We start from the raw sequence: 53,454 nt of genomic DNA, 5'->3' as shown, positions 1-53,454 counted from the left end.
TGGGCGAGCACCGTGTAGTTGGCGTCGGCGCGCAGCTTGTCGACGATATTGCCCAGGCGCGGCGGGCTCATCCGCTCACCCAGGCGCGGCGCGCCCGCATCCCAGTTTTCCGGGGCGGCGCGGCTGTTGATCACTGGTTCTGCATTCTGGCGCACCAGGATCATTTCCACCTGATACAGGCCGTCGGCAAAGGCTGAAGGTGCGAGTACCACCAACAACAGGCTCAAAATGCGGAACACGCGCATGGGGGCGTCCTTAAACGGATTTCGGAATGAGGCGTTCAAACAGCGCCTCCAAAGTGTTGAAGCGTTCTTCGGCGCGTTCCATCGGCACCATGAACTTGAACAGCGTAGCCCCTTCGAACTTGTAGCGGTTGGGCTGGCCCTGGATCAGCTTGATCAGCACCAACGGGTCAACCGGCGTCTGCGCTTCGAATTCGATACGCCCGCCTTGCGGCCCGGCGTCGACTTTCTTGATGCCCAACTGCTCGGCCTGCAACTTGAGCAGGGTCAGGCGCACCAGGTTTTTGGTCGGTTCAGGCAGCAGGCCGAAACGGTCGATCATCTCTACCTGCAAGTCCTTGAGGCCTTCTTCGTCGGCCGCCGAGGCAATGCGCTTGTACAGGATCAACCGTGCATGCACATCCGGCAGGTAGTCTTCGGGAATCAACGCCGGCAAGCGCAGGTTGATCTCCGGGCCGCCGCCCAAGGGTTGGTCGAGGTTCGGTTGTTCGCCTTTGCGGATGGCTTTTACCGCGCGTTCGAGCATCTCCATATACAGCGTGAAACCCACCGCCTGGATCTGCCCGCTCTGGCCGTCGCCGAGCAATTCACCGGCACCCCGGATTTCCAGGTCATTGGTGGCCAATACAAAGCCGGCCCCGAGGTCTTGGGTATTGGCGATCGCTTCCAGGCGTTTTTCCGCATCGGAAGTGATCTGCTGGCGCGGCGGTGTGAGCAGGTAGGCATAGGCCTGGTGGTGACTGCGCCCGACGCGACCGCGCAATTGGTGCAGCTGCGCCAGGCCGAACTTGTCGGCACGCTCGATGATGATGGTGTTGGCGCTCGGCACGTCGATGCCGGTCTCGATGATGGTCGAGGCGATCAGCACGTTGAAGCGCTTGTGGTAGAAGTCGCTCATCACCTGTTCGAGTTCGCGCTCGCGCATCTGCCCGTGGCCGATGGCGATACGGGCCTCAGGTACCAGTTCGGCGAGGTCGGCGGCGCACTTCTCGATGGTTTTCACATCGTTGTGCAGGTAATACACCTGGCCGCCGCGCAGCAGTTCGCGCAGCAGGGCTTCCTTGACCGTGCTCTTGTTCTGCTCCATCACAAAGGTGCGCACCGACAAACGACGCGCCGGAGGCGTGGCGATGATCGACAGGTCGCGCATACCCGACACCGCCATGTTCAGCGTGCGCGGAATTGGCGTGGCGGTGAGGGTGAGGATATCGACTTCACTGCGCAGGGCCTTGAGCTGTTCTTTCTGGCGCACGCCAAAGCGGTGTTCTTCGTCGATGATCACCAGGCCCAGGTTCTTGATCTTCACATCGTCCGACAGCAGCTTGTGCGTACCGATGACGATGTCGATCTTGCCCTCGGCCAGGTCGGCAACGGCGGCGTTCACTTCCTTGGCGGACTTGAAGCGGCTCATCACCTCCACGGTCACGGGCCAGTCGGCAAAGCGGTCGCGGAAACTGTTGTAGTGCTGCTGGGCGAGCAGGGTGGTCGGCACCAGGATCGCCACCTGGCGACCGCCGTGTACCGCAATAAAGGCTGCACGCATGGCCACTTCGGTCTTGCCGAAGCCCACGTCGCCGCACACCAGGCGGTCCATCGGCTTGGGCGCGAGCATGTCGGCGCGCACCGCTTCGATGGTGGTTTGCTGGTCCGGGGTTTCTTCGAACGCGAAGCCAGCGCTGAAGGTGGCGTAATCGGCTTTGGGGTCAGCGAAGGCATAACCTTCGCGGGCAGCACGGCGGGCATAGATGTCGAGCAGTTCGGCGGCCACGTCGCGCACCTGTTCGGCGGCCTTGCGCTTGGCTTTCTGCCAGGTCTCGGAGCCCAATCGATGCAACGGCGCCAAGGCGTCGTCGCTGCCGGTGTAGCGGGCGATCAGGTGCAGGTTGGCCACCGGCACGTAGAGCTTGGCGCCCTCGGCGTATTCCAGGGTGAGGAATTCGGCGGCCTGGTTGTCGATCTCCAGGGTCTGCAGGCCCAGGTAGCGGCCCACGCCATGGTCGATATGCACCACCGGCGCGCCTTCGCGCAGCTCGGTGAGGTTCTTGATCACCGCGTCGTTGTTGGCATCGGCGCGTTTTTCCCGGCGACGGCGTTGCATCACGCGCTGGCCGAACAGCGGGCTTTCGGCGATCAAGGCCAGCGCCGGGTCATCCAACCGCAGCCCTTCGTCCAGCGGCGCGATGGTGATCGCCAGGCGCTCTTTGCTGGCGACAAAGTCAGGCCAGCTGTCGACGGTTTTCGGCCGCAACTTCAGGCGTTCCAACAGCTCTAGCAGCACTTCGCGACGCCCGGCGGATTCGGCGGTAAACAGCACGCGGCCCGGGAAGTCGCCGAGGAAGTTCGACAGCGCCTCCAGCGGTTGCGTGGCTTTGGCCTGGATCGCCAAATCGGGCAACGCGCTCGCCGGGAAACGCTCCCGGCCACTGCCGGCGTCCACGTCCTGCTGGCTGGCTACTACACGCGGCCAGTTTTTCAGGCGCGCGAAGCAGTCTTCAACTGGCAGGAACAGTTCAGCGGGCGGCAATAAAGGCCGGGATGGATCGACGCGACGTTCTTCGTAGCGGTTGCGCACATCGTTCCAGAAGTTTTCCGCCGCCTGTTCGATACCCGGCAGCGAGAACACCTGGGTGTCCTGGGGCAGGTAGTCGAAGAGGGTGGAGGTCTCGTCGAAGAACAACGGCAGGTAGTACTCGATACCGGCAGGTGTAATCCCGCTGCTCAAGTCCTGGAAGATCGGGCAGCGACGGAAATCCACATCGAAGCGCTCACGAAAGCGCGCCTTGAAGCGTGTTACCGCGTCTTTTTGCAGCGGAAACTCCCGCGCCGGCAGCAGCTTGATCGAGTCGACCTTGTCGATAGAACGCTGGTTCTCCGGGTCGAAGGTGCGCAGCGTCTCGATTTCGTCATCGAACAGGTCGATGCGGTACGGCAGCTTGCTGCCCATCGGGAACAGGTCGATCAAGGCGCCGCGCACCGCAAACTCACCGTGCTCGTACACCGTGTCGACGCAGCGGTAGCCGCTGGCTTCCAGGCGCGTGCGCATCTGCTCGACGTCGAGCTTCTGGCCCACGTCCAGCACCAGGCTGCTGCCGAGCAGGAACTTGGTCGGCGCCAGGCGGTGCAGGGCGGTGGTGATCGGCACCACCAGCACGCCGTGGGCCAGTTCCGGCAAGCGGTACAGGCTGGCGATGCGCTGGGAGATGATGTCCTGGTGCGGCGAGAACAGATCGTAAGGCAGGGTTTCCCAGTCGGGAAAATGCAGCACCGGCAAATCCGGGGCGAAGAAGCTCAGCTCCTGCTCCAACCGTTCGGCACTTTGGCTGTCGGCGGTGAGCAGCAGGGTAAAGCGCTTGGCTGCGCTGGCAGCCTCGGCAATGGCCAGGCTCAGGGCGGCACCGGGCAGGTTGCCCCAGTACTGTTTACCTGCCGCGGCAGGGAGTAGCGGTAGACGCAGAACGGGCACGGAAGGTTGAGCTCCAAGCGTTGCGACAAAGTCGGTAATTGTAACGGCCCCAGGTGCCGCCTGTCAGTTGCTGACTGTGCCTATTACGGTTTGTAGGAAATGTAGTGGCTAAGACAAACAATGGCGGGTTTTGACTCAATATGTAGTGCCAAAATGCGCGAATGTTTAGGAGGGTTACGGACAAGTCGGCCTGCTCACCAAACTAGTGGCCTTCTGGAACCCGCGTGTTTCCTGGGCTGTAGCGCGGTGGTATTTTTTTGCAAGGGCTTTTTGTTGCCCTTCGCGCATTGCTCAACGCTCAGTCGGGCGACATAATGTAGCCCCTTTTTTCTGCCCCTACATGTGGAAGGTTCCCGTGACTCAGAAGCCCGACCAGTGTCTTGGTGAATGGATCGACCGTGAAGCACTCGCTGAAGCGATGATTCCGCTTATCGGTCAGCTGTACCGCAATAACAATGTGGTGAGCTCGATCTATGGCCGCAGCCTGATCAACCAGTCTGTCATCGCGATTCTCAAAGCGCACCGCTTTGCGCGCCATCGCTCCGCCGACGACAGCGAACTCTCCGTCCACGAAACATTCCCACTGCTCAAAGCCATGAGCGAGCTCAAGCTCGGCGCGGCTTCGGTAGACCTGGGCAAGTTGGCCTACAAATTCCGCAAAGAAGGCGCTGGCCGCACCGCCGAGCAGTTCGTGCGTGAAGAAATGGCCGATGTGGTTGGCCAGCAAAACGCTGCCGCCCGTAAAGGCACCGACGTGGTGCTGTACGGCTTTGGCCGTATCGGCCGCCTGCTGGCGCGCATCCTGATCGAGAAAACCGGTGGCGGCGACGGCCTGCGCCTGCGTGCCATCGTGGTGCGCAAAGGCGCCGAGAACGACCTGACCAAGCGCGCCAGCCTGCTGCGTCGCGACTCGGTACACGGCTCGTTCAACGGCACCATCACCATTGACGAAGAAAACAACACCATCACCGCCAACGGTAACCTGATCCAGGTGATCTACGCGAAGAACCCGACTGAGGTGGATTACACCCAGTACGGCATCCAGAACGCCCTGCTGGTGGACAACACCGGCGTATGGCGTGATGCCGAGGGCCTGGGCCAGCACCTGGCTTGCCCGGGTGTTGACCGCGTTGTGCTGACCGCGCCTGGCAAAGGCAAGCTCAAGAACATCGTGCACGGCATCAACCACGCTGAAATCACCGCTGACGACAAGATCGTGTCCGCCGCGTCCTGCACCACCAACGCCATCGTGCCGGTGCTCAAGGCGGTGAATGACAAGTTCGGCATCGTTAACGGCCACGTTGAAACCGTTCACTCGTACACCAACGACCAGAACCTGATCGACAACTTCCACAAGGGCGATCGCCGTGGCCGTAGCGCCGCGTTGAACATGGTGATCACCGAGACCGGTGCTGCCACCGCTGCTGCCAAGGCCCTGCCTGAACTGGCCGGCAAGCTGACCGGTAACGCGATCCGCGTACCGACGCCGAACGTGTCGATGGCCATTCTCAACCTCAACCTTGAGAAAGCCGCCACCCGTGAAGAGATGAACGAGTACCTGCGCTACATGGCGCTGCACTCCGACCTGCATAAGCAGATCGACTTCGTCAATTCTCAGGAAGTGGTCTCCACCGACTTCGTTGGCTCGCGCCACGCCGGTGTGGTGGACGCCGAAGCGACCATCACCCAGGACAACCGTGTTGTGCTGTACGTGTGGTACGACAACGAGTTCGGCTACAGCTGCCAGGTGGTTCGCGTGATGGAAGACATGGCTGGGGTCAACCCGCCTGCGTTTCCGCGCTAAGCCTGTGCGCTGAATGAGAAAGCCCCGACTGGTTCGGGGCTTTTTTATGCCTGTGGTTTTTGTGGTGGCTGGGAGGGCCTTATCGCAGGCAAGCCAGTTCCCACAGTTGAACTGCATTTACCTGTGGGAGCTGGCTTGCCTGCGATGACGATGGAACCGTCAACGCCGCCATCACTTGAGTAGCGTGTTGCGCAAACTGCCCGACAGCCCTTTGGGCCCGAGCCAGATACCCAGGTAGGCCTTCGCTAATTCAGCGTCCGGACTGCTGAACACCACCTGGCCATTAATCTCCAGATTCAACCCGCGCCCCGGACGAAAATCCAGGGCATAGCGATCACCGCTGCGAATATCCCGAAAGCGCGCGTGCAGCTTGGCTATCTCTGGGTTCAACCCGGCATTGGCTTGCTGGCGCTCCAAGGTGACGGTGGCCGCCTTGATCACATCATCGCGATCAATGTCGCGAAAGTAATACAGCGCCAGGCGCACAGCCTTCTGCTGGTCCCAAGCCTGCTTTGCCGGCAGGTCAGCGGGTGCATACAGCGCCGCGGCATACACATCCGCCCAGAGATAGTTGAACACCGCCTGGTTTTTCAGGGCCAGCCCCGCAACCTTTGCGGGGAAGCTTGCCTGCTTGAGCCGCTGTGCATCGTTGGCGTACGCCGTGAGCGACACCATCAGCATCAAACAGAAAAATAGTTGTCGCATAATGGCTCATCCTGAATTCGGCGCTGGTTTGCGTCCTGTAGTATGGCAACACTGGCCTACGACGCGACCAAGGGTTAATGTTCGCGGCGCTCGGCCTTCTATAGACTGTGCCCCGGTTCACACACTTGAGCCAAATTGTCCTTCATGCACGCTGGCCGCGGCATGATTTAGCCCGGCGTCCAACCGTACGCCTGGCCTGTTCTGAGGAGTACGCATGGCTGTCTACAACTACGACGTGGTGGTACTGGGTTCCGGCCCAGCTGGAGAAGGTGCGGCGATGAACGCTGCCAAAGCAGGGCGCAAGGTGGCGATGGTCGATAGCCGTCGCCAGGTCGGCGGTAACTGCACCCACCTGGGTACCATCCCGTCCAAGGCATTGCGTCACTCGGTACGGCAGATCATGCAGTTCAATACCAATCCGATGTTTCGGGCCATTGGTGAGCCGCGCTGGTTCTCCTTCCCGGACGTACTGAAAAGCGCTGAAAAAGTCATCTCCAAGCAAGTCGCCTCGCGTACCGGCTACTACGCCCGTAACCGCGTCGACCTGTTCTTCGGCACCGGCAGTTTTGCCGATGAGCAAACCGTCGAAGTGGTCTGCGCCAATGGCGTGGTCGAGAAGCTGGTGGCCAAGCACATCATCATCGCCACCGGTTCGCGCCCGTATCGCCCAGCGGACATCGATTTCCACCACCCGCGTATCTACGATAGCGACACCATCCTGAGCCTGGGCCATACCCCGCGCAAACTGATCATCTACGGCGCCGGCGTGATCGGCTGTGAATACGCCTCGATCTTCAGTGGCCTGGGTGTACTGGTCGAGCTGGTGGACAACCGCGACCAGTTGCTCAGCTTCCTCGACTCGGAAATCTCCCAGGCGTTGAGCTACCACTTCAGCAACAACAACATCACCGTGCGCCATAACGAAGAGTACGAGCGGGTCGAAGGCCTGGACAACGGGGTGATCCTGCACCTCAAGTCTGGCAAGAAGATCAAGGCCGACGCCTTGCTGTGGTGCAACGGCCGTACCGGCAACACCGACAAGCTGGGCATGGAAAACATCGGGGTCAAGGTCAACAGCCGTGGCCAGATCGAAGTGGATGAGAACTACCGCACCTGCGTGCCGAACATCTACGGCGCCGGTGACGTGATCGGCTGGCCAAGCCTGGCCAGTGCCGCCCATGACCAGGGCCGCTCGGCCGCTGGCAGCATTGTCGACAACGGCAGCTGGCGCTACGTGAACGACGTGCCGACCGGGATCTACACGATTCCCGAGATCAGCTCGATCGGCAAGAATGAGCACGAACTGACCAAGGCCAAGGTGCCTTACGAAGTGGGCAAGGCGTTCTTCAAGAGCATGGCGCGTGCGCAGATTGCCGGTGAGCCGCAAGGCATGCTGAAAATCCTGTTCCACCGCGAAACCCTGGAAGTACTCGGCGTGCATTGCTTCGGCTACCAGGCCTCGGAGATCGTGCACATCGGCCAGGCGATCATGAACCAGCCAGGTGAGCAAAATACCCTCAAGTATTTCGTCAACACCACCTTCAACTACCCGACCATGGCCGAAGCCTATCGGGTAGCGGCCTACGACGGCCTCAACCGGCTTTTTTGAGCGGCTCCGGCCGGTGGCCTGAGCCGGCCGGGGAGACCGATTTCAGTAATTCTCGAGGGTGGCAGTGGCCAAACCGGGAAAGTCTGTAATCAGGCTATCTACGCCGAAGTCGGCGAGCCTGCGCATCAGCGCAGGTTCGTTGACTGTCCACACGGACACATGCAAGCCCTGGCGCTGGGCTTTTTCCAGCCGCTCGGGGGTGCACAGCGTCCAGTTCAATGCCAAATACTCACAGCCGTAGTTCTGCGCGACCTTCAGCGGGTCGAGCCAGGCGTATTCAGCGACCAGGCCGCGTGACAGGTCCGGGGTGAGTTCCACGGCGGCCTTGAGCACTTCCCGCGAGCTCGACGTCACCGTGACCTTGTCCATCAAGCCAAAGCGCACAGCCATTTCGCGAATCGCCAGCACAGTGGTGGCGGCACGGGTACGCGAGGCGCTTTTGACTTCCAGTTGCCAGTGATCGAAGTCGCACTGTTCGAACAGCTCCTCCAGACGTGGAATCGGGCAGGGGCTTACCCAGCCTGGGCCGCCTTTGCGTGCGTCCATCTTCACCAGGTCAGCCGCCGAGTACTCGACGACCTTGCCGCGTCGGTCGGTGGTGCGCTTGAGGGTCGGGTCGTGGATGACCATCAACTCGCCGTCCATGGACAGGTGCAAGTCCAGCTCGCAACGACGTACGCCGTGTTTGAGACATTCCTGAAAGCTGGTCAGGGTGTTTTCCGGTGCTTCGCCTTTGGCACCGCGGTGGCCGTAAATCAGGGTCACAGTTGCTCCTTTGCGCCAGGATGGCTGGCGTCGTGAATACGCATTCAGAGGTCTTCGCTTTGTTCTCGCGCCAGGCGGCGTTCCTGGGCCTGTTTCTGCAGGATATAGCGCGCCAGCAGTTGGCGTTGGGCATCGGTCATGGACTCGAACTCCGTGCCCACATCAAAGCCGTCGCCCTTGGGGTCGCAATGGGTCACCCGCGCGCGCAGCAACAGGCCGAGCGCCTGGGGCATCAGCACCAGCTTGACCGCCAGGTGAGTGTCGGCGGGCAGCGGTGTCGGGTGCTGGAAGTCGATGCCGCCTTCGGAGAGGATCACCGGTTGCGGCGCGCCCACCTCGTTCAGCAAACCGCGAGCCATGACCTGGCTGAGCAGATCCAGGCGTTTGTTCTGCACTTTGAGGAAGGCCGCCAGGCTGCGGTCTTTCTCGCTGATCTGGCGCAGCAGGTGCTGGGCTTCGAATTCGCTCAGATGCAGTTCGCTGAGCAGATTGAACAGCGGCGAATCATCCAGCAACACTCCCTTGCTCGCCGCGTCGGGGCCAGACAGGGGTTTGATTTGAAGTGCGATCATGTCATCGATACGGTAGTATTCGCGGCGCTCTTCTTCATCTAATGTCGACATGGCGAACCCCAGGTAACGGTAATGGTCTGAGTGTAAAGCTGCTGACCAGACCCCGCCACCGGGACGTCTTCTTTTCCTCCGAACAAGCCCCGACATGTTCAGACCTCTCTTCGTATTTATCGGCACGCGTTATACCCGTGCAAAGCGTCGCAATCATTTTGTGTCGTTCATTTCCTTGACCTCGATGATCGGTCTCGCCCTGGGCGTGGTCGTGATGATCGTGGTGCTGTCGGTGATGAACGGCTTCGATCATGAGATGCGCACCCGCGTGCTGGGCATGGTGCCCCACGCGACCATCGAGGGCGATGCGCCCATCAACGACTGGCAAAGCCTGGCCGCCAAGGTCCAGCAGAACCCCAAGGTGGTGGCGGTAGCGCCGTTTACCCAGATGCAGGGGTTGCTGACCAACGACGGCAAAGTGCAGAAGATCCTGCTCAACGGCATCGACCCTGCCCAGGAGCGCAACGTCTCGATCATCGACAAGTTCATGCTGCAAGGTAAGCTCGACGCGCTGTCGCCGGGCAGCTTTGGCATCGTTATCGGTGACAAGGCCGCGGCCAAGCTGGGCGTGGGGGTTGGCGACAAGCTGACCTTCGTCGCCCCGGAAGTCACCGTGACCCCGGCCGGCATGTTCCCGCGCATGAAGCGCTTTACCGTGGTGGGCACCTTCCACGTCGGCGCTGGCGAGATCGACGGTTACATCGGCCTGACCAACCTCACCGACCTGGCCCGCCTGCATCGCTGGCAGCCCGACCAGGTGCAGGGCCTGCGCCTGAAATTCAACGACCTGTTCGATGCGCCGCGCGGTGCCTGGGAAATTGCCCAGCACCTGGGGGAGACCGAGTACTACGCCCGCGACTGGACCCGCACCCACGGCAACCTGTACCAGGCCATCCGCATGGAAAAAGCCATGATCGGCCTGTTGTTGTTGCTGATCGTCGCCGTGGCGGCTTTCAACATCATCTCCACGCTGGTGATGGTGGTGAACGACAAGAAGGGCGACATCGCCATTCTGCGTACGTTGGGCGCCACGCCGGGGCAGATCATGGCGATCTTCATGGTGCAGGGCACCGTCATCGGCGTAGTCGGCACCTTGATCGGCACGGCGGTGGGCATTCTGGCCGCGCTGAACGTCAGCGCTGCCATTGCCCTGCTTGAAAAAGTGATCGGCCACAAGTTTCTCAACGCCGACGTCTACTTCATCGATTACTTGCCGTCCCAGGTGCAAACCCAGGACGTGCTGATGGTGGGCGGCGCTGCGTTGGTCCTGAGCTTCCTTGCCACCCTGTATCCAGCCTGGCGCGCGGCACGTACCCAGCCAGCACAGGCATTACGTTATGAGTGAATCGGGCATGAGTGAAAAAGCAATCCTGAGCTGCCGCAACCTGGGCAAATCCTACGAGGAAGGCCCGGAGTCGGTGGTGGTGCTGTCGAACCTGCAACTTGAACTGCATCCGGGCGAACGCGTGGCGATCGTTGGCAGTTCCGGTTCGGGCAAAAGTACCTTGCTGAACCTGTTGGGCGGCCTCGATACGCCGTCCCAAGGCAGCGTCTGGCTGGCCGGCGAAGAACTGTCGGCGTTGAATGAAAAGGCCCGTGGCCAACTGCGTAACCGCTCGTTGGGCTTTGTGTACCAGTTCCACCACCTGCTGCCGGAATTCACCGCCCTGGAAAACGTATGCATGCCGCTGTTGATCGGCAAGACCGCGATTCCTGAAGCGCGCCAACGGGCCACTGCCTTGCTGGAGCGTGTGGGCCTCGGCCATCGCCTGGAGCACAAGCCGGCCGAACTGTCCGGTGGTGAGCGCCAGCGTGTGGCGATTGCCCGCGCCCTGGTGAACAACCCGGGCCTGGTGATGCTCGACGAGCCGACCGGCAACCTCGACTCCCACACCGCCCAGGGCATCAAGGACTTGATGCTGGAACTGAGCACCCAGATGCGCACCGCGTTCCTGGTGGTGACCCATGACATGAGCATGGCCCGGCAGATGGACCGCGTACTGCATTTGCAGGAAGGTCATCTGGTCGCTATCTGACCTGTTGCAAGCCCGGTTTTTTGAGGTCGGGCTTTTTCATTTTTCCAACGGTGCCCGCGAATGTTCAGACCGTTATCGATTTTTATCGGCACGCGCTATACCCGCGCCAAGCGCCGCAACCGTTTTGTCTCGTTTATCTCGATGACCTCGATGATCGGCCTCGCCCTGGGCGTATTGGCGATGATCGTGGTGCTTTCGGTAATGAACGGCTTTCAGCGTGAAATGAGCTCGCGCATCCTCGGCATGGTGCCCCACGCCACCATCGTCGGCGTAAAGCCGATTGATGATTGGCAGCCGGTGGCCGCCGCCGCGATGAAGAATCCGCAAGTCACCGCCGCTGTGCCCTTCACCCAGATGGATGGCATGTTTTCCTATAAGGGCGCGATGCAGCCCATCGAGATCAGTGGCGTCGACCCGGCCCAGGAAGGCAAGGTGTCGATCGTGGCCCAGCACATCGTGCGCGGCAAACTCGACGACCTCAAACCCGGCGAGTTCGGGGTGGTGGTCGGTGATATCACTGCGCGGCGTTTTCGCCTGAACGTGGGCGACAAGCTGACCCTGATCGTGCCGGAGCTCAGCAGCGCCCCGGGCGGTATCACCCCGCGCATGCAGCGCCTGAATGTGGTGGGCATCTTCAAGGTCGGCGCCGAGCTGGATGGCTCCATGGCCCTGATCCACATGGCCGACGCCGCTGAAATCCAGCATTGGCAGCCCAACCAGGTACAAAGCGTGCGCCTGGCGGTAAAGGACTTGTACGCAGCGCCCAAAGTCTCGGCAGATATCGCCGCCAGCCTGGGCGCGGCTTACAAGCCGGATGACTGGACCCACACCCAGGGCAGCCTGTTCAGCGCGATGAAAATGGAAAAGACCATGATCGGCCTGCTGTTGCTGATGATCGTCGCCGTGGCCGCGTTCAACATCATCGCCACCTTGATCATGGTGGTGAACGACAAAGGCGCGGATATCGCGATCCTGCGTACCATCGGCGCCACACCTCGGCAGATCATGGCGATCTTCATGGTGCAGGGCACCGTGATTGGCGTGGTCGGCACCTTGATCGGCGGCGTGCTGGGGGTGATTGCGGCGCTGAACGTGAGTGAGCTGGTGGGCTGGCTGGAGCGGGTGAGCGGGCAGCATATCTTCAGCTCGGATGTGTACTTTGTCAGCAACCTGCCTTCGGAGCTGCAAGGTGGGGATGTGTTGCTGATCTGCTCGGCAGGGTTTGTGTTGAGCTTCTTGGCGACGATTTACCCGGCGTATCGGGCGGCGAAGATTGAGCCGGCGCACGCCCTCAGGTATTCGTAACCTGCTCGCTCCCACGCTCTGCGTGGGAACGCCTCACCGGACGCTCCGCGTCCGCTGTTGGGACGCACAGCGTCCCGGAATGCATTCCCACGCAGAGCGTGGGAACGATCAGCAAAGCGTGGGAACGATCAGCAGTCGCCCTTGGGCAACTCAATCACAAACCTGGTCCAGCCCGCCTGCGACTCACAATAAATCCTCCCGCCATGCGCCCGCACAATCGACTGGGTAATCGCCAACCCCAGGCCCGCATGTTCACTGCTACCTGCACGCCTCGACGGATCGGCTCGGTAGAACCGGTCAAACAGCCGCGGCAATAACGGCGCAGGAATACCTTCCCCGTTGTTCTCAACCGTCAGTGTCACGCCACTCTCGATCCGCACCCGCACTTCACCGCCCGGTTGGGCAAACCGCAGCGCGTTATCCAGCAGATTCGACAAGGCCCGGCGCAACATACCGCGATCGCCCATCGTCTGGGCGGTGCCTTCGCGCACCAGCGTCACCTGTGCGTCCTCCGCCAGCAGGGTAAAGAACTCCAACAGTGCGTCGACCTCATCGCCCAAATCCAGAGCTTCTCGGCTGGGCATCAGCAAGCCGTGGTCAGCTTTGGCCAGGTACAGCATGTCGTTGACCAGTTGCGCCATCCATTGCAGCTCTTCCAGATTGCTGTGCAGCGCCTCGCGGTAATCCTCCAGTGGGCGCGGTTGGGTGAGGGTGACTTGGGTCTGGGTCAGCAGGTTGGACAGCGGTGTGCGCAGTTCGTGGGCGATATCTGCGCTGAAGGCAGACAGGCGCTGGAACGCGTCATCCAGGCGCGCCAGCATGGCGTTGACGGCTTGGGCCAGTTCCGCGAGCTCCACCGGCATTTGTTCTTGGGGTAAGCGTTGCGTGAGGGAGTGGGCGGAGACGCTGGCGGCCACTTCGCCCATGCGCCGCAGCGGTCGCAAGCCACTGCGCGCAGCCCAGGCGCCGAGCAGGGCAGTGGCCAGGGCCGAGAGGCCGACGGTCAGCCAGATCAAGCGTTGCATGCGTTGCAGAAAGTGCTGGTGGTGGGTGATGTCGAGGATCAGGGTCAGTTGTGGCGAATCCAGTTGGCTGGGCGTCAAGGGCGCGATGAATACGCGATAGTCGGTGCCTGCGTATTGCAGGCTGTGCAGGCCGGGTGCTTGGGGCAAGGGAAGGTGTGGCGCGCCGTCCAGCCAACGTTGCCCAGCTCCGGTGATGCGCAAGGCGAGGTCGGGCTGGTGATCGAGTTCGGCGCGCAGTTGAGGGGTTCGCCGGGCGAGGTCTTCCGGTGAGGCGACACCCTGCAAGGTGCTGCGCAGGGCCACCAGTTTGCTTTCGAGCTGTTGCTGGTCCAGCTCCATGAAATGCGCCTCGCTGGCCCGGTTGAACAACACCCCGGCGATCAACGAGACCACAGCCGTGCAGGCGGCAAACAGCAGCGCCAGGCGGCTGGTCAGGGACAGGCGCTTGATCACGTGAACCGTTCCTCCAACACGTAACCCATGCCGCGCACGGTGTGGATCAGCTTATTGGGGAAATTGTCGTCGACTTTCAGGCGCAGGCGGCGAATGGCGACTTCGATGATGTTGGTGTCGCTGTCGAAATTCATGTCCCACACCTGGGAGGCGATCAGCGTCTTGGGCAGCACTTCGCCCTGGCGGCGTAGCAGCAGCTCCAGCAAGGCGAACTCCTTGGCGGTGAGGTCGATGCGCTGGCCGCTGCGCTCGACACGGCGGCGGATCAAGTCCAGGCTCAGGTCGGCCAGTTGCAGCGTGGTCTCCTGCGGCATGCTGCTGCCACGGCGCAACAAGGTGCGCACCCGCGCCAGCAGTTCGGAAAACGCGAAGGGTTTGACCAGGTAATCGTCGGCGCCCAGCTCCAGGCCATGTACGCGGTCTTCTACGGCATCGCGAGCGGTGAGGAACAGCACCGGGATGTCCAGGCCGGCACTGCGCACCGCCTGCAGGATTTGCCAGCCATCGCGGCCGGGCAGCATCACATCGAGGATCAACAAGTCATAGTCGCCCGTTAGCGCCAAGTGCTGGCCACTGGTGCCGTCGGCCACCAGTTCGGTGGTAAAGCCCGCTTCGGCCAGGCCCTGACGCAGGTAATGACCGGTTTTGGGTTGGTCTTCGACGATCAGCAGTTTCATGTAGGGCTCTTGGTCAAGGTGGACGCCGGCCTTTATACCCTGGGCTCCGGGGTATGGGCGCAAGCTGACAAAGTTGTAATCTAGCAGTCAGCTGGCTGGCAGCGAGGCCATCTTAAAGTGTTGCCCACGCTGGATACCTATTTTGGAGAGTGAAAGATGGCGTTGCGTACACCCCAGTTATTGGCGGGCTGCCTGTTGGCGTTGAGTTTCAATGCACTGGCGGATGCGACTCACACCTACGCGTTCGGCCAGCCGGCCCCGGCGGATAAAGCCACGCGCACCGTTGAAGTCACGCTGCGGGACATTGCCTTTGAGCCCAAATCCCTGGACGTCAAGGCCGGTGAAACCGTGCGCTTCGTGCTGGTCAACAAAGGCCAGTTGCTGCATGAGTTCAACCTGGGTGACGCGGCCATGCATGCCGCCCACCAGAAAGAGATGTTGCAGATGCAAGCCAGTGGCATGCTCACCGCCACCGGCATGGGCAAGATGGATCACAGCGCCATGGGCCACGGCGACATGGGCGGCATGAAGCACGACGATCCCAACAGTGTGTTGGTGGAGCCGGGCAAGACGGCCGAACTGACCTGGACGTTCAAGCAGGCCACAGGCCTTGAGTTCGCCTGCAACCTGCCTGGGCATTACCAGGCGGGCATGGTCGGCAAACTGACCGTTGAGTGAGGCGTTTGTTAAGGGCGGGAGCAAAGGCTGGTAGACTGGCGCGGTTTATTTAGCCAGGTTTCCGCCATGCATCCCGCAGCCGAACATTCGCCGCTGGGCAAGTCCAGTGAATACATCAGCACTTACACGCCTTCGTTGTTGTTCCCGATTCCACGCGCCGCCAAGTGGGCCGAGCTGGGCCTGAGCGCCGAGACCCTGCCGTACAAGGGCGTGGATTTCTGGAACTGCTTCGAACTGTCCTGGCTGTTGCCCTCGGGCAAGCCGGTGGTAGCCATCGGTGAATTCAGCATTCCGGCCGACTCGCCAAACATCATCGAGTCCAAGTCGTTCAAGCTGTACCTCAACTCGCTGAACCAGACCGCGTTTGCCGATACGCAAAGCCTTGAAGCCACCCTGCGCACCGACCTCAGCGCTGCGGCCGGCAAGCCCGTGAACGTGCGCATTCGCAGCCTGGCCGACATCGAGGCAGAAGGCGTGATGGCGTTGCCGGGCGTGTGCATTGACGGCCTGGATATCAACGTCAGCAGCTACGAACACCCGCGCCCGGAACTGCTGCGTTGCGATGATTCGCGCGTGGTGGAGGAGAGCGTGCACAGCCACCTGCTCAAATCCAACTGCCCGGTGACCAGCCAGCCTGACTGGGGCAGTGTGGTGGTGGAATACCGTGGTGCGGCGCTGAATCACGCCAGCCTGCTGGAATATATCGTCAGTTTTCGCCAGCACTCGGACTTTCATGAGCAGTGTGTGGAGCGGATCTTCCTGGACTTGCAGCGCTTGCTCAAGCCGGAGAAGTTGACGGTGTATGCACGCTATGTGCGTCGGGGTGGGTTGGATATCAATCCTTACCGCAGCACTGAGAACACCCAGTTCCTGAACGTGCGCCTGGCGCGTCAGTAAGCCTTCATACAAAAAACTGTGGGAGCTGGCTTGCCTGCGATTGCGATCTTTCAGTCATTCATCAAGTGACTGATACACCGCTATCGCAGGCAAGCCAGCTCCCACATTTGGTTTTGTGTTTGGCTTGGGCTCGGGTTAGATGCCGATATTGCCAAGGGTCAGCACGATATTGCGCAACGTCCCGGCAATGCCTGGATGGTCCAGTTCAAAACCTTCCACTGCCCGGTTCACATCGTCAGCGATGCTGGGCGTCTGGGTGGCCGGTTCCATTTCCAACTGGACTTCGAATTTGGCGATCAACTCTTCCAATGCTTGACGTTTCTCGGCGGGCAACTCGGGATGGTTCTCCAGTTGCTCACGCACAATATCGGCCTGCTGTTGTAACTTCTCGCGATCAGGCATGACGTTCTTTCCTTTTATCGATAGGCACTGGCATAGACCGCGGCACGCCGTGAAAGGTCTACGGGCTGACCTGTAGATTAATCCACTGCGGCCAACTGTGCATGATCTCGATCAGGGCTTCTCGCCCTTGAGCTGGCGCAGGCGGATGTCGGCCAGGCAGGTGCCGAGTTCGCCGAGGTGGTCGATCACCGAATGCACACCCAGGCCATAGAGCGCCACCGTGGCCTTGCCGCGCTTGTGTTCGCGTTGCTGCTCGGTCAGCGCCTGCCATTGCTGGGGCGACAGGCCGCAGAGCGAACCGCAGGAGGCCAGGCCGATGGTCCACAAACCGGCATTCAGGCCCGATTGCAGCAGGCGCGGCTCGCCGCTGACCAGTACGCAGCCTTCCAGGCGTTCGATGTTCAACTCCATCAGGGCTTGCCAGCAAGCGTGGGGCGCGGGCCAGCGAATGGAGGAGGGCGAGGCCGCCTTGAGCCAGCCAGGCAGGCCGGCGCAGAGTGGCGTGGTCACGGCGGGAGGCAGTTCGTCCAGCCAGGCGCAGGGCACGCCTTGTTCTTTGAGACTGCGCAGGATTTTCAACGCGCCTGGCGTGGCCTCGGCGTCGGCGCAAGGTGAGTCGGTGCGCGCCAGGGAACCAAAATCCACCAGGCAGCCACTCAGGCCAAATAACACGGCGGTCAATGAGGGGGCGGCGGCGACGGCAATCTCGGCGTGTGGCATCTGAACGTCCCTGAAATAGCTGCCACGCTATCGGGGCGGCATGACAAGGGGATGACACTGTCGATATTTGTAGGAATTTTGTGCATTTTCCCTAAGACGATTCTAGGTAGCTGCCTAAATCGGCACTTCCGTCATATACTGACAGCCTTATTCAGGGCATAGCGCCCATGACAGACCATTCAAGGAGCAAAAGCTATGCGCTGGAGCCAGTACTTCGCTCAGCTATCGGTGTGTGCCACCATCCTGTTGGCGCCTTTCGCTGCCCAAGCGGCCTCGGAAGATGACCCGTGGGAAAGCGTCAACCGCCCCATCTTCACCTTCAACGACACCGTTGACACCTATGCCCTCAAGCCAATCGCCCAGGGCTATCAGTTCGTCACCCCACAATTTGTGCAGGACGGCGTTCACAACTTCTTCCGCAACATCGGTGATGTCGGCAACCTGGCCAACAACGTGCTGCAACTCAAGCCGCACAATGCAGGCGTCGACACCGCCCGCTTGTTGGTCAACACCACATTTGGCGTTCTGGGCTTTATTGACGTCGGCACCAAAATGGGGCTGCAGCGCAGCGATGAAGACTTCGGCCAGACCCTCGGCTACTGGGGCGTGGGCAGCGGCCCGTACGTGATGATCCCGTTGCTGGGCCCAAGCACCTTGCGTGATGCGCCGTCCAAATACGTCGACAGCTACACCCAACCGTACCGCTACATGAACGACATCGGCTGGCGTAACAGCACCTTCGGCCTCAACGTCGTCGACGTGCGCGCCAGCCTGCTCGACAGCGAAAAGCTGATCAGCGGCGACAAGTACACCTTCATTCGTAACGCTTACCTGCAGAACCGCGAGTTCAAGGTCAAGGACGGCAAGGTCGTTGACGACTTTTAAGCCGTGACGTTTTGAAATGAAAAAGGCGACCTTTGTAAGGTCGCCTTTTTTGTGCGCGCTGATCGTTCCCCACGTTCCGCGTGGGAACGCATCCCGTGACGCTCCGCGTCACCCTTGCGCAGGGGCTGGATGTTGCGTTAGCGCATTTTCAGAATCTTGAGGCCCAGATGCTGGTCATCGCCTACTGCCTTGGTCCACACCACCTCGGTATCCGCTTCAAGACCCCTGAGCGCAGCGTGTTCTGAATCAATGCGCACGGTCAGCAGGTCACCCACCGTGAACTGGCGAGGTGCCTGCACTTGCATGCCGGAACTGGAGAGGTCCACGCAGGTACCGGCAATCTCCTGCCCGGCATGGATCAAAGACACATCGGCATCTATTCGCATGCGGATGAAATCGCGTTTTTCGGCGTAGTCGCGCTCGTGTTCGCTCACAGCATCCATCCTTACTTTGCGTTGTGGTTGTGAGGGTTCTTATAACTCCCGGTGATTTGCGGTGTAAAGACGCCCGGCGACCATCGGCATGAGCTTGAAACCCCTCACGGATGGGAGTACCGTCTGCGCCTTAGAAGGGCACCTCTGCTTTACCGTTGTGCATGGGCCAAATCCCAATGCTTTGTAGGACAGAGAGGCTAGAAAGCGAATCCAGTACGTGAGCCCGGCCATTGCCGAGCCGCCTACGCCAACCTAATTCTGGCGCCGTTTGCCCACATGCAAAAAACCAGTGCCACGCTGCTGATAATCGATGACGACGAAGTAGTGCGCGCGAGCCTCGCGGCCTACTTGGAAGACAGTGGCTTCAGCGTCCTGCAGGCCAGTAATGGCCAACAGGGTCTCCAGGTATTCGAGCGCGACAAGCCCGACCTTGTGATCTGCGACCTGCGCATGCCCCAGATGGGCGGCCTGGAGCTGATTCGCCAGGTGACCGACCTTGCCCCGCAAACGCCGGTGATTGTCGTGTCCGGTGCCGGTGTCATGAACGACGCCGTCGAAGCCCTGCGCCTGGGCGCTGCCGATTACCTGATCAAGCCCCTGGAAGACCTGGCCGTGCTGGAGCACTCGGTGCGCCGCGCCCTGGACCGTGCACGCCTGCTTTTGGAAAACCAGCGCTACCGCGAAAAGCTCGAGACCGCCAACCGCGAGCTCGAAGCCAGCCTGAACCTGCTGCAGGAAGACCAGAACGCCGGTCGCCAGGTGCAGATGAACATGCTGCCGGTGAGCCCCTGGACGATTGACGAATTCAAGTTTGCCCACCAGATCATCCCGTCGTTGTACCTGTCGGGTGATTTTGTCGACTATTTCCGCGTCGATGAGCGCCGCGTTGCGTTCTACCTGGCCGACGTTTCCGGCCACGGCGCGTCTTCGGCTTTTGTCACCGTGTTGTTGAAGTTCATGACCACACGGCTGTTGTTCGAGTCCAAGCGCAATGGCACCTTGCCGGAGTTCACCCCCTCCGAGGTGCTGGGCCACATCAACCGGGGCCTGATCAGCTGCAAGCTGGGCAAGCACGTGACGATGGTCGGCGGCGTGATCGACGAAGAAACCGGTCTTTTGACCTACAGCATTGGCGGTCACCTGCCGATGCCTGTTTTGTACACTCCTGACAGTGTGCGCTACCTGGAAGGGCGTGGCCTGCCCGTAGGCTTGTTTAACGAAGCCACCTACGAAGACCACATCCTGGAACTGCCGCCGACTTTCAGCCTGACGCTGATGTCCGACGGCATCCTGGACCTTTTGCCAGAGCCTACACTCAAAGAGAAAGAAGCCGCCTTGCCCCAAAAGGTCAAGTCGGCGGGCGGCAGCCTGGATGGCCTGCGGCAGGTTTTTGGATTGGCCACGCTAGGGGAGATGCCGGATGATATCGCCCTATTGGTGTTGAGCAGGAATCTTTGATGAGTACCGGAAGAATCCAATTCGCCGAGCAAGACGGGACCTTCGTCCTGAAATTTGTCGGTGAAGTGCGCCTGACCTTGTGTTCGGCCCTGGATGCGACGATCGAGCGGATCTTCACCGCGCTGAACTTCTCGGCGATCGTGATCGACCTGACCGAAACGCGCAGCATCGATAGCACCACCCTGGGCCTGTTGGCCAAGTTGTCCATTCTGTCGCGGCAGAAGGTCGGCCTGTTGCCGACCGTGGTCACCACCCATGAAGACATCACTCGTCTGTTGCAGTCCATGGGCTTTGACCAGGTGTTCAACATCGTTGATCGCCCCATCCCGTGCCCGGAATGCCTCACCGACCTGCCGTCCCAGGACCAGTCCGAAGAGATCGTACGGGTCAAGGTGCTGGAAGCGCACAAGATCCTGATGGGCCTCAACGAGTCCAACCGCGAAGCCTTCCACGACCTCGTCAACGCACTCGAGCGGCACTAACAGCTTCCCTGCTCAAACACACACAGTCCAATGTGGGAGCTGGCTTGCCTGCGATTGCGCAGGGTCAGTCGATGAAGTGTTGACTGGCCCACCGCTATCGCAGGCAAGCCAGCTCCCACATAGGGCGGCGGTGACACCGACGCACAAAAAAGGGCGGCACCCTCACAGGTACCGCCCTTTTTGCCGCTATCTGCCTTTACAGCTTGGCCGACAACAACGCCTCCAGCTTCTCCTGGTCACGAGCAAACTGGCGAATGCCCTCCGCCAGCTTCTCAGTCGCCATCGCGTCCTCGTTGGACTCCCAACGGAACTGCGCTTCAGTCATATGCACACGGGCCTCACCGGCATGGCCTGGCGCCAACTTGCGCTCCAGCTTGCCTTCATCCGCCGCCAGCTTCTCCAACAGGTCCGGGCTGATGGTCAGGCGATCACACCCGGCCAGCTCTTCGATCTGGCTGAGGTTACGGAAGCTCGCACCCATCACCACGGTCTTGTAGCCATTAGCCTTGTAGTAGTTGTAGATGCGCGTCACCGACTGCACGCCCGGGTCATCGGAACCGGTGTAGTCGTTGCCGTTGGCCTTCTTGTACCAGTCGTAGATACGGCCCACGAACGGCGAAATCAAAAACACACCCGCTTCAGCACAAGCCACGGCCTGGGCAAACGAGAACAGCAGCGTCAGGTTGGTCTGGATGCCTTCTTTTTCCAGCTTCTCGGCGGCGCGGATGCCTTCCCAGGTGGAGGCGATCTTGATCAGCACGCGGTCACGGCCAACCCCAGCCTTGTCGTACAGGTCGATCAGACGGTGCGCACGCTTGAGAATCGCGGCCTCGTCGAACGACAGACGCGCATCCACCTCAGTGGAAATACGGCCCGGCACGACTTTGAGAATCTCTTGACCCACCGCCACCGCAAAGCGGTCACTGGCCAGGCCCACATCGCCGTTGCAGTCCTGCACACACTCATCCAGCAGCTTGGCATAGCCAGGAATCGACGCAGCCTTGAGCAGCAGGGAAGGGTTGGTGGTCGCGTCTTGCGGCTTGAGCTTGGCGAGCGTGGAGAAATCGCCGGTATCGGCTACGACGGTGGTGAATTGCTTGAGTTGTTCCAGCTTGGAAGTCATGGGCGTGCTCTGTCCTGTGGGTCTGATGACATTACCCGAGCGCTGGCAGGCGCTCAAGGGCGCAAATGCGTTAGGTCGTTTGCGAGGGCAATAACCTGGAAACAGCCGTTTGAATTACCGGCCGTGGTGCTAACTAGGAGGCCAGAATCGCCGACAGGTTCCCCCCAACTGCTCGATGCCCTCCGATCAAACTGTGGGAGCCAACTTGCCTGCATGACGCCAGCCCAGCCACTGAGATTCACCTAGCCCTCATCGGTCAAACTGTGGGAGCTGGCTTGCCTGCGATGACGCCAGCCCAGCCACTGAGATTCATCTGACCCCTATCAGTCAAACTGTGGGGAGCTGGCTTGCCTGCATGACGCCAGTCCAGCCACTGATATTCACCTGACCCCCATCAGTCAAACTGTGGGAGCTGGCTTGCCTGCGATGACGCCAGCCCAGCCAATGATATTCACCTGACACACATCGCTCAAAACTGTGGGAGTGGGCTTGCTCGCGAAAGCAGCCTGTCAGCCCCCAATACCCCCACTGACACCCAACCCGTCACCGCCCCTCCAACAATTCCCCCGCCTGATCCAGCAACGCCAACGGATCACTCGCCTTATGAATATCCACCGACAACAACTGCCGAAACTTGCGCGCCCCCGGGAAACCGGTCCCCAGCCCCAGAACATGGCGCGTGATGTGATGCATCGAGCCACCTGATGCCAAGTGCTCGGCTATATACGGACGCAACTGCGCCAACGCCTCAGCGCGGGTGATCACAGGCGCGGTGCTACCAAACAACTGCTGATCCACCTCGGCCAGCAAATACGGATTGTGATAAGCCTCCCGCCCCAACATCACCCCATCAAACGTCTGCAAATGTTCCTGGCACTGCTCCAACGTCTTGATCCCACCGTTGAGATTAATCTCCAACTCCGGAAAATCCCGCTTCAACTGCGCCGCCACGTCATAACGCAACGGCGGAATGTCCCGGTTCTCCTTGGGCGACAACCCCTCCAGAATCGCAATCCGCGCATGCACGGTAAAACTGGTGCAACCGGCGTCCTTTACCGTCCCGACGAAATCACACAGCTCGGCATAACTGTCCCGGCCATTGATACCGATACGGTGCTTCACCGTCACCGGAATCGACACCGCATCGCGCATGGCCTTCACACAGTCCGCCACCAGGGCAGGGTGCGCCATGAGGATCGCGCCGATCATATTGTTCTGCACCCGGTCGCTGGGGCAACCGACGTTCAGGTTCACCTCGTCGTAACCGGCGGCCTCGGCCATTCGGGCGCAGGCGGCCAGATCAGCCGGGACACTGCCGCCCAACTGGAGCGCCAGCGGGTGCTCGGCTTCGTTGTGGCACAGGAAGCGGTCGTGGTCGCCGTGGAGGATCGCGCCGGTAGTGACCATCTCGGTGTAGAGCAGGGCGTGTTTGGAGAGCAGGCGCAGGAAGAACCGGCAGTGGCGGTCGGTCCAGTCCATCATGGGGGCGACGGAGAAGCGGCGGGAGAGGGCTTGCGGTGGAGCTATGGCTGAAGGCATTGGAGTCTTGGATGGAGAATGCGAAGGGTGGGCAGTTTATCAGGAATGGGTCGGAGGGGCTGGGTGATGATCGGGTGGCGCGAGACCCTAATATTAAACAAATCTGTCTTCCTTTTCCGTCCCCCTTTTCCTTTGGATTTTCGAGAGCTATTTCGCTTCGTCTTCCAGATTTTTGAATGCTTTTTCAAGCCACTCAACCCGGATTCATGCTCCAGCGCCTAGCGCGTATGGCTGCTACTTGGTCATTGGTGGCGAATTTGCCTTGGCCGGCTTCCTTTACTGCCAGCTCAATTTGGGCGGTCAGCGTTTTTTTGTGCTCGATGTAGTCGCGAAGAACGTCCATTGCTAGGTAGCTTGCTGTCTGACCGTTGGTTTTTGCTAGGTCGGCGAGAGAATTGGATAAGTCTTCCGGCAGGTTTAGGGATATTCCAGTCATGGCAGCCTCGATGAAAGAAGGTTTTGGGGCATCTTACGCCTTGGAGCGGTGGGTTGAATCGACAGGTCGTGGTGAGGTGTGTCTGGGAGTGAATCGTTTGCTTTTCCTATACCAACTCAAAACCGGTTATGGTGGTCTGATACGATATCTCGGTAAATTTGAACAGGTATTTATGATTACAAGAGAGGATATGAAACCTTGGGTTGTTACCGCGTTGAAATCCATGGGTGGGGTTGGCTGGCCGAGGGATGTCGCCAAATATATATGGGATCATTATGAGTCTGATATAAAGCGGTCCGGCTCGCTTCTCTATACTTGGCAGTACGACGTTCGGTGGACGGCAATGGCGATGAGAAAGGATGGGGTGTTGAAGCCAGTCGATGGCCGAAATGATAAACCTTGGGAGCTTGCTTAGGTAATTGTCTTGAATGTTCAATGGGGAGTTGTTCGCTTCCACTGTGTATTAAAAGTCTAGGCTTCCTTTCAGCAAATAATAGGTATTGGTCGCGCTTCGGAGTCAGACCACCATACCTTCATCTCTGATCCAAAACCCAGCGGGAAACTTCCCACACTTTTCTCGGCTTGCCCCTCAGACCTCCTCTGGCTAACCTCCCTAAACCGCTGGAAAATCAGCGGTCGGATGTGGAAGTCCGTACCGAGCTAAGACGCAATCGTCATAAACACCTACCGGCGTTTTTTAACGTCTGTATCATGTGTTTCGGCGGCTGTGCGCGGGGCACTTCGGTGCGCCGGGTCCTTAGCCCTGGTCTTCCACACCTGCGTACAGCTGCCACCTCTCATGTGGAAGTGAGACTGGTAGTTCCTGAATAGTTAAGGAGCTTCGCCATGTACAAGGTCACACCTAATCCGCCTTATGCTTCAAACGCTGCATCCTCTGATCCCAAGCTTCAAGCCGCAGCCCAGCGAGCAATCCATCATCACTTGCCCCCATCCGACGACGCTGCGCCTGTTGAACTCCCAAGCAACAACCTATTCCTCGTAAACCCAACCATCGACCCCGAAACCCTCCTGGCCAACGCCGCCGAAAACCTCGCATCCGCCAACGAAATGGCCGCCACCTTGGCGTTCGACCTCGACGACTCTCAGCGCGCCATCGCCTTGGGCATTCAGCAGTTAATCGAGTTGAGTTCGCTGCTCGTTGACCGAGCCCAGGAGCAGGTTGCGCCTGGAACCGCCTCAGTTAAAGCCTGACAACCAACCCTGCCGCCTTGCCCTAAGGCGGCAACCTGAACTTATGCTGTCTTCCAGCAAAGTTTCATAATTCCCTGCGCCGTTGAGGTCTACGATTCCCTGCGAGAGAGGACCCCAGCGCCTCCAGCCCATAGGGAACTGAAACCATGATCTCGAACCTCGTCAAACTTGTGATGATCACCGGCACGTTGCTGTTGAGCGCTTGTTCATCTTCATCGAGCGTGAACAGTGACCCGTGCTTTTCAGGCGGATGCCAGGCGTTTGGGGCCCACAGCCCCAGCAAAGCCGCCAAGATGAATTTTGGTGGCAGTGGGTTGGGGAGTAGTTATGGGGAGTATGGTTCGGGGTTGTTGCATGATGATTGATGGGGTGGTGGGACGAGAGTGTTTCGCTTGCTTTGCTGCCTTGCAAAGTGAGCAGCCGTTGGGGTGGAACGCTAAGTAGCCGTTGCCTGAGTAACGGATAGGTACGCGGTCTGATCCCGCATTTTCGTCGGCTGTCGGGCCGTCTTCGCGAGCAAGCCCGCTCCCACAGTTGGAGTGTGGGAGTCAGGGAGATAAGCGTCGGCTGTCAGGTCTTCACGGGAGCAGGCTCCCTCGCCACAGTTGCAGCGTCGTGCCGAAGTTGTGTAGATATTGACGCTGCGATGGCGGTGGGTCAGTTAACTCATCTGTTACTGATATACCGCTATCGCAGGCAAGCCAGCTCCCACATTGGCCATGTATCGCTCGCAGAATCAGCGCCCGGCTCGGATCCCTGTGGGAGAGGGCTTGCTCGCGAAGGCGGCGTGTCAGTCACTGGATCTATAACTGAACCAATGCTTTCGTAGGCAAGCTCCACACATTGGATCTTCGTTGTGTGGAAATTGTGTTCGCGTAGCTGATCGGTATTAGGCGCGCCGTTAATGGCCGCCTTTCATACGCCGGGCGATCAGGTAGAGGCCCAGGCCCACCAGCGCTGTCGCGGCGCCGATGTAGCCGGTGCTGGTCCAGCCGAGGCCAGCTGTAATCGCCATCCCCCCAAACCACGGCCCCAGCGCATTTGCCAGGTTGAACGCCGCATGGTTGGATGCTGCCGCGAGGCTCGGTGCTTCGTGGGCAATGTCCATCAGGCGAATCTGCAACGGTGCCGCCAACGCGACCATGGTGCCCACCAACCCCATGCTCAGCAGCACGCCCCACAGCGATGCCGCGGCGAAGGGGAAGAACAGCAGCACGGCCATCGACCATACCAATATCAAACCCACCGCCCGAAACTGCATGCGATCAAACAGCTTGCCACCGGCGATGTTGCCGATGATGCCGCCCACGCCAAAGGCGGCGAGGCCGAAGGGGATCCATTGCGGCGAGACCTTGGTCACTTCCAGCATGGTCGGCGCCAGGTAGCTGAATACGCAGAACATCCCGGCAAAGCCAATCGCGCCGATGGACAGGGCCATCCATACCTGGGGTTTGGTGAAGGCGCGCAGTTCTTTGCGTGGGTCGCTGCGTTGTTCGTCGTGGCGGTGGGGCACGAATTGCCAGACCAGGGCGATGGTGAGCAGGGCGATCACGCTGACCAGGGCGAACGCCGAGCGCCAGCCCAGGTGTTGGCCGAGGAAGGTGGCAATGGGGTTGCCCAGCAGCATGGCCAGGGTCAGGCCCATCATCACGCGGGCTACGGCGCCGGCGCGTTTGTCGGTGGGCACCATGCTGGAGGCGACCACGGCGGCGATGCCGAAGTAGGCGCCGTGGGGCAGGCCGCTGATAAAGCGGAAGGCCACCAGCGAGCCGAAGGTCGGGGTGAAGGCGGTGGCGAAGTTGCCCAGGGCGTACAGGCCCATCAGCAACAGCAGCATGTGCTTGCGCAGCAGCTTGGCGCCGAGGATAGCCAGCAGTGGGGCGCCGACCATCACGCCCAGGGCGTAGGCGCTGATGGCGTGGCCCACCTGGGGTTCGCTCAGGCCCAGGTTCTGGGCGATGTCGGGCATCAGGCCCATGATGGCGAATTCGCCGGTGCCGATCGCGAAGGCGCCCACGGCCATGGCCGCTTCCATTTTGGCGGCGCTGCGCGCGGGCAGTACCTGCCCGGGTGTTTGCTGGATAGTCATGGGTAACTCTGTGTGAAAGGTGTGCACGAAGGACAGTCGCCGATGCTACGCAAGCCGCGACGAAGGTGTCTAGAACCGCCATTTTCGGCAGAGTTCCACGCCTGTGACCGCAGGTCGCGGCTGCCAGGCTTGACAGGGGCGCATTAAAACCCGCGATTTAGGCCTGTCAATTGGCCAAACGGCGCATAAACGCTGTTTAGCGTGATATTCTGCGCGCCGTCTTGGGCTAGTCTTTCCCTGGTGCGTACACCCGTATACGTCCCAGCGGTTGGCTGTCGCCCAGGTAGCTGAAGCCAATAATGATAAGAAGTCAGCGCAGAAGGGACATAACAGTGAGGTCGATCCATCGGCCTTGTGTGCCCACCCTGCAGCCTTTATGTGACTGTGCAGACCCCGCGGTACGTTGCCTGACGTAGCGTGAACGAGGGTTACTCATGATCGGGGGCGGTAGGGCGGATGGCGTTTTATCATAGGTGCTACTGATGTTTAAAAAAGTAAACACTGCCCTGCTGGGGCTGGCTTTGTCGATGGGGATCACGTCCGTTCACGCGGAAGAGGCAAAGAAAGTCGATGTGCTGCTGATCGGCGGCGGCATCATGAGTGCAACCCTGGGTGTCTGGCTCAATGAGCTGGAACCGGATTGGTCGATGGAGATGGTCGAGCGCCTCGATGGCGTGGCCGAAGAAAGCTCCAACGGCTGGAACAACGCCGGTACCGGTCACTCGGCCCTGGCTGAGCTGAACTACACCCCGGAAGACAAGAACGGCAACGTTGAGATCCCGAAAGCGGTCGAGATCAACGAAGCGTTCCAGATCTCCCGTCAGTTCTGGTCCTGGCAGGTTCAGCAGGGCGTGTTGAAGAACCCGCGTTCGTTCATCAACTCCACTCCGCACATGAGTTTTGTGTGGGGCGATGACAACATCAAGTTCCTGAAAAAACGCTACGAAGCCCTGAAGGCCAGCCCGCTGTTCGCCGGCATGCAGTACTCCGAAGACCCGGCGCAAATCGCCAAGTGGGTTCCGTTGATGATGGAAGGGCGTGACCCGAGCCAGAAAATCGCGGCCACCTGGAGCCCGATCGGTACCGACGTAAACTTCGGCGAGATCACCCGCCAGTTCGTCGCTCACCTGCAAACCACGCCGAAGTTTGACTTGAAGCTGTCGAGCGAAGTGCAGGACATCACCCGCAACGACGACGGTTCGTGGCGTGTGAGCTACAAAAACCTCAAAGACGGCACCAAGACTGAAACCGACGCCAAGTTCGTGTTCATCGGCGCCGGCGGCGGTGCCCTGCACCTGCTGCAGAAGTCGGGCATTCCTGAAGCCAAGGAATACGCAGGCTTCCCGGTGGGTGGTTCGTTCCTGGTGACCGAGAACCCGACCATCGCCGAGCAGCACCTGGCCAAGGCCTACGGCAAGGCTTCGGTAGGTTCGCCACCGATGTCGGTTCCGCACCTGGACACCCGTGTGCTGGATGGCAAGCGCGTGATTCTGTTTGGCCCATTCGCGACCTTCTCGACCAAGTTCCTGAAGGAAGGCTCGTACCTGGACCTGCTGACCAGCACCACCACCCACAACATCTGGCCGATGACCAAAGTCGGTATTCGTGAATACCCACTGGTCGAGTACCTCGCCGGCCAACTGATGCTGTCTGATGATGACCGCTTCAAGGCGCTGCAAGAGTACTTCCCGAACGCCAAGCAGTCCGACTGGCGCCTGTGGCAAGCCGGCCAGCGCGTGCAGATCATCAAGCGTGATGAAGAGCAAGGCGGCGTGCTGAAGCTGGGTACCGAAGTGGTCAGCTCTGCCGACAACTCCATTGCCGGCCTGCTAGGTGCATCGCCAGGCGCGTCCACCGCGGCTCCGATCATGCTGACCGTGCTGCAAAAGGTGTTCAAGGACAAAGTAGCCAGCCCGGCCTGGCAGGAAAAACTGCACCAGATCGTGCCAAGCTACGGCACCAAGCTGAACGACAGCCCTGAAGCTGTTGCCAAGGAATGGGCCTACACTGCCGGTGTGCTGCAACTGACACCACCGCCAGCGATCCCGCAACTGGCTGCTCCACAGGCTACCGAGGCTGCCAAGCCTGCGGCTGAGCCAAGCAAGCCGGCGTCTGATCTGGCGCTGTAAGCAACACCCACGAAAAAGCCCGCTGAACCGGTGACGGTCAGCGGGCTTTTTTGTGCGCTAACGATCAGGCGCGCGGCGGGTGTCGCTCCACCGGAGGCAGCTCAACCGTACGCTCGGCCGCTGCCAGCGCTGCCTTCAAGCCCGCTTGGTTAAGGGGTACGCAATACGCCGGTTTAGCCCGCTCGAATCGCCAGCTTTCATCCAGCCCTCCAGCATCCACGGCATCGAAACCCATTTGGTCGAGTAACGTCATCACTTGCGCCTTTGCCGTCGCGTCATCTGCTGCCACTGGCAATGCGCGGCGTTCAGGCGCGCCGTGCGGGCGGGCATCCTGCGTCAGGTCTGGGGCGAAGATCGCATTAAATACTTTTACCACATGTGATTGCGGCAAATGGTCAGCCAGCAATCGGCTGGTGGTGGTTTCAAAACGGTCCAGTGTCGGGATATGCCCATCACGATCGGGGTAGTAATTGTTGGCGTCCATCACTGTCTTGCCCTCCAGCCATTGGGCGGGGACGCTGCGGTAGTGCTCCAGAGGGATCGCCACCAGTACCAGGTCACCAAACCTGGCGGCGTCATCTGCGCTGCCCACTTGCACACCGAGTATGCCGCTCACCACGCTGCTCATGGTGTGTGGGCCGCGGGAATTGCTCAGCATCACGTTATGTCCGGCGGCAAGCGCCAGTTGCGCCACGGCACGCCCGATAAAACCTGCTCCAATCACGCCAATCTTCATGTGCTTGCTCCAGTGGAAGTAGGAAGTGGCTATGATGATTAGCAACCATAACGTGATAAATCGTCATTTTGATGTGGGTGTTATTACTGGGAGTGGGGAATGATGGATCGCCTGTCAAGCATGAACGCCTTCGTGATAGCCGCTGAATTAGGCTCCTATGCGAGGGCCGCCGAACGCTTGGGCATGTCGCCGCAGATGGTGGCCAAGCATGTCACCGCGTTGGAACAACGCCTGGGCGCGCGATTGCTCAACCGCACAACCCGTCGACAAAGCCTGACTGAACTGGGAGGGGAGTATTACGAACGCTGCAAACATATCCTGACGGAGGCCGAGGCCGCCGACGCCCTGGCACAGGTCATGAACGACACGCCGCGTGGCAAGCTGAAAGTCACCGCCCCGGTGACCTTTGGCTCCTACAGCCTGATGCCGTTGATCACCGGGTTTTTACGTGACAATCCACAGGTAGAAGTCGATTTGCACCTGACGGATCGTTTCGTCGACTTGGTGGAGGAGGGCTACGACGCCGCGTTTCGCATTGGTCCGTTGGGCACGAGCGGCCTCACTGCGAGACCTTTGGCACCGTATCGGTTGGTGGCCTGCGCTGCACCGGCTTACCTGATGGCGCGAGGCACACCGCAGAAGCCGGCAGATCTTGAGCGTCATGAGTGCCTGGGGTACGCCTTTTCATCGCGTCCGGCGGATCGAGAGTGGGTGTTTTTTCAGGGCACGGTTTCCTACAAGGTACGAGTGGCCAGCCGTTTGCTCATCAATGAAAGCCGGGCATTGATGTCGGCGGCATTGGATGGTTTTGGCATTGTGCTCGGCCCGCAAGACTTTCTGCGAACGGCGTTGGCGAGTGGCGAGTTGGTGCGGGTGTTGCCGGAGTTTGAGGCTCCGAGTCGGTCGATGCATTTGGTCTACACCGCAAACCGCCAGCGTACCGCCAAGTTGCGCTGCTTTGTCGAGACTGTGCTGGGACGTTTTGGTCCGGTATGAAGGAGCACCACCGTGGCGGTCGTCGGGAGGCACGCTAAAGATCTACAGGTTCAGCCATCTGACAGACATCTCCTGTTAAAAATAACCCAGGCCCAAGCAGGGCCCGGCTGCAACAAAGGAAGGACTTCTTTCTGATGCAGGTGTTGGGCGTGCGCGCCCGAGGGTTTTGTATGTGGCTACGTTATGCAGCATTGGCCGCCATGGTGGTCGCGGCTTCCGGGTGTGTGCAAGAGCGTGTTGTGCATGAGCGCAGGCCGGTGCAACACGAGTACGTGGATGTGGTGGCGCCGCAACCGCCGCCGGTGCAGGTGATTGAAGTCGAGCCTGCGGTGCGCGAAGGTTATATTTGGTCACGCGGTTACTGGCGCTGGGAAGGCGGGCGCTATGTGGCAGTGCACGGCCATTGGGAACCGGTGCGCCAGGGGTATCGTTATGTACACCCGCATTGGGTGCAGCGTAATGATGGCTACCACTGGCAGATCGGCGGCTGGGTTCGCTGACCAAACCTCCTCACCCTTTCCTCTGTAGGAGCGAGCTTCCTGGCGAAACACGTCAACGGTTTGTGCTGTTTGGTTTTTCGCGAGCAGGCTCGCTCCTACACAAACAAAGCGAGCTAGCCGAGCCGTTTCATCCCTGCTGCCTTGGCTGCGTGCAGATCAAACGTGGCGGTGTACTCGCAACCGGCCGCATGGCCACAGCGTTCGATCAGGCAGTCGGCAAAGTCCGCTTTGCTTGCGGTGAACTTGCGCAGGGCCTGCCAGATGATATCGGCGTGCTCGACGGTCAGTTCCCGTGTGTGCAGCAAGGTCTCCAGTACCGTTACCACATCGCTTTTGGCCGACTGGTAGCAGGACTGCAACACCCACACCAGTTCCGTAAGCGTCACCAGGCTGACAAAACCTGGTGAGGCGGCGGTGAGCGATTCGATCAGTTGGGACGCCTTGGCGGATTGAACCGGGTCATCCTGGGTCACATAACGCACCAGCACATTGGTATCCAGGCCGATCATCCAGCGCTTGCTCCCTGGGCCGCGATGGCGCGGTTCATGTCTTCGATAGACACGGCATGGGCGGGCTTGCGGATCAAACCCTTGAGGTCCTTGACGGTTTTGCTGGCGGCAATCATGGAAAACTTGCCGTCTTCCATTTCGACGAATTCCACCCGGTCGCCTGTTTCCAGGCCCAGGGCTGTCCTGACCTGGACAGGGATGGTGATTTGCCCTTTTGAAGTGAGTGTGGCGGTGGCCATAGTGAAGATCTCCATCGTGATATTCCTTACCTTAGGGTAAGGAATGACGGAGGACAATATCCGTTGGTCCATAGGTCGCTCGCTGAGGTGAATGAGTTGGAATAGTAAAACCCTAGTCCGAACTCTTGTTCCTCACACGCGTTGCTATGTCCCAAACGAATACAAACTATGACCGACCGCCGCTGGCTTACTGCACCACGCGATAGCACGGCACATACGCCGCGCCGCCCGGCAGTTTCATGCGGTGCTGGGCCACGAACGCCTTCAATAATTCATCCAACGGTTTCATGATCGCCGGGTCGCCGTGGATCTCATACGGGCCGTTCTCCTCGATCAGGCGAATACCCTTGTCCTTGACGTTACCCGCCACGATCCCCGAGAACGCCCGGCGCAGGTTGGCCGCCAATTCATGGGGCGGCAGTGCGTGGCTCAGTTGCAGGCTGGCCATGTTTTCGTGGGTGGGGTCGAACGGGCGCTGGAAGCCTTCGTCGATCTTCAGCAGCCAGTTGAAATGGAACGCGTCGTTACGCTCGCGGCGGAATTGCTTCACCGCCTTGAGGCCGGTGGTCATCTGGCGGGCCACTTCGGCCGGGTCGTCGATGATGATCTGGTAATGCTTCTGCGCCGCTTCGCCCAGGGTGGCACCGACGAACGCGTGCAATTGTTCCAGGTAAGGCGCGGCATGTTTGGGCCCGGTAAGCACCACCGGGAACGGCAGGTCGCGGTTGTCCGGGTGCATGAGGATGCCCAGCAGGTACAGGAACTCCTCGGCCGTACCGGCGCCGCCGGGGAAGATGATGATGCCGTGGCCGACACGCACGAAGGCTTCCAGGCGTTTTTCGATGTCCGGCAAAATCACCAGCTCGTTGACGATGGGGTTCGGCGCTTCGGCGGCGATGATGCCTGGCTCGGTCAAGCCTAGGTAACGGCCATTGGTGATGCGTTGCTTGGCGTGGGAAATGGTCGCGCCCTTCATTGGGCCTTTCATCACGCCTGGGCCGCAACCGGTGCACACGTCGAGGCTGCGCAGGCCCAGTTCGTGCCCGACTTTTTTGGTGTATTTGTATTCTTCGGTGTTGATCGAATGGCCGCCCCAGCACACCACGATCTTGGGCTCCACACCCGGTCGCAGCGTACGGGCGTTGCGCAGCAGGTGGAACACGTAGTCGGTGATGCCTTGGGAGTTGCTCAGGTCGATACGCTGGCTGTCCAGCTCGTTCTCGGTGTAGACGATGTCACGCAGGGCGCTGAACAGCATCTCGCGGGTGCTGGCGATCATCTCGCCATCGACAAAGGCATCGGCCGGGGCGTTGAGCAGTTCCAGGCGTACGCCGCGGTCTTGCTGGTGAATACGCACTTCAAAGTCTTTGTAGGCGTCGAGGATGGTCTTGGCGTTGTCGATATGCGCGCCGGTGTTGAGAATCGCCAGGGCGCATTGGCGGAACAGGGTGTAGATGCTGCCGGTACCGGCTTCGCTCAGTTGCTGCACTTCACGTTGGGACAGGGTTTCGAGGCTGCCCTTGGGGCTGACGGAGGCGTTGATGACTTGACGTTGGGGCATTCTGATTCCTTGAAAGCACAGCCACCGCGTCCGCTTGGGGGCGATGGCTTGAGAAGGGTGAGCGCCAATTAAGGTCGCACGAGACGGTTATTTACCTCAGGCGCAAGGCCTAGCGCAAATGCCGTCCAACACCATCATGCCGCAGAACTTACTGAATCAGCTTCCAGTTTTTGTAGAAAACCCGACGCAGGGTAAAGACCAGGCCGGCAAACCCTGCGATCACGGCGTTGAGCACCGAGGGCAGCAGGGTCGGGCGCACAATATCAATAAACAGGCAGTAGCGTTTGGCGTCGTTTTTGTTGAAGGAGGCGTGCATCAGCGTGTCATCGAAGATAAACAGCGGGTCGTCGTGCCAGTAGTGCTTGTGCTTACCCACCTGGATATACACGCCCTCATGGTGCGGTGCCGGCGCCATGTTGTAGAGCACACGGAACATCATGCGCAGGGGGCCGAAGTGGAACGACGTCGAGCGGTTCTCGTTGAACACCGAGACGCCGATGGTTTTCACGAACGGCAGTTTCTTGCGCAGCTGCGGGATATCCAGGGTGGTTTCGATCGGGCGGCCGTACCACTGGAAAAACAACATGCCGCGTTTCTTCTCGGCCATGCGTTCGTCCAGGTAGCTGATGATTTCATCCTTACGGGCCATGGCGTCGTCGATCACCTGTTGCAGGTCTTCGCGCCAGGCCGGCGGCAGGTCTTGCAGGGTATAGACATGCCGGTTGCGGCTGCTCAGCAGGTCGAGCAGGGTGTTGAACGGTGCCAGCACCCAGGTATTACGACCGTTGCCGATAAAATACTTCTTGATGGTGTCGCGGTCGTACAGGCCGTTACGCAGGAAGTCATAAACGCCGCAGCACACCACCAACAGCAGAAACACCAGGCAACTGCGCGGGAAACAATAGATCAACAGCAGAACGCCGAGCGCCCACGCCAGGGACACCAGCTTTTTGCCGACAGCATTTTTGCTCATGAAACGAGGCTCCAAAGCCGAAATATATTGAAACAATATCGTCATCATAGGGCTTTCTGACACCGGCAGGCGTTTTTAAATAGGGCGAAATTGTGAAGCCACTGCACAATTTGTAACCGTTACCGTGCAGGCTCCGACGTTTTGTGGATTGAATTTTGAGAACAGAAGATTTGCGACTATCGTGACGCTTCGGTTTTTCAGGCGTCATAGACCGGTACGATTGAAGTTGAATGGCCACTATTGGCCTTCGGCACCTTGGAAGAGGCAGAAATTTTTATGATCATCAAACCGCGGGTTCGTGGCTTTATCTGTGTGACCGCTCACCCTGTTGGCTGTGAAGCGAACGTCAAAGAGCAGATCGACTACGTAACCAAAAACGGCGTCATCGAGGGCGGCCCTAAAAAGGTACTGGTCCTCGGTGCCTCCACCGGCTACGGCCTGGCCGCGCGCATCAGTGCTGCGTTTGGCTGCGGCGCCGACACCCTGGGCGTGTTTTTTGAGAAAGAAGGCGAAGAAGGCAAGCTGAGCTCCGCCGGCTGGTACAACAGCGCGGCGTTCGAGAAGTTTGCTGTGGAAAAAGGCCTGTACGCCAAGAGCATCAACGGCGACGCGTTCTCCGACGAAATCAAGCGCCTGACCATCGAAACCATCAAGAAAGACCTGGGCAAGATCGACCTGGTGGTCTACAGCCTGGCCGCCCCACGCCGTACCGACCCGCAAGGCGTGGTGCACACCTCCACCCTCAAGCCAATCGGCAAGGCCGTGAGCCTGCGCGGGATCAACACCGACAAGGGCGTGGTGGTCGACACCACGCTTGAGCCTGCGACCCAGGAAGAAATCGACGGTACCGTGAAGGTCATGGGCGGCGAAGACTGGCAGCTGTGGATCGACGCCCTGCGTGACGCCGATGTATTGGCCGAAGGCGCCAAGACCACCGCGTTCACCTACCTGGGTGAGAAGCTGACCCAGGACATCTACTGGAACGGCTCCATCGGCGAAGCCAAGAAAGACCTGGACAAGAAAGTTTTGACCCTGCGCGAAAACCTCGCTGCGCTCAAGGGCGACGCCCGTGTGTCGGTGCTCAAGGCCGTGGTTACCCAGGCCAGCTCGGCAATCCCGATCATGCCGCTGTACCTGTCGCTGCTGTTCAAGGTGATGAAAGAGCAGGGCACCCATGAAGGCTGCATCGAGCAGGTCTACGGCCTGTTCAAGGACAGCCTGTACGGCAGCGAGCCGAAACTCGACGCCGATGGCCGCCTGCGTGCCGACCTGGCCGAGCTGGAGCCCAAGGTTCAGGACGCCGTGGCTGCGCTGTGGAACCAGGTGACCGACGACAACGTCAACGAGATCAGCGATTTTGCCGGTTACAAGGCTGAGTTCCTGCGCTTGTTTGGTTTTGAGGTCGACGGCGTGGATTACGACGCGGACGTGAACCCGACCGTCAAAATCAACGGCCTGATCCAGGCTTAAAACGCGGTAAAAAATGTGGGAGCGGGCTTGCCCGCGAAGGCGGTGAGTCAGTCGCTGCATCTGTGACTGCACTACCGCTTTCGCCGGCAAGCCAGCTCCCACATTTGATCTTCGTTGCTTTGAGCATTGCGTTCGCTCAATTTGGCCGTGCCTCCTCCCCTCTGTCTTTTCAGACACTTCTTACATCTCGGCGGGCGCCTCCCTCTTTCAGATCTGTCAGACTCCAGCAGCTATCAAGCCACGCTAACGGAGGATCTGATGACGATTCGTGCAGTAGTTTTTGATTTCGGCGGTGTCCTGTTCGACTGGAGCCCGCAGCACCTGTACCGCAAGCTGATTGCCGACGACGTCGAGCGCCAGTGGTTCCTCGACACCATCTGTACCCAGGACTGGAACACCGAGCAAGATGCCGGGCGCTCCCTGGCTGAAGCCACCCGCACCCTGGTTGCCCAATACCCCGAACACACGACCCTGATCCAGGCCTATTACGAGCGCTGGCCCGAAATGCTGCGGGCTGAATTACCCGAGGGCGTGGCGATTCTCGAAGCGTTGCATCAGGTTGAGATGCCGCTGTTCGGGCTCACCAACTGGTCATCTGAAACCTTCCCTTACGCCCGGGCCAACTATCCATTTCTGAAGCGTTTTCGCAATATTCTGGTGTCTGGCGAGGTGAAGTTGATCAAGCCTGACCCGGCGATCTACCACGCCAGCCTCAGTCAGGTGCGTGAACACTTGCCAGACATACAGGCCAGTGAAGTGGTGTTTATCGACGACGTCGCCGGCAATATCGAGGCCGCCATCGCGTTGGGCTGGCAGGGCATTCACCACGTATCGGCCGAGCGCACCGCCGCGCGTTTGCGTGAGTTGGGCGTGGCGTTCTAGCGCGCCCATTTCTCCATTACAAAGTCGACGAACGCCCGCAGCTTGGGCAGGCGATAGCGGTCTTGGCGATACATCAGGTGCATGGGGCGGCTGGGCAGTTTATAGGTGGTCAGCAAGGCCACCAGCTTGCCGCTCTCCAGGTCCGGTTGCACCAGGGCATCGGCCAACATGCTGATGCCCATGCCGTTGATGGCGGCCTGACGCAAGCCTTGAGAGCTGTTGATGGTCAATGAGCCAGACACCGGCACCTCCACCCCACCTTCATCGCCGGTCATGCGCCAAAGTTTATCGGTGTCGCGCCAGTTGTCGTTCGCGGGGTAGGCGAATGCCAGGCAGTCATGCTGCTGCAGGTCATCCGGGGTTTGCGGTGTGCCGCGTCGCGCCAGGTAGGCAGGGGAGGCGCAAAGGGTGAGGGTATAGGCCTGCAGAGGCCGGGCGATCAGGCTGGAGCTTTCCAGTTCGCCGAGACGAATCGCCACGTCAAAACCGCTGTCGACCAGGTCCATGCGCTCATTGCTCAGCACCACGTACAGGTCGATAAGGGGGTAGCGCTGGGAAAACTCACTCAAGGCCGGCACCAGGCGTTCGGTGCCGAACACCGGGGGGGCGGTGATGCGCAGGCTGCCTTTGGGGGCTTCGCTGTGGACCTGCTCGGCCAGTAGCTCGGAGTCGGCCACCAGCCCCAGCACTTCCAGGCAGCGCTGATAATACTGCCCGCCAAATTCGGTGAGGTTCTGTTTGCGCGTGGTGCGTTTGAGCAAGCTGACGCCAAGCCGTTGTTCCAGCGCTCGCAGATGGTTGCCCACCATGGTGGTCGAAATCCCGCATTCCTGCGCGGCGGCGGTCATGCTGCCGGTCTCGACGACCTTCACGTACACCGCCATTGCCTGGAAAAGATCCATTATAAAGCCCTGGTTTAAAGTTATTGCAGCAATTCTGCGTTTATCCAGCAAGGGTGGTTAACCATACTTGATCCACCCCAACGATGCACTGGAGCCGCCACCATGACCGCCGCCTGCCTGATGAGCACTTATCAACCCCTGGCCCTGAGCTTCACCCGCGGCCTGGGCACGCGCCTGTGGGACCAACAGGGCCGCGAATACCTGGACGCCGTGGCCGGCGTGGCGGTGACCAATGTTGGTCATTCCCACCCCAGGTTAGTGGCCGCCATCAGCGAACAGGCCGGCTTGCTGCTGCACACCTCCAACCTCTACAGCATCGACTGGCAACAACAATTGGCCCGGCGCCTGGCCCAACTGTCCGGGCTGGACCGCGCGTTCTTCAACAATTCCGGCGCCGAGGCCAACGAGACGGCGCTGAAGCTGGCGCGTTTGCATGGCTGGAAAAAAGGCATTGAACAGCCGCTGGTGGTGGTGATGGAGAACGCCTTCCACGGCCGCACACTGGGCACCATGGCCGCCAGCGACGGGCCGTCGGTGCGCCTGGGGTTCCAGCGCCTGCCCGGCGATTTCATCAAGGTTGGCTTTGGCGACATGGCGGCCCTGGAGGCGGTCACCGAACAGTTCGGCACGCGTATCGCGGCGGTGCTGCTTGAACCGATCCAGGGTGAAAGTGGTGTGTTGGTGGCGCCGTCGGGCTACCTCAAAACCCTGCGCGAGCACTGCACGCGCCACGGCTGGCTGATGATGCTCGACGAAATCCAGACCGGCATCGGGCGCACCGGCACCTGGTTTGCCTTCCAGCACGAAGGCATCGTGCCGGACGTGATGACCCTCGCCAAAGGCCTGGGAAATGGCGTGCCCATCGGTGCCTGCCTGGCCCGCGCTGGCGTCGCTGAGCTGTTCACCCCCGGCAGCCATGGCAGCACCTTTGGTGGCAACCCGCTGGCGTGTCGCGTCGGGTGTACGGTGCTGGAGATTATCCAGGAGCAAGGCTTGCTGGAAAACGCCGCACGCCAGGGCGAACACTTGCTGGCGCGTTTACGCATGGAGTTGGAGGACCATCCGCAGGTGCGGGCGATTCGTGGCAAGGGCTTGATGATCGGCATTGAACTGGCAAGCCCTTACCGTGACCTGGCCCAACGGGCGGCGCAGGAGCATGGGCTGTTGATCAACGTCACGCGGGGCAAGATCATTCGGCTGTTGCCGCCGCTGACGTTGCAAGGCAAGGAAGTAGAAATGATCGTGCGAGCCATCACCCGCCTATTGGACTGAAAAAGTGCGGAAGGGGGCGATGCTCGTTCCCACGCTCTGCGTGGTAACGCCTCCTGTGACGCTCTGCGTCACGCCTTAAGAGCGGACGCGGAGCGTCCAGGGCAGCACTCCCACGCGGAGCGTGGGAACGATCAGATCAGAGGGAGGGGCCATTCAGCCATTCCTGGTTCATGGTCTCCGTATCGCCCAAGTATTCCAGCAACCACGCCATGGCCGGCGACAGTTTGTTCTGCGCCCACGCCACACACGACGGGCTGGCCGGAAATGGCCGGCTCAACTGCAGCGCGACCAAGTCCCCGCGCTCGATCCATGGCAATACCTGATGGGCCGGTGCCATCCCTACACACAGGCCATCGCGCAGGCAATCCAGAGCCGACGCCCAGTTGGGCACCACCAGGCGGCGCTGGTTATCCAGGGTCCAGGTGTCGCGCTTGGGCAGGTTGCGTGAGGTGTCGGTCATGCACAGCGAGGCAAAGGGGCGCAGTTGGTCATCACTGAGTAAACCTTCCACCGCAGCTAAGGGGTGCCGGGCGCTGACCACGCACAGCCAGTTCAACAGGCCCATGTCGCGGAAGCTGAAGTGGCTGGCCACTGGCACCGCGCTGGTGGCGCCGATCACGATGTCGGTGCGTTCATCCGCCAGCGCATCCCACACGCCGTTGTACACCTCGTATTCGAGCAGCAATTCCACTTCGGGAAACTGCCGATAAAAGTCGAGCACCAACTGCCGGCAGCGCTGGGGTTTGACGATGGAGTCCACGGCCACCTTCAACTGCCCGCTCCAACCATTGGCCACCTGCTGACACAGGCGCCGGGTGCCGAGCATTTTTTTCATCACGCCGCGGGCTTCGTCGATAAACAAACGGCCGGCGGGGGTCAGTTCTACGTCGCGATGCCTGCGCACAAACAGCGGCACGGCCAGCCATTCTTCAAGCTGGCGCACCGTGTAGCTGATGGCCGACGGTACGCGGTGCAGTTCCTGGGCGGCGGCGCTGAAGCTGCCGTGACGGGCAACGGCGTCGACCACATCCAGGGAATATTCCGACCACATAAGCGCTGCCTTCAAAATTATTGATGAGAGTGTCCAATTATTATCGCTTCACACAGATATTGTCAGCTTCATAATGGGCGCCAGTCAGCAAATAGTTTGATGGCAGTCTCTACAAGGCATCGATGAAAAATTCTTTTGGTTTTACCTGGTATCTGGCGGGGCTGAGCATGCTCGGTTATCTGGCCATGGACATGTACTTGCCGGCGTTTGGCGCCATGGGCGAGCAGTTGAACATTGGTGCTGGCGCGGTGGGCGCCAGCTTGAGTATTTTTCTTGCCGGCTTTGCGCTGGGGCAGTTGCTGTGGGGGCCGCTCTCGGACCGCCTAGGGCGCAAACCGATTCTGATCGCGGGCCTGAGCCTGTTTGTGCTCGGTTGCCTGGGCATGTTCTGGGTTCAGAGCGCGCCGCAACTGCTGGCCCTGCGCTTTATGCAGGCGATTGGCGTGTGTGCCGCCGCCGTCAGTTGGCAGGCCTTGGTGATTGATCGCTACCCGGCCGACAAGGCCCACCGCGTCTTCGCCAGCATCATGCCGTTGATGTCGCTGTCTCCGGCCCTGGCTCCGCTGTTGGGTGCCATGGTGCTGAATCACTTTGGTTGGCAGGCGATCTTCGGCGTGTTGCTGGTGGTGTCGTTGCTGCTGTTGTTGCCGACGTTATTCCTGCGCAACGTGCCCAAGCGTTCGGAGCACAAGGGCAGCCCGGTGCGCCTGGGCTATGGGCAATTGCTCACCTCGCGGGTGTTTACCGGCAATGTAATGATCTTCGCCGCCTGTTCGGCCAGCTTCTTCGCTTGGCTGACCGCCTCGCCGTTCATCCTCGGTGGCATGGGCTACAGCCCGAATGACATCGGCCTCAGCTACGTACTGCCGACCCTGGCGTTTCTCGTTGGCGGCTACAGTTGCCGCAGCGCCTTGCAGCGCCTGCCGGGTAAAACCCTGCTGCCGTGGTTGCTGGTCGCCTATTGCTTGAGCATGGTGGCGTTGTACCTGGTGGCCACCTTGAGTGTGCCGACCCTGACCACCTTGTTGATCCCATTCTGCCTGATGGCGCTGTGCAACGGCGCCAGCTACCCGATTGTGGTGGCGAATGCGCTGATGCCCTTTGCTGAAAATTCCGGCAAGGCGGCGGCCCTGCAAAACACCCTGCAACTGGGCCTGTGCTTCCTGGCCAGCCTGTTGGTGTCGTCGATGATCGAGCAACCGCTGTTGATCACGGTGATTGTGATGCTGGCGACCGCGCCGCTGGCGGTGTTGGGGTATTGGTTGGCACGGCCGAAGGGCAACTCTTCCGAACTGGCCAACGCCTGAGCTGACAATACGATCAAAGTGTGGGAGCTGGCTTGCCTGCGATAGCGGTGTGTCAGTGCCAGATGGGCTAACTGACAGACCGCTATCGCAGGCAAGCCAGCTCCCACATTGTTTTGCGTTTCTTCAGTCAGAACGTCACTTCCATGTTCAGCGTCGGCGTTGAGGTGCGGCTGCCACGCCCACCGTCCACGCCGAATTTGTTATGCCAGTACTCATACCCCACCCCCAGGTACAAGTTCGGCTTGACGCTTTTACCCGGTCGCACCGCCACCATCAGCGCCGTACGCATCAGCGCTTCCGGTGCGGTATCGCGGCCATGGTAGTCCTCGCCTTTTTCTCCGACGTAGTTAATGAACCCCTGGAATTTCGCCGCATGGTTGCCCACCTCGAACGGTCGCATCCAGGTCAGGTTGAGCATGTAGGTAGCGTCGAAGGTGTGGTTCGACTCTTGCGCGCCGGGAATGCCGGTGTGGTTCTTTTCCTTGTAGTACATCAGGCTCAGGTCCAGCACGCCGACAGTGTTGAACTTCAACGTAGGGCCAATCACCAGGGCGCGCTTCTTGGCGGAAGCGAAGTTGTTGTTGCGGTTGGCGTCGAAGCCCAGGGTCAGCGCGTAATCCCTGATCAGCCCCGTGCCCGGCGGCAAGTCGAACACGCGTGAGGCATACAGCTGATGCCGGTACACGGCGTACACCTCGCTGCCCCCGTGGTCGGTGCCTTTGCGCGGGTCGCTGCTGTCGGACAGGAATACGTCGAGGTTGAGGAAGTTGCTGCCGTAACGGTAGCCGCTGGCGTGGGTAAAACTGTAGATGCGCTTGCTGAAGTCGTCGGGGTTGTTCGGGTTGGTGAAGTGCTGCCCGTAGCGAAACCCGACGCTGTTGTTCATCCATTCCACCGCAACGGCCTCCCCGCCGCCGAGAAGGGTCAATGCGACGGTGGCGCCCTGTAGTGCCTTTTTCATTCTTTTTGTCCTTTAGCGTTCTGGCTCGTGACGGCCGGATTGTTTTTGTAACGCCGTTGGAGGGTATCTTGTTCGATTGATTGTATACAACTCTATGGACATAGAGTCTTAACATTGCATACAGTGAGCGCACAACAAAAACAGAGAACCCCTCACCATGACTATCCCGAAGGCGTCACCGCAGCGGCCCGAAGATGAAAATCTGGGCGTCGCCGCCAACATGGCTTACGGCCTGCAGCATGTGCTCACCATGTATGGCGGCATCGTCGCCGTGCCGTTGATCGTCGGCCAGGCAGCCGGGTTGTCGCCGGCGGATATCGGTCTGCTGATCGCTGCATCGCTGTTTGCCGGTGGCCTGGCCACGCTGTTGCAAACCCTGGGCCTGCCGTTCTTCGGCTGTCAGTTGCCGCTGGTGCAGGGCGTGTCGTTCGCGGGTGTGGCGACCATGGTGGCGATTGTCGGCAGCGACGGTGCCGGTGGTGTGCCAGCGATTCTCGGGGCGGTGATGGCCGCGTCCTTTATCGGTTTGTTGATTACCCCGGTGTTCTCAAGGATCACCAAGTTTTTTCCACCGTTGGTGACGGGCATTGTGATTACCACCATCGGCCTGACCCTGATGCCCGTAGCGGCGCGCTGGGCCATGGGTGGCAACAGCCGGGCGGCGGATTTTGGCAGCATGTCCAACATCGGCCTGGCCGCGCTGACTCTGGTGCTGGTGCTGCTACTGAGCAAGATCGGCAGCGCAACCATCTCGCGCCTGTCGATCCTGCTGGCCATGGTGATCGGCACGGTGATCGCGGTGCTGCTTGGCATGGCGGACTTCTCTGGCGTCATGCAGGGGCCGATGTTCGGTTTCCCCACGCCATTTCACTTCGGCATGCCCACCTTCCATGTGGCGGCGATTATTTCCATGTGCATCGTGGTGATGGTGACGCTGGTGGAAACGTCAGCGGATATCCTGGCGGTGGGCGAGATCATCGACACCAAAGTGGACTCCAAGCGCCTGGGCAACGGCCTGCGCGCCGACATGCTGTCGAGCATGTTCGCGCCGATCTTCGGTTCGTTTACCCAGAGCGCATTCGCTCAGAACGTCGGCCTGGTGGCGGTGACCGGGGTCAAGAGTCGGTTTGTGGTGGCCACTGGCGGGGTATTCCTAGTGGTGCTCGGCCTGCTGCCATTCATGGGCCGGGTGATCGCGGCCGTGCCCACCTCCGTGTTGGGCGGCGCCGGGATTGTATTGTTCGGCACGGTGGCGGCCAGCGGGATTCGCACGCTATCCAAGGTGGATTACCGCAACAACATGAACCTGATCATCGTCGCCACATCCATCGGCTTCGGCATGATCCCCATCGCCGCGCCCAGCTTCTACGATCAGTTTCCAAGCTGGTTCGCGACCATCTTCCACTCGGGCATCAGCTCGTCGGCAATCATGGCGATATTGCTGAACCTGGCATTCAACCACTTCACCGCCGGCAACTCGGACCAGCAGTCAGTGTTTGTGGCGGGGACTGAGCGCAGCTTGTGCTTTCGCGACGTGGCTGCGTTGCGTGACGGTGATTACTACCGGGGTGGGAAGTTGTTTGATGCCGAGGGCAAGGAAATTCCCTTGGTAGCAGATACCTCAAAGAAAGCCGCAAAACCCGAAACCACTGAGGTTTAAACAGGTAGGAGCGAGCTTGCTCGCGAAAAACGTCAACGATGACGCGTGCTTCCTGAATAAACACGGCGTCGATGAGTTTTTCGCGAGCAAGCTCGCTCCTACAGAGGGCGGATTTCAGCCGGCCTTGAGGGCTTTGTGCGGCAACGAACACGCCTCATCCAGAAACTTCACCACCGTCCCCATGCATGCCTGGCGTTCTTCCACATGGGGCATGTGGCTGGAGTCTTCAAACAGTGCCCAGCGCACGTCCGCTATCTCATCCAGGAAAGGCTTGACCACCAACGGTGTGGCTTCGTCATGTCGACCGGAAATCACCAGGGTTGGCACCTTGATGGCTGACAGGCGTCCGATCACGTTCCAGTCCTTCAAACTGCCGATCACGTGGAATTCGGTCGGGCCGCTCATGGCGTGGTACACCGTCGGGTCGGCATCCACCTGGGCGAAGGTGCGTGCCACTTCTTCGGGCCACGGGTTGACCCGGCACACATGCTGGTCATAGAAAATTCGTGAGGCCGCCAGGTATTGCGGGTCTTGGTAGGTGCCGGCCTGCTCGTGCTTGAGCAGGGTTTCGTGCACGCCTTCAGGCAACAGCTTACGCAGGCGATTGGCTTCGCTGACCCAGGTGCGCATGCAGGTGGGCGAGTTGGCAGGGATAAACGCGCGCAGGCCTTTGGGTTGCAAGATCGCGTGTTCGCTGCCGAGCATGCCGCCCCAGGATTGCCCCAGGATCGCGTAGTTCTCACTGATTTGCAGGTGGTCCAGCAGGTTGTTCAACTCGTCGAGGAACAGGCCGATGGTCCAGAACGACGGATCTTTTTCCGGCAAATGCGTGGAGCGGCCGTTGCCCAACTGGTCGTAATGGATGACTGCGTGGCCGCTGGCGGCGACGTCCTTGAAGGCGTCGACGTAATCGTGGGTGCAGCCCGGGCCGCCATGGATGATCACCAAGGGCGTGCGGCCTGTGCTCAGGTCGCCCGTGACGCGATACCAGGTCTGATAGGCGCCAAAGGGCGCGTAGCCTTCGCGAACTTTTTCGATGAATTCCATTTCGTACCCTGCTCTGAAAAAAAGGATCAGGGTTACGATAGTCTGAACAAAAAGTTTAGGTAACTAGCAAAACAGATAGGTTTTTGCCGAAAGCTCAATCTTCCAGCAAGCGGTAATGGGTGGCTCGAACCACCGCTTGAACACGGTTTTTGGCCCCCAGTTTGTGCATGGCCGAGGCCAGGTGCAGGGTGACCACTGCCAGGGAGCGGCTCAATTGCGTGGCGATTTCAGCGGCGGTAAGGCCTTCTGCCGCCCATTTCAGGCATTCGCGCTCGCGCTTGGTCAGGCGGATGTGCGGATAAGCCCGCACCTCCTTGCTGAACAGCGGGTACGCCGCTTCCTGGAGGGCATGGGTAATCAGGCTGAAATCGGCCAGCGTATGTTGGGCGTCCTTCAATACCGTGCGCGCCTTGCCGGTGCGTAAGCCGGTGAGCGAGGCAAAACCGCCCTTGGGCAGATGAATCGGCACACTGACGCCGCAGGTCAGCTGGCGTTCATGCAGGTAGGAGGAAACGGGAGCGTGGCACGGGTCGATGATCTTTTGCAGGGCGGTCTCAGTCTTGGCCTCATAGGACCAGACAAACGGTGATACCGAACTCAATGCCAGGTGTTGCACCGGGTCGATCTGGTAAAACCCTTCGCTGCACCATAAGGCGTGCCAGTCGGCCGGTGTGTTGCGCAGTTGCAACAGCGAAGGCGTGATCAGTGCGCCGTTGAGATCGATGGGCACCGGGCTGTAGTCATACACCAGCGCATCGAAGCCCAGTTGTTGGGCCAGGATAAACGTATTGTCCATCTGTTCATCCAGGCTCCTGCCCGGTATGAGGCGATTATTGAAGGCGGTCAGCTTGGCCAGCATCCGTTCTGCTCCCGAATTCATTTGAATCTCGACTTGCTGCAAGTAGAATGCCACGCCCCGGCGAAGGACTGCCAGGCCAAACCTATAAGAAATACTAGGTTATGGACGCACGGCATCCTCGGTAGTGTTGACCTGATAAACGGCCGCTACCCGCCAGGCCGATACAACACAAGGAATGTATGCATGTGGCGTGAAATTGCCCCCGACCAGCAGTACAACGTGCAAGTCGACGGCCATAACCTCGTGGTCTACAGCTTTGGCGAAGGCGATGAGGTGCTGCTGTGTCTCAACGGCGGGCCGGGCCTGCCGTGTGACTATCTGCGCGACGCCCATGGCTGGCTCAAAGCACATAACCTGCGAGTGGTTGCATTCGACCAGCTTGGCACAGGCGCATCAGCCAGACCGACCGATGCCGCACTGTGGGAAATCCGCCGTTATGTCGAAGAAGTCGAGACCGTGCGCCAGGCGCTGGGCCTGGGCCGCGTGCATTTGCTCGGGCACTCCTGGGGCGGTTGGCTGGGGATCGAATATGCCGTGCATTATCCCGGTGCGCTCAAAAGCCTGATCCTGGAAAACACCGTCGGCGACATTCCCCACCTGTCCCAGGAGCTGGAGCGCCTGCGCGGCGCCCTGGGCAGCGAAACCGTGGCCATGATGCAACGCCACGAAGCCATGGGCACCCTCGACCACCCGCAGTACCAGGCCGCCATCACCTTGCTCAACTACCGCCACGTGTGCCGGCTCGACGAATGGCCGGAGCCGGTCAAGCGCTCCCTGGGCGACTGGAACATGGGGCCGTACGAAACCATGCAAGGCCCCAACGAGTTCCTCTATATCGGCAACCTCAAGGACTGGAACCGCCTCAAGGAAATGGCCGAGTTCAACATGCCGATCCTGATCACCACCGGCCAGCACGACGAACTTACCCCCGCTTGCGCAATGCGCATGAAACTAGCAGCACCCCACGCCGAGTTGCATGTGTTCCCCAACAGCAGTCATATGCCGTTTTACGAGGAGCCGCAGGCGTACTTCCCGGTGCTGCTGGACTTCCTCGCTCGCCACCGAGACTGACGCATGAACCTGGCGCGCTACCGTTTTGTGTTGTCCCGGCCCCTGCAATTGCTGCCGGTGCTGCTGGGCATCAGCCTGATCACCTTCGTGTTGGTGCGCTCGATTCCTGGCGACCCGGCGCGCGCCTTGCTGGGTTCGCGCAGCACGCCGGATGCGCTGCTGAAGATCCGCGCCCAGTTCGGCCTCGACCAGCCTTTGTGGTTGCAATACTTTTACTTCCTGAAAAACCTGCTCAAGGGCGACCTCGGCCAATCGCTGCTCTACAAGGTCGACGCCCTGAAGCTGATCGTCACCCGGATCGAGCCGACCCTGGTGCTGGTGCTGGGCAGCGTGGTGCTCGCGTTGTTGATAGCGGTGCCACTGGCAACGATTGCGGCGCGCCAGCAAGGCCGTTGGGCAGACAAGCTGATCCGCGTGTTCACCACGGTCGGCCTGGGCATGCCGGCGTTCTGGCTGGGGTTGATGCTGATCCTGCTGCTCAGCGTGAAATGGGGCTTGTTCCCGGTGTCCGGTTACGGGCGCACCTGGCTGGACAAGGCGCACCACATGCTCTTGCCGTGCCTGACCATCGCCCTGGCGCTGTCGGCGGTGCTGGTGCGTAACCTGCGGGCGAGCATGTTGATGGAATTGCAGGCGGATCACGTCACCGCCGCACGCGCACGCGGGCTGTCGGAAGGCGCGGTGTTTCGCCGGCATGTGCTGCCCAACGCTCTGGTGCCGGCGGTCAACCTGCTGGCGGTCAACATCGGTTGGCTGATCAGCGGCACGGTAGTCATCGAAAGCCTGTTCGCGATTCCAGGCATCGGCCAGTTGCTAGTGCGCGGCATTTTCACCCGTGACTACATGGTGGTGCAGGGCGTGGCGATGGTGCTGGCCTGTGCCACGGTGGTGGTCAACTTCATGGCTGACCTGGTGACAGTGGCCCTTGACCCACGGGTGAAGATGCAATGAGCAGTCGCCCCCTGATTGCCCCATGGCGCTTGCGCCTGCGCTTTGGTTTTCGCAATGGCCGACTGACCGCCGCATGGGGGTTGTTGATCCTGTTCGCGTGGTTGGCCCTGGCGCTGTTTGCGCCGTGGATCGCGCCCTATGACCCCATCGCGCAGGACACCGGCATGAGTTTGCTGGCCCCCAGCCTTGCCCATCCGTTGGGTACGGACAATTACGGCAGGGACATCCTGTCGAGGGTGATCTGGGGTGCGCGCATCGACCTGCAGTTGGCGGTTATCGGGGTGATCTTCCCTTTCATCATTGGCACCTTTATCGGTGCGGTCTCGGGTTATATCGGCGGGCGTTTCGACAGTGTCTGCATGCGTGTGATCGACGTGGTGCTGGCGTTCCCGTTCCTGGTGCTGATGCTGGCGATCATGGCCATCCTCGGGCCGGGCTTACAGAGTTTTTACATCGCCATGGCGCTCGTGGGCTGGGTGTCGTATGCGCGCCTGATTCGCTCGCAGATCCTGGTGCTCAAGGAAAGCGAGTTCGCCCTGGCCGCCAAGAGCCTGGGCTTTGGCCATGGACGCATTCTGTTCCGGCATTTGCTGCCCAATGCGCTGTTTGGCTCCATCGTGTTTTCCATGTCCGACGCGGTGCTGGTGCTGCTCAACGGCGCCGCCGTCAGCTACCTGGGCCTGGGGGTGCAACCACCGACCGCCGAATGGGGGACGATGGTGGCCGAGGGGCAAGCCTTTATCACCACCGCCTGGTGGATCTGCACCTTTCCGGGCCTGGCCATCGTGACCTTGGCCATGGGCTTCAGCCTGTTGGCCGATGGTGTTGCACAGGTATTGGGGGAGCGCTCATGAGCCTGCTGAAGGTGCGCGACCTCAGTGTGATCGCCAGCAACACCGGGCGTGAGGTCACCTTGGTGGACCGGGTGTCTTTCGACCTGGCCGAGGGTGAAATCCTCGGCCTGGTGGGCGAGAGCGGTTCGGGCAAGACCATGGCCTGTCGCGGCCTGATGCGTCTGTTGCCATCGCCCAACCTGCGGGTGCAGGGCGGCGCGGTGCAGTTGGCCGGCCAGGACCTGTTGGCACTGGATGATGCCGGTATGCGCGCCGTGCGCGGCGGGCAGTTGGGCATGGTCTTCCAGAACCCCAGCAGCCACCTGGACCCGCTGATGCGTATCGGTGAGCAGATCGCCGAGGGCATCCGCCTGCATCAAGGTGCGTCGAAAAAAGACGCGCGCTTGCAGGCGATCGAGGTATTGCGTCAGGTCGGGATTCCCGATCCGCAGGCCCGGGTCGACAACTACCCCCATGAGTTTTCCGGCGGCATGCGCCAGCGCGCAATGATCGCCGTGGCCCTGGGCTGCAACCCGAAGGTGTTGATCGCCGACGAACCGACCACGGCCCTGGATGTGACGGTGCAGGCGCAAATCCTGCGGCTGTTGCTCGACCTGCGCGACCAGCGTGGCCTGTCGATCATCATGATCACCCATGACCTGGGCGTGGTGGCGCAAACCTGCGATGCCATCGCCGTGATGTACGCCGGGCGCCTGTGCGAGCACGGCAGCAAATACGAACTGCTGGCCCAACCGCAACATCCGTATACCGCAGGCCTGATCGACTGCCAGCCGGCCCACAGCAGCGGGCATGCGTTGTTGCGCACCATTGCTGGCCAGCCGCCGTTGCTCGATGCATTGCCCGACGGCTGCCGCTTCCACCCGCGCTGCCCGCAGGCAGGCGCCTTGTGCACCGAGTTGCTGCCCCAGGGCGCACGCGTGGCCTGTCACTACCCGTTGGGAGCGCGCCCATGAGCTTGTTACAGGTCAAGGATCTGGAAGTGCGCTTTGCCGCGTCCGGCAGCGGCCTGCTGGGCCTCAACCGCCAGTGGGTGAGGGCGGTGAACGGGGTGTCGCTGAACCTCGCCGCCGGTGAAACCCTGGGTTTGGTGGGCGAGTCCGGCAGTGGCAAGAGCACCCTGGGCCGGGCAATTCTGCACCTCAACCCGATCAGCGCCGGGCAGGTGTTGTTCGACGGTATCGACATGGCCCATGGCAGCGCCATCGACATTGCCCGACTGCGGCATGAAACCGCGATGATTTTCCAGGACCCCTACGCCGCGCTCAATCCACGGCACAGCATTGGCGAAACCCTCGCCGAGGTACTGCGTGTGCAGCGTAAGGTGGCGGCGCAGCAGATTCCTGAGCGTGTGAATGAGTTGCTCGAACTGGTCGGCTTGCGTCCTGAGCTGGCTTCACGCAAGCCCGGCTCCCTCAGTGGCGGCCAGTGCCAGCGCGTGGGTATCGCCCGGGCGCTGGCGGTGGAGCCGCGCCTGATCATTGCCGATGAATGTGTGGCGGCGCTGGATGTGTCGATCCAGGGCCAGATCATCAACCTGCTGCTGGAACTGCAACAGCGCATGAACCTGGCGATCCTGTTTATCGCCCATGACCTGGCCATCGTGCGACGCCTGTGCGACCGCGTGGCGGTGATGTACCTGGGCAAGATCGTCGAGGAAGGCCCGGTGGAAGCGGTGTTCACCGCGCCGCGTCACCCGTATACGGCGGCGCTGATCCAGGCCATCCCGGAGATCGATCCGCACCGGCCATTGCCTGCGCAGCCATTGCCCGGCGAACCGCCGAGCCCGCTGAATCTGCCGACTGGTTGTGCCTTTCACCCGCGTTGCCGGTATGCGCAAGCCAAGTGTTCCTCGGTATTGCCTCCCACCCATTTCCTGCACGAGCATCGGTACAGTTGCGTGCTTGAAGACCCTTTGCTTTGACCTTCTGCCATTCATTAACAAGGAGTTGTGATATGCACTCGCGCCACTTGAAATTGCTCGCCGCCGCTACCCTCACGGCCTGGTCGCTGACCGCCGGCCTGGCACAGGCCGCCGGTGTGCTCACCATCGGCTGCCGTGAAGACAGCACCACCTTCGACCCGATCAAAAGCGCGCAAAACCGCGACACCTGGGTATTTGCCAACGTCTACGACACCCTGGTGCGCGTGGATAACCTGGGCACCAAGATGGAACCGGGCCTGGCCGAAAGCTGGGACATTTCCAAGGATGGCCTGACCTACACCTTCAAGCTGCGCGAGGCGAAGTTCTCTGACGGCTCGCCGATCACTGCCGCCGACGCCGCATTCAGCCTGCTGCGCATTCGCGACAACAAGGCCTCCTTGTGGAGCGACCCGTTCAGCCTGATCAACACCGCCACGGCCAGCGATGCCAAGACCCTGGTGGTCACCTTGAAAACCCCGGCGGTGGCCTTTCTCTCGCAACTGGCGTCGCCAACGGTGTCGATCCTGTCGGAAAAAGCCATGACCAAGATGGGCGAAGACGCCTACTCGGAAAACCCGGTGACCTCCGGCGCGTTTACCGTGGACGAGTGGCGCAAGGGCGACCGCGTGATCCTGAAGAAAAACCCGAATTTCTGGCAGGCCGGCAGCGTGAGCCTGGACGGCGTGGAATGGGTGTCGGTGACCGATGACAACACGCGCATGCGCATGGTGCAGAACAACGAACTCGACACGGCGATCTTTGTACCGTTCTCCCGCGTGGAAGAGCTGAAGAAAGACCAGAACGTGGTGATCCACGCCGACCCGTCCACTCGTGAAGATCACCTGTTGATCAACCACGAGCACGGCTTGTTGGCGAAGCCGCAAGTGCGCCAGGCCCTGGACATGGCCATCGACAAGCAATCGCTGGTCAAAGCCGTCACTTACGGTCAAGGCACCGTGGCTTATTCCTACATTCCAAAGGGCTCGCTGTACCACTACGCCAACAACCTGCAACGCCCGTACGACCCGGCCGAAGCCAAGAAGCTGCTGGCCGCTGCAGGTGCCCAGGATTTGAAGCTCAACTACGTGGTCAACGCCGGCAATGAGGCCGACGAGCAGATCGCGGTGATCATCAAAGACCAGCTGGCCAAGGTCGGTGTGACCGCCAACCTGCAAAAAGTCGACCCCACCCAAAGCTGGCAGATGCTGGTGGACGGTGAGTACGATATTTCGGTGATGTACTGGACCAACGACATCCTCGACCCCGACCAGAAAACCACCTTCGTGCTGGGCCACGACACCAACCAGAACTATATGACCCGCTACAAGAACGACCAGGTCAAGGCCTTGGTGGCGGCTGCGCGGATCGAGGCAGACCCGGCCAAGCGTGAGCAAATGTATGTGGAGTTGCAGAAACTGGCCAAACAGGATGTGAACTGGATTGACCTGTACTACAGCCCCTACATCAATATCTCACGCAAGAACGTAAGCAACTTCCTGCAGAACCCGTTGGGGCGCTTCACCCTTGAGGAAGTGGTCAAAAACTGAGTATTTGAGTACACCACAAAGCAATGTGGGAGCTGGCTTGCCTGCGATACAGACACCTCGGTGCTTCAGTGACACCGCGGTGATGCTATCGCAGGCAAGCCAGCTCCCACCTTTGTTTTGCGGTGTGTCAGGGCTTACTGCGCATCGAAGGCCTGGCCATTGATGCCCGCACTGTCCGGCCCCATCAGGTACAGGTACACCGGCATGATCTCTTCCGGTGCCGGCCTTTCCATCGGGTTTTCCCCTGGGTACGCCTGGGCGCGCATGCTGGTGCGGGTGCCGCCCGGGTTGATGCTGTTGGCGCGCACTGCGGCCACATCTTCCAGTTCATCGGCCAGGGTTTGCATCAGCCCCTCGGTGGCGAACTTGGACACGCCATAGGCACCCCAATAAGCACGGCCCTTGCGCCCGACGCTGCTGGAGGTGAATACCACCGACGCATCCTGGGACAGCTTGAGCAACGGCAGTAAAGTGCTGGTCAGCATGAACATCGCGTTGACGTTGACGTGCATCACCCGCATGAAGTTCTCGCCGGACAACTGCTCGATGGGCGTGCGCGGGCCGATGATCGAGGCGTTGTGCAACAAACCGTCGAGGTGGCCGAATGCCTTTTCGATCATCGCTGCCAGCTCATCGTATTGATGGGGCAGGGCGGTCTCCAGGTTGAACGGGATCACCACCGGCTGTGGGTGGCCGGCGGCTTCGATCTCGTCATACACCTGGGCCAGGTTGGCTTCGGTCTTGCCCAGCAACAGCACGGTGGCGCCATGGGCGGCATAGGTCTTCGCCGCTGCCGCGCCAATCCCGCGACCGGCGCCGGTTACCAGGATGATCCGGCCTTTGAGCAGTTCTGGCGGTGCAGAGTAATCAAACATAAACAACCTCAGATTTGAAAACGCTGAATTTCCCTGTGGGAGCGGGCTTGCTCGCGAATGCGGTGTGCCAGTCACTGAATCAGATACTGAAACACCGCATTCGCGAGCAAGCCCGCTCC

Annotated in this window: 52 protein-coding genes; 27 read left to right on the top strand and 25 right to left on the bottom strand. The window is 60.3% G+C overall.

What is annotated here, in order from left to right:
* Both BMH52_RS15710 and mfd read right to left on the bottom strand, forming a co-directional pair.
* The coding region (locus tag BMH52_RS15710; RefSeq protein WP_218190424.1) for a peptidoglycan binding protein CsiV at positions 1 to 245 on the bottom strand (245 nt) is incomplete at its 3' end.
* A gap of 10 nt (positions 246 to 255) precedes the next feature.
* Positions 256 to 3,705, bottom strand: a complete 3,450-nt coding sequence (gene mfd, locus BMH52_RS15705; protein WP_072434382.1) for a transcription-repair coupling factor — start codon at positions 3,703 to 3,705, stop codon at positions 256 to 258.
* Positions 3,706 to 4,045: 340 nt separating this feature from the next.
* Between mfd and BMH52_RS15700 the strand changes: the two genes are divergently transcribed.
* Positions 4,046 to 5,509, top strand: coding sequence for a glyceraldehyde-3-phosphate dehydrogenase (locus BMH52_RS15700; protein WP_032873405.1), 1,464 nt, complete (start codon positions 4,046 to 4,048; stop codon positions 5,507 to 5,509).
* A 171-nt stretch (positions 5,510 to 5,680) separates the two neighbouring features.
* Here BMH52_RS15700 and BMH52_RS15695 read toward each other — a convergent pair whose 3' ends face one another.
* Positions 5,681 to 6,214, bottom strand: coding sequence for a chalcone isomerase family protein (locus BMH52_RS15695; protein ID WP_072434383.1), 534 nt, complete (start codon positions 6,212 to 6,214; stop codon positions 5,681 to 5,683).
* Between the two features lie 214 nt (positions 6,215 to 6,428).
* Between BMH52_RS15695 and sthA the strand changes: the two genes are divergently transcribed.
* Positions 6,429 to 7,823 (top strand): Si-specific NAD(P)(+) transhydrogenase, encoded by a 1,395-nt coding sequence (sthA, locus tag BMH52_RS15690; RefSeq protein ID WP_003189670.1) that lies wholly within the window; start codon positions 6,429 to 6,431, stop codon positions 7,821 to 7,823.
* A 42-nt stretch (positions 7,824 to 7,865) separates the two neighbouring features.
* On the opposite strand, the gene BMH52_RS15685 is transcribed toward sthA, so the two are convergent.
* Positions 7,866 to 8,588, bottom strand: coding sequence for a glycerophosphodiester phosphodiesterase family protein (locus BMH52_RS15685; protein ID WP_014717518.1), 723 nt, complete (start codon positions 8,586 to 8,588; stop codon positions 7,866 to 7,868).
* A gap of 44 nt (positions 8,589 to 8,632) precedes the next feature.
* The gene (locus tag BMH52_RS15680; protein ID WP_073844236.1) at positions 8,633 to 9,211 is read right to left on the bottom strand and encodes a PilZ domain-containing protein; all 579 of its coding nucleotides are present in this window, start codon (positions 9,209 to 9,211) and stop codon (positions 8,633 to 8,635) included.
* A gap of 94 nt (positions 9,212 to 9,305) precedes the next feature.
* On the opposite strand from BMH52_RS15680, the gene BMH52_RS15675 reads away from it, so the two are divergent.
* The 3 genes from BMH52_RS15675 to BMH52_RS15665 are packed head-to-tail and all read left to right on the top strand — an operon-like array spanning position 9,306 to position 12,552.
* Positions 9,306 to 10,556 carry a lipoprotein-releasing ABC transporter permease subunit gene (locus tag BMH52_RS15675; protein ID WP_072434385.1) on the top strand — a complete coding sequence of 417 codons (1,251 nt, stop codon included), beginning with the start codon at positions 9,306 to 9,308 and terminating at the stop codon, positions 10,554 to 10,556.
* A gap of 7 nt (positions 10,557 to 10,563) precedes the next feature.
* Positions 10,564 to 11,247 (top strand): lipoprotein-releasing ABC transporter ATP-binding protein LolD, encoded by a 684-nt coding sequence (gene lolD, locus BMH52_RS15670; RefSeq protein ID WP_019818240.1) that lies wholly within the window; start codon positions 10,564 to 10,566, stop codon positions 11,245 to 11,247.
* A 60-nt stretch (positions 11,248 to 11,307) separates the two neighbouring features.
* Complete coding sequence (locus tag BMH52_RS15665) at positions 11,308 to 12,552, top strand: lipoprotein-releasing ABC transporter permease subunit (RefSeq protein WP_014717521.1); 1,245 nt, start codon at positions 11,308 to 11,310, stop codon at positions 12,550 to 12,552.
* 128 nt (positions 12,553 to 12,680) lie between these two features.
* Here BMH52_RS15665 and BMH52_RS15660 read toward each other — a convergent pair whose 3' ends face one another.
* Positions 12,681 to 14,030 carry a heavy metal sensor histidine kinase gene (locus BMH52_RS15660; RefSeq protein WP_073844234.1) on the bottom strand — a complete coding sequence of 450 codons (1,350 nt, stop codon included), beginning with the start codon at positions 14,028 to 14,030 and terminating at the stop codon, positions 12,681 to 12,683.
* A complete protein-coding gene (locus BMH52_RS15655) occupies positions 14,027 to 14,707 on the bottom strand; it encodes a heavy metal response regulator transcription factor (RefSeq protein ID WP_019818238.1) in 681 nt (226 codons plus the stop codon). Before BMH52_RS15655 ends, BMH52_RS15660 begins: the two co-directional genes overlap by 4 nt.
* A gap of 156 nt (positions 14,708 to 14,863) precedes the next feature.
* Between BMH52_RS15655 and BMH52_RS15650 the strand changes: the two genes are divergently transcribed.
* Positions 14,864 to 15,385: a plastocyanin/azurin family copper-binding protein gene (locus BMH52_RS15650; RefSeq protein WP_003189683.1), complete on the top strand. Its 522-nt coding sequence runs from the start codon at positions 14,864 to 14,866 to the stop codon at positions 15,383 to 15,385.
* 66 nt (positions 15,386 to 15,451) lie between these two features.
* On the top strand, positions 15,452 to 16,282 hold the full coding sequence (queF, locus tag BMH52_RS15645) for an NADPH-dependent 7-cyano-7-deazaguanine reductase QueF (RefSeq protein ID WP_014717524.1): 831 nt from the start codon (positions 15,452 to 15,454) through the stop codon (positions 16,280 to 16,282).
* 135 nt (positions 16,283 to 16,417) lie between these two features.
* Here the strand turns inward: queF and BMH52_RS15640 are convergent, their stop codons facing one another.
* A complete protein-coding gene (locus BMH52_RS15640; protein WP_014717525.1) occupies positions 16,418 to 16,684 on the bottom strand; it encodes a DUF4404 family protein in 267 nt (88 codons plus the stop codon).
* 111 nt (positions 16,685 to 16,795) lie between these two features.
* Entirely contained in the window at positions 16,796 to 17,404 is a 609-nt protein-coding gene (locus BMH52_RS15635; protein ID WP_003189687.1) for a hypothetical protein, read from the bottom strand.
* A 195-nt stretch (positions 17,405 to 17,599) separates the two neighbouring features.
* Between BMH52_RS15635 and BMH52_RS15630 the strand changes: the two genes are divergently transcribed.
* Entirely contained in the window at positions 17,600 to 18,289 is a 690-nt protein-coding gene (locus BMH52_RS15630; protein WP_003189688.1) for a VacJ family lipoprotein, read from the top strand.
* A 137-nt stretch (positions 18,290 to 18,426) separates the two neighbouring features.
* Here BMH52_RS15630 and BMH52_RS15625 read toward each other — a convergent pair whose 3' ends face one another.
* Positions 18,427 to 18,723, bottom strand: coding sequence for a PilZ domain-containing protein (locus BMH52_RS15625; protein ID WP_003189689.1), 297 nt, complete (start codon positions 18,721 to 18,723; stop codon positions 18,427 to 18,429).
* Positions 18,724 to 18,999: 276 nt separating this feature from the next.
* Here BMH52_RS15625 and rssB point away from each other — a divergent pair, with 276 nt between their 5' ends.
* Entirely contained in the window at positions 19,000 to 20,181 is a 1,182-nt protein-coding gene (gene rssB, locus BMH52_RS15615) for a two-component system response regulator RssB (RefSeq protein WP_014717527.1), read from the top strand.
* Complete coding sequence (gene rssC / locus BMH52_RS15610; protein WP_010212025.1) at positions 20,181 to 20,663, top strand: anti-sigma factor antagonist RssC; 483 nt, start codon at positions 20,181 to 20,183, stop codon at positions 20,661 to 20,663. The genes rssB and rssC overlap by 1 nt, the downstream gene beginning before the upstream one ends.
* 196 nt (positions 20,664 to 20,859) lie before the next feature.
* Here the strand turns inward: rssC and tal are convergent, their stop codons facing one another.
* The 3 genes from tal to BMH52_RS15595 all read right to left on the bottom strand — a co-directional run bounded on the left by tal (position 20,860) and on the right by BMH52_RS15595 (position 23,761).
* Positions 20,860 to 21,786, bottom strand: coding sequence for a transaldolase (tal, locus tag BMH52_RS15605; RefSeq protein ID WP_019818234.1), 927 nt, complete (start codon positions 21,784 to 21,786; stop codon positions 20,860 to 20,862).
* 543 nt (positions 21,787 to 22,329) lie between these two features.
* Positions 22,330 to 23,325, bottom strand: coding sequence for a tRNA dihydrouridine(20/20a) synthase DusA (gene dusA / locus BMH52_RS15600; protein WP_073844232.1), 996 nt, complete (start codon positions 23,323 to 23,325; stop codon positions 22,330 to 22,332).
* A gap of 193 nt (positions 23,326 to 23,518) precedes the next feature.
* Positions 23,519 to 23,761 carry a CopG family ribbon-helix-helix protein gene (locus tag BMH52_RS15595; RefSeq protein ID WP_038449478.1) on the bottom strand — a complete coding sequence of 81 codons (243 nt, stop codon included), beginning with the start codon at positions 23,759 to 23,761 and terminating at the stop codon, positions 23,519 to 23,521.
* Between BMH52_RS15595 and BMH52_RS29405 the strand changes: the two genes are divergently transcribed.
* The 3 genes from BMH52_RS29405 (at position 23,760) to BMH52_RS15580 (ending at position 25,338) form a co-directional block, all read left to right on the top strand.
* Positions 23,760 to 24,176 carry a hypothetical protein gene (locus tag BMH52_RS29405; RefSeq protein ID WP_196770410.1) on the top strand — a complete coding sequence of 139 codons (417 nt, stop codon included), beginning with the start codon at positions 23,760 to 23,762 and terminating at the stop codon, positions 24,174 to 24,176. The genes BMH52_RS15595 and BMH52_RS29405 overlap by 2 nt on opposite strands.
* Before the next feature lie 431 nt (positions 24,177 to 24,607).
* The gene (locus BMH52_RS15585; RefSeq protein ID WP_073844230.1) at positions 24,608 to 24,973 is read left to right on the top strand and encodes a DUF6124 family protein; all 366 of its coding nucleotides are present in this window, start codon (positions 24,608 to 24,610) and stop codon (positions 24,971 to 24,973) included.
* Positions 24,974 to 25,119: 146 nt separating this feature from the next.
* Positions 25,120 to 25,338 carry a hypothetical protein gene (locus tag BMH52_RS15580; protein ID WP_073844228.1) on the top strand — a complete coding sequence of 73 codons (219 nt, stop codon included), beginning with the start codon at positions 25,120 to 25,122 and terminating at the stop codon, positions 25,336 to 25,338.
* Between the two features lie 536 nt (positions 25,339 to 25,874).
* On the opposite strand, the gene BMH52_RS15575 is transcribed toward BMH52_RS15580, so the two are convergent.
* Complete coding sequence (locus BMH52_RS15575; protein WP_003189713.1) at positions 25,875 to 27,062, bottom strand: MFS transporter; 1,188 nt, start codon at positions 27,060 to 27,062, stop codon at positions 25,875 to 25,877.
* Between the two features lie 482 nt (positions 27,063 to 27,544).
* On the opposite strand from BMH52_RS15575, the gene mqo reads away from it, so the two are divergent.
* On the top strand, positions 27,545 to 29,191 hold the full coding sequence (mqo, locus tag BMH52_RS15570) for a malate dehydrogenase (quinone) (protein ID WP_072434393.1): 1,647 nt from the start codon (positions 27,545 to 27,547) through the stop codon (positions 29,189 to 29,191).
* 64 nt (positions 29,192 to 29,255) lie between these two features.
* On the opposite strand, the gene BMH52_RS15565 is transcribed toward mqo, so the two are convergent.
* Positions 29,256 to 29,927, bottom strand: coding sequence for an NADPH-dependent F420 reductase (locus BMH52_RS15565; RefSeq protein WP_019820669.1), 672 nt, complete (start codon positions 29,925 to 29,927; stop codon positions 29,256 to 29,258).
* A 99-nt stretch (positions 29,928 to 30,026) separates the two neighbouring features.
* On the opposite strand from BMH52_RS15565, the gene BMH52_RS15560 reads away from it, so the two are divergent.
* Positions 30,027 to 30,923, top strand: coding sequence for a LysR family transcriptional regulator (locus tag BMH52_RS15560; protein ID WP_038449482.1), 897 nt, complete (start codon positions 30,027 to 30,029; stop codon positions 30,921 to 30,923).
* Positions 30,924 to 31,093: 170 nt separating this feature from the next.
* Positions 31,094 to 31,423, top strand: a complete 330-nt coding sequence (locus BMH52_RS15555; RefSeq protein ID WP_014717593.1) for a YXWGXW repeat-containing protein — start codon at positions 31,094 to 31,096, stop codon at positions 31,421 to 31,423.
* A 113-nt stretch (positions 31,424 to 31,536) separates the two neighbouring features.
* Here BMH52_RS15555 and BMH52_RS15550 read toward each other — a convergent pair whose 3' ends face one another.
* From BMH52_RS15550 to BMH52_RS15535, 4 genes are all read right to left on the bottom strand, one after another.
* Entirely contained in the window at positions 31,537 to 31,932 is a 396-nt protein-coding gene (locus BMH52_RS15550) for a PIN domain-containing protein (RefSeq protein ID WP_014717594.1), read from the bottom strand.
* Entirely contained in the window at positions 31,929 to 32,186 is a 258-nt protein-coding gene (locus BMH52_RS15545) for an AbrB/MazE/SpoVT family DNA-binding domain-containing protein (RefSeq protein ID WP_014717595.1), read from the bottom strand. Before BMH52_RS15545 ends, BMH52_RS15550 begins: the two co-directional genes overlap by 4 nt.
* 172 nt (positions 32,187 to 32,358) lie before the next feature.
* Positions 32,359 to 33,732 (bottom strand): nucleotide 5'-monophosphate nucleosidase PpnN, encoded by a 1,374-nt coding sequence (ppnN, locus tag BMH52_RS15540; protein WP_014717596.1) that lies wholly within the window; start codon positions 33,730 to 33,732, stop codon positions 32,359 to 32,361.
* Positions 33,733 to 33,880: 148 nt separating this feature from the next.
* On the bottom strand, positions 33,881 to 34,705 hold the full coding sequence (locus BMH52_RS15535; RefSeq protein ID WP_019820661.1) for an aspartyl/asparaginyl beta-hydroxylase domain-containing protein: 825 nt from the start codon (positions 34,703 to 34,705) through the stop codon (positions 33,881 to 33,883).
* A gap of 276 nt (positions 34,706 to 34,981) precedes the next feature.
* On the opposite strand from BMH52_RS15535, the gene fabV reads away from it, so the two are divergent.
* Both fabV and BMH52_RS15525 read left to right on the top strand, forming a co-directional pair.
* Positions 34,982 to 36,175: an enoyl-ACP reductase FabV gene (gene fabV / locus BMH52_RS15530; protein ID WP_073844240.1), complete on the top strand. Its 1,194-nt coding sequence runs from the start codon at positions 34,982 to 34,984 to the stop codon at positions 36,173 to 36,175.
* Positions 36,176 to 36,433: 258 nt separating this feature from the next.
* Complete coding sequence (locus BMH52_RS15525) at positions 36,434 to 37,057, top strand: HAD family phosphatase (protein WP_073844226.1); 624 nt, start codon at positions 36,434 to 36,436, stop codon at positions 37,055 to 37,057.
* On the opposite strand, the gene BMH52_RS15520 is transcribed toward BMH52_RS15525, so the two are convergent.
* Positions 37,054 to 37,959 carry a LysR family transcriptional regulator gene (locus BMH52_RS15520; RefSeq protein ID WP_073844224.1) on the bottom strand — a complete coding sequence of 302 codons (906 nt, stop codon included), beginning with the start codon at positions 37,957 to 37,959 and terminating at the stop codon, positions 37,054 to 37,056. The two genes, BMH52_RS15525 and BMH52_RS15520, sit on opposite strands and share 4 nt — an antisense overlap.
* A gap of 102 nt (positions 37,960 to 38,061) precedes the next feature.
* Here BMH52_RS15520 and BMH52_RS15515 point away from each other — a divergent pair, with 102 nt between their 5' ends.
* The gene (locus BMH52_RS15515) at positions 38,062 to 39,231 is read left to right on the top strand and encodes an aspartate aminotransferase family protein (protein WP_073844222.1); all 1,170 of its coding nucleotides are present in this window, start codon (positions 38,062 to 38,064) and stop codon (positions 39,229 to 39,231) included.
* A gap of 136 nt (positions 39,232 to 39,367) precedes the next feature.
* On the opposite strand, the gene punR is transcribed toward BMH52_RS15515, so the two are convergent.
* Positions 39,368 to 40,282, bottom strand: coding sequence for a DNA-binding transcriptional activator PunR (gene punR, locus BMH52_RS15510; protein ID WP_020301687.1), 915 nt, complete (start codon positions 40,280 to 40,282; stop codon positions 39,368 to 39,370).
* Positions 40,283 to 40,404: 122 nt separating this feature from the next.
* On the opposite strand from punR, the gene punC reads away from it, so the two are divergent.
* A complete protein-coding gene (punC, locus tag BMH52_RS15505; RefSeq protein WP_014717603.1) occupies positions 40,405 to 41,589 on the top strand; it encodes a purine nucleoside transporter PunC in 1,185 nt (394 codons plus the stop codon).
* A gap of 127 nt (positions 41,590 to 41,716) precedes the next feature.
* Here punC and BMH52_RS15500 read toward each other — a convergent pair whose 3' ends face one another.
* Positions 41,717 to 42,550, bottom strand: coding sequence for a hypothetical protein (locus BMH52_RS15500; protein WP_038449494.1), 834 nt, complete (start codon positions 42,548 to 42,550; stop codon positions 41,717 to 41,719).
* 157 nt (positions 42,551 to 42,707) lie between these two features.
* Between BMH52_RS15500 and BMH52_RS15495 the strand changes: the two genes are divergently transcribed.
* Complete coding sequence (locus tag BMH52_RS15495; RefSeq protein WP_032892803.1) at positions 42,708 to 44,210, top strand: nucleobase:cation symporter-2 family protein; 1,503 nt, start codon at positions 42,708 to 42,710, stop codon at positions 44,208 to 44,210.
* Positions 44,211 to 44,324: 114 nt separating this feature from the next.
* On the opposite strand, the gene BMH52_RS15490 is transcribed toward BMH52_RS15495, so the two are convergent.
* On the bottom strand, positions 44,325 to 45,257 hold the full coding sequence (locus tag BMH52_RS15490; protein ID WP_019820652.1) for a proline iminopeptidase-family hydrolase: 933 nt from the start codon (positions 45,255 to 45,257) through the stop codon (positions 44,325 to 44,327).
* A gap of 94 nt (positions 45,258 to 45,351) precedes the next feature.
* Positions 45,352 to 46,116, bottom strand: coding sequence for a LuxR family transcriptional regulator (locus BMH52_RS15485; protein WP_019820650.1), 765 nt, complete (start codon positions 46,114 to 46,116; stop codon positions 45,352 to 45,354).
* A gap of 183 nt (positions 46,117 to 46,299) precedes the next feature.
* Here BMH52_RS15485 and BMH52_RS15480 point away from each other — a divergent pair, with 183 nt between their 5' ends.
* From BMH52_RS15480 to BMH52_RS15455, 6 genes are read left to right on the top strand one after another with little or no spacing between them, the layout of a single operon-like run.
* The gene (locus BMH52_RS15480) at positions 46,300 to 47,187 is read left to right on the top strand and encodes a proline iminopeptidase-family hydrolase (RefSeq protein ID WP_073844220.1); all 888 of its coding nucleotides are present in this window, start codon (positions 46,300 to 46,302) and stop codon (positions 47,185 to 47,187) included.
* A gap of 3 nt (positions 47,188 to 47,190) precedes the next feature.
* Complete coding sequence (locus BMH52_RS15475; RefSeq protein ID WP_003189752.1) at positions 47,191 to 48,138, top strand: ABC transporter permease; 948 nt, start codon at positions 47,191 to 47,193, stop codon at positions 48,136 to 48,138.
* Entirely contained in the window at positions 48,135 to 48,992 is an 858-nt protein-coding gene (locus BMH52_RS15470; protein WP_014717609.1) for an ABC transporter permease, read from the top strand. The genes BMH52_RS15475 and BMH52_RS15470 overlap by 4 nt, the downstream gene beginning before the upstream one ends.
* Positions 48,989 to 49,945 carry an ABC transporter ATP-binding protein gene (locus BMH52_RS15465; RefSeq protein ID WP_038449498.1) on the top strand — a complete coding sequence of 319 codons (957 nt, stop codon included), beginning with the start codon at positions 48,989 to 48,991 and terminating at the stop codon, positions 49,943 to 49,945. The genes BMH52_RS15470 and BMH52_RS15465 overlap by 4 nt, the downstream gene beginning before the upstream one ends.
* Entirely contained in the window at positions 49,942 to 50,913 is a 972-nt protein-coding gene (locus tag BMH52_RS15460) for an ABC transporter ATP-binding protein (protein ID WP_020302500.1), read from the top strand. The genes BMH52_RS15465 and BMH52_RS15460 overlap by 4 nt, the downstream gene beginning before the upstream one ends.
* 32 nt (positions 50,914 to 50,945) lie before the next feature.
* The gene (locus BMH52_RS15455; RefSeq protein ID WP_014717612.1) at positions 50,946 to 52,460 is read left to right on the top strand and encodes an ABC transporter substrate-binding protein; all 1,515 of its coding nucleotides are present in this window, start codon (positions 50,946 to 50,948) and stop codon (positions 52,458 to 52,460) included.
* A 134-nt stretch (positions 52,461 to 52,594) separates the two neighbouring features.
* On the opposite strand, the gene BMH52_RS15450 is transcribed toward BMH52_RS15455, so the two are convergent.
* Positions 52,595 to 53,335 (bottom strand): YciK family oxidoreductase, encoded by a 741-nt coding sequence (locus BMH52_RS15450; RefSeq protein WP_014717613.1) that lies wholly within the window; start codon positions 53,333 to 53,335, stop codon positions 52,595 to 52,597.
* Positions 53,336 to 53,454: the final 119 nt, after the last annotated feature.

Source organism: Pseudomonas sp. BTN1, assembly GCF_001907715.1.
In the GTDB taxonomy this organism is placed as follows: Bacteria; Pseudomonadota; Gammaproteobacteria; order Pseudomonadales; family Pseudomonadaceae; genus Aquipseudomonas; species Aquipseudomonas paracarnis.
Note: the sequence above shows the minus strand (reverse complement) of the source record. Positions and strands in the feature narration are given on the sequence as shown.

Excerpts from the sequence above, each read along its gene's own strand:
- BMH52_RS15700 (WP_032873405.1), top strand. The coding sequence starts at position 4,046 with ATGTGGAAGGTTCCCGTGACTCAGAAGCCCGACCAGTGTCTTGGTGAA.
- BMH52_RS15695 (WP_072434383.1), bottom strand. The coding sequence starts at position 6,214 with ATGCGACAACTATTTTTCTGTTTGATGCTGATGGTGTCGCTCACGGCG.
- sthA (WP_003189670.1), top strand. The coding sequence starts at position 6,429 with ATGGCTGTCTACAACTACGACGTGGTGGTACTGGGTTCCGGCCCAGCT.
- BMH52_RS15680 (WP_073844236.1), bottom strand. The coding sequence starts at position 9,211 with ATGTCGACATTAGATGAAGAAGAGCGCCGCGAATACTACCGTATCGAT.
- BMH52_RS15675 (WP_072434385.1), top strand. The coding sequence starts at position 9,306 with ATGTTCAGACCTCTCTTCGTATTTATCGGCACGCGTTATACCCGTGCA.
- lolD (WP_019818240.1), top strand. The coding sequence starts at position 10,564 with ATGAGTGAAAAAGCAATCCTGAGCTGCCGCAACCTGGGCAAATCCTAC.
- BMH52_RS15665 (WP_014717521.1), top strand. The coding sequence starts at position 11,308 with ATGTTCAGACCGTTATCGATTTTTATCGGCACGCGCTATACCCGCGCC.
- BMH52_RS15655 (WP_019818238.1), bottom strand. The coding sequence starts at position 14,707 with ATGAAACTGCTGATCGTCGAAGACCAACCCAAAACCGGTCATTACCTG.
- BMH52_RS15650 (WP_003189683.1), top strand. The coding sequence starts at position 14,864 with ATGGCGTTGCGTACACCCCAGTTATTGGCGGGCTGCCTGTTGGCGTTG.
- queF (WP_014717524.1), top strand. The coding sequence starts at position 15,452 with ATGCATCCCGCAGCCGAACATTCGCCGCTGGGCAAGTCCAGTGAATAC.
- BMH52_RS15640 (WP_014717525.1), bottom strand. The coding sequence starts at position 16,684 with ATGCCTGATCGCGAGAAGTTACAACAGCAGGCCGATATTGTGCGTGAG.
- BMH52_RS15635 (WP_003189687.1), bottom strand. The coding sequence starts at position 17,404 with ATGCCACACGCCGAGATTGCCGTCGCCGCCGCCCCCTCATTGACCGCC.
- BMH52_RS15630 (WP_003189688.1), top strand. The coding sequence starts at position 17,600 with ATGCGCTGGAGCCAGTACTTCGCTCAGCTATCGGTGTGTGCCACCATC.
- rssB (WP_014717527.1), top strand. The coding sequence starts at position 19,000 with ATGCAAAAAACCAGTGCCACGCTGCTGATAATCGATGACGACGAAGTA.
- rssC (WP_010212025.1), top strand. The coding sequence starts at position 20,181 with ATGAGTACCGGAAGAATCCAATTCGCCGAGCAAGACGGGACCTTCGTC.
- tal (WP_019818234.1), bottom strand. The coding sequence starts at position 21,786 with ATGACTTCCAAGCTGGAACAACTCAAGCAATTCACCACCGTCGTAGCC.
- dusA (WP_073844232.1), bottom strand. The coding sequence starts at position 23,325 with ATGCCTTCAGCCATAGCTCCACCGCAAGCCCTCTCCCGCCGCTTCTCC.
- BMH52_RS29405 (WP_196770410.1), top strand. The coding sequence starts at position 23,760 with ATGGCAGCCTCGATGAAAGAAGGTTTTGGGGCATCTTACGCCTTGGAG.
- BMH52_RS15595 (WP_038449478.1), bottom strand. The coding sequence starts at position 23,761 with ATGACTGGAATATCCCTAAACCTGCCGGAAGACTTATCCAATTCTCTC.
- BMH52_RS15585 (WP_073844230.1), top strand. The coding sequence starts at position 24,608 with ATGTACAAGGTCACACCTAATCCGCCTTATGCTTCAAACGCTGCATCC.
- BMH52_RS15580 (WP_073844228.1), top strand. The coding sequence starts at position 25,120 with ATGATCTCGAACCTCGTCAAACTTGTGATGATCACCGGCACGTTGCTG.
- BMH52_RS15575 (WP_003189713.1), bottom strand. The coding sequence starts at position 27,062 with ATGACTATCCAGCAAACACCCGGGCAGGTACTGCCCGCGCGCAGCGCC.
- mqo (WP_072434393.1), top strand. The coding sequence starts at position 27,545 with ATGTTTAAAAAAGTAAACACTGCCCTGCTGGGGCTGGCTTTGTCGATG.
- BMH52_RS15565 (WP_019820669.1), bottom strand. The coding sequence starts at position 29,927 with ATGAAGATTGGCGTGATTGGAGCAGGTTTTATCGGGCGTGCCGTGGCG.
- BMH52_RS15560 (WP_038449482.1), top strand. The coding sequence starts at position 30,027 with ATGATGGATCGCCTGTCAAGCATGAACGCCTTCGTGATAGCCGCTGAA.
- BMH52_RS15555 (WP_014717593.1), top strand. The coding sequence starts at position 31,094 with ATGTGGCTACGTTATGCAGCATTGGCCGCCATGGTGGTCGCGGCTTCC.
- BMH52_RS15550 (WP_014717594.1), bottom strand. The coding sequence starts at position 31,932 with ATGATCGGCCTGGATACCAATGTGCTGGTGCGTTATGTGACCCAGGAT.
- BMH52_RS15545 (WP_014717595.1), bottom strand. The coding sequence starts at position 32,186 with ATGGAGATCTTCACTATGGCCACCGCCACACTCACTTCAAAAGGGCAA.
- ppnN (WP_014717596.1), bottom strand. The coding sequence starts at position 33,732 with ATGCCCCAACGTCAAGTCATCAACGCCTCCGTCAGCCCCAAGGGCAGC.
- BMH52_RS15535 (WP_019820661.1), bottom strand. The coding sequence starts at position 34,705 with ATGAGCAAAAATGCTGTCGGCAAAAAGCTGGTGTCCCTGGCGTGGGCG.
- fabV (WP_073844240.1), top strand. The coding sequence starts at position 34,982 with ATGATCATCAAACCGCGGGTTCGTGGCTTTATCTGTGTGACCGCTCAC.
- BMH52_RS15525 (WP_073844226.1), top strand. The coding sequence starts at position 36,434 with ATGACGATTCGTGCAGTAGTTTTTGATTTCGGCGGTGTCCTGTTCGAC.
- BMH52_RS15520 (WP_073844224.1), bottom strand. The coding sequence starts at position 37,959 with ATGGATCTTTTCCAGGCAATGGCGGTGTACGTGAAGGTCGTCGAGACC.
- BMH52_RS15515 (WP_073844222.1), top strand. The coding sequence starts at position 38,062 with ATGACCGCCGCCTGCCTGATGAGCACTTATCAACCCCTGGCCCTGAGC.
- punR (WP_020301687.1), bottom strand. The coding sequence starts at position 40,282 with ATGTGGTCGGAATATTCCCTGGATGTGGTCGACGCCGTTGCCCGTCAC.
- punC (WP_014717603.1), top strand. The coding sequence starts at position 40,405 with ATGAAAAATTCTTTTGGTTTTACCTGGTATCTGGCGGGGCTGAGCATG.
- BMH52_RS15500 (WP_038449494.1), bottom strand. The coding sequence starts at position 42,550 with ATGAAAAAGGCACTACAGGGCGCCACCGTCGCATTGACCCTTCTCGGC.
- BMH52_RS15495 (WP_032892803.1), top strand. The coding sequence starts at position 42,708 with ATGACTATCCCGAAGGCGTCACCGCAGCGGCCCGAAGATGAAAATCTG.
- BMH52_RS15490 (WP_019820652.1), bottom strand. The coding sequence starts at position 45,257 with ATGGAATTCATCGAAAAAGTTCGCGAAGGCTACGCGCCCTTTGGCGCC.
- BMH52_RS15485 (WP_019820650.1), bottom strand. The coding sequence starts at position 46,116 with ATGCTGGCCAAGCTGACCGCCTTCAATAATCGCCTCATACCGGGCAGG.
- BMH52_RS15480 (WP_073844220.1), top strand. The coding sequence starts at position 46,300 with ATGTGGCGTGAAATTGCCCCCGACCAGCAGTACAACGTGCAAGTCGAC.
- BMH52_RS15475 (WP_003189752.1), top strand. The coding sequence starts at position 47,191 with ATGAACCTGGCGCGCTACCGTTTTGTGTTGTCCCGGCCCCTGCAATTG.
- BMH52_RS15470 (WP_014717609.1), top strand. The coding sequence starts at position 48,135 with ATGAGCAGTCGCCCCCTGATTGCCCCATGGCGCTTGCGCCTGCGCTTT.
- BMH52_RS15465 (WP_038449498.1), top strand. The coding sequence starts at position 48,989 with ATGAGCCTGCTGAAGGTGCGCGACCTCAGTGTGATCGCCAGCAACACC.
- BMH52_RS15460 (WP_020302500.1), top strand. The coding sequence starts at position 49,942 with ATGAGCTTGTTACAGGTCAAGGATCTGGAAGTGCGCTTTGCCGCGTCC.
- BMH52_RS15455 (WP_014717612.1), top strand. The coding sequence starts at position 50,946 with ATGCACTCGCGCCACTTGAAATTGCTCGCCGCCGCTACCCTCACGGCC.
- BMH52_RS15450 (WP_014717613.1), bottom strand. The coding sequence starts at position 53,335 with ATGTTTGATTACTCTGCACCGCCAGAACTGCTCAAAGGCCGGATCATC.